Origin of the sequence: Pseudomonas sp. NFACC13-1 (assembly GCF_900104425.1) — a bacterium.
GTDB lineage: Bacteria > Pseudomonadota > Gammaproteobacteria > Pseudomonadales > Pseudomonadaceae > Aquipseudomonas > Aquipseudomonas fluorescens_AA.
The window spans coordinates 168,420-222,887 of record NZ_FMXV01000007.1 but is presented as its reverse complement, the minus strand read 5'-3'; the positions used below and the strand labels follow the sequence as shown (position 1 = coordinate 222,887).

General features: G+C 62.2%; 58 protein-coding genes and 1 pseudogene (2 of these 59 running past the window's edge). 34 read left to right on the top strand and 25 right to left on the bottom strand.

The window, feature by feature from the left end; translation table 11 throughout:
• The 5 genes from BLQ55_RS12485 to BLQ55_RS12465 form a co-directional block, all read left to right on the top strand.
• Window positions 1–6, top strand: partial view of a 3-methyl-2-oxobutanoate dehydrogenase (2-methylpropanoyl-transferring) subunit alpha gene (locus tag BLQ55_RS12485; RefSeq protein ID WP_092196537.1) — the 3' portion only. 1,230 nt of this gene lie to the left of the window's left edge; 6 of the gene's 1,236 nt are visible here — the last part of the coding sequence; the start codon falls outside the window, past its left edge; it ends in the stop codon at window positions 4–6.
• A gap of 1 nt (window position 7) precedes the next feature.
• Window positions 8–1,066 carry an alpha-ketoacid dehydrogenase subunit beta gene (locus tag BLQ55_RS12480; RefSeq protein ID WP_018605866.1) on the top strand — a complete coding sequence of 353 codons (1,059 nt, stop codon included), beginning with the start codon at window positions 8–10 and terminating at the stop codon, window positions 1,064–1,066.
• The gene (locus tag BLQ55_RS12475; RefSeq protein WP_092254050.1) at window positions 1,067–2,335 is read left to right on the top strand and encodes a dihydrolipoamide acetyltransferase family protein; all 1,269 of its coding nucleotides are present in this window, start codon (window positions 1,067–1,069) and stop codon (window positions 2,333–2,335) included.
• A gap of 18 nt (window positions 2,336–2,353) precedes the next feature.
• Window positions 2,354–3,736: a dihydrolipoyl dehydrogenase gene (lpdA, locus tag BLQ55_RS12470; RefSeq protein ID WP_092196543.1), complete on the top strand. Its 1,383-nt coding sequence runs from the start codon at window positions 2,354–2,356 to the stop codon at window positions 3,734–3,736.
• Between the two features lie 257 nt (window positions 3,737–3,993).
• Window positions 3,994–5,013: a branched-chain amino acid aminotransferase gene (locus tag BLQ55_RS12465; RefSeq protein ID WP_092196546.1), complete on the top strand. Its 1,020-nt coding sequence runs from the start codon at window positions 3,994–3,996 to the stop codon at window positions 5,011–5,013.
• A 184-nt stretch (window positions 5,014–5,197) separates the two neighbouring features.
• Here BLQ55_RS12465 and BLQ55_RS12460 read toward each other — a convergent pair whose 3' ends face one another.
• Window positions 5,198–6,127, bottom strand: coding sequence for a DMT family transporter (locus tag BLQ55_RS12460; RefSeq protein ID WP_092196549.1), 930 nt, complete (start codon window positions 6,125–6,127; stop codon window positions 5,198–5,200).
• Window positions 6,128–6,236: 109 nt separating this feature from the next.
• Between BLQ55_RS12460 and BLQ55_RS12455 the strand changes: the two genes are divergently transcribed.
• Complete coding sequence (locus tag BLQ55_RS12455) at window positions 6,237–7,028, top strand: AraC family transcriptional regulator (protein ID WP_092254048.1); 792 nt, start codon at window positions 6,237–6,239, stop codon at window positions 7,026–7,028.
• A gap of 21 nt (window positions 7,029–7,049) precedes the next feature.
• On the opposite strand, the gene BLQ55_RS12450 is transcribed toward BLQ55_RS12455, so the two are convergent.
• A complete protein-coding gene (locus BLQ55_RS12450; protein WP_092254046.1) occupies window positions 7,050–7,391 on the bottom strand; it encodes an FKBP-type peptidyl-prolyl cis-trans isomerase in 342 nt (113 codons plus the stop codon).
• A 295-nt stretch (window positions 7,392–7,686) separates the two neighbouring features.
• Between BLQ55_RS12450 and BLQ55_RS12445 the strand changes: the two genes are divergently transcribed.
• Window positions 7,687–8,748 carry a M4 family metallopeptidase gene (locus BLQ55_RS12445; RefSeq protein ID WP_092196560.1) on the top strand — a complete coding sequence of 354 codons (1,062 nt, stop codon included), beginning with the start codon at window positions 7,687–7,689 and terminating at the stop codon, window positions 8,746–8,748.
• On the top strand, window positions 8,748–9,071 hold the full coding sequence (locus BLQ55_RS12440; RefSeq protein WP_053122893.1) for a protealysin inhibitor emfourin: 324 nt from the start codon (window positions 8,748–8,750) through the stop codon (window positions 9,069–9,071). Before BLQ55_RS12445 ends, BLQ55_RS12440 begins: the two co-directional genes overlap by 1 nt.
• A gap of 4 nt (window positions 9,072–9,075) precedes the next feature.
• Here BLQ55_RS12440 and BLQ55_RS12435 read toward each other — a convergent pair whose 3' ends face one another.
• On the bottom strand, window positions 9,076–9,384 hold the full coding sequence (locus BLQ55_RS12435) for an RcnB family protein (protein ID WP_092254044.1): 309 nt from the start codon (window positions 9,382–9,384) through the stop codon (window positions 9,076–9,078).
• 291 nt (window positions 9,385–9,675) lie between these two features.
• Here BLQ55_RS12435 and BLQ55_RS12430 point away from each other — a divergent pair, with 291 nt between their 5' ends.
• On the top strand, window positions 9,676–10,779 hold the full coding sequence (locus tag BLQ55_RS12430; protein WP_092254042.1) for a DNA alkylation repair protein: 1,104 nt from the start codon (window positions 9,676–9,678) through the stop codon (window positions 10,777–10,779).
• Between the two features lie 4 nt (window positions 10,780–10,783).
• On the opposite strand, the gene BLQ55_RS12425 is transcribed toward BLQ55_RS12430, so the two are convergent.
• Complete coding sequence (locus BLQ55_RS12425; protein ID WP_092196569.1) at window positions 10,784–12,862, bottom strand: putative bifunctional diguanylate cyclase/phosphodiesterase; 2,079 nt, start codon at window positions 12,860–12,862, stop codon at window positions 10,784–10,786.
• A 391-nt stretch (window positions 12,863–13,253) separates the two neighbouring features.
• Here BLQ55_RS12425 and BLQ55_RS31495 point away from each other — a divergent pair, with 391 nt between their 5' ends.
• Together BLQ55_RS31495 and BLQ55_RS12415 are read left to right on the top strand one after the other, a co-directional pair.
• Window positions 13,254–13,418 (top strand): hypothetical protein, encoded by a 165-nt coding sequence (locus BLQ55_RS31495; protein WP_256326566.1) that lies wholly within the window; start codon window positions 13,254–13,256, stop codon window positions 13,416–13,418.
• Window positions 13,419–13,459: 41 nt separating this feature from the next.
• A complete protein-coding gene (locus BLQ55_RS12415) occupies window positions 13,460–14,101 on the top strand; it encodes a DUF1345 domain-containing protein (protein ID WP_092196575.1) in 642 nt (213 codons plus the stop codon).
• A gap of 143 nt (window positions 14,102–14,244) precedes the next feature.
• On the opposite strand, the gene BLQ55_RS12410 is transcribed toward BLQ55_RS12415, so the two are convergent.
• From BLQ55_RS12410 to BLQ55_RS12385, 7 genes and pseudogenes are all read right to left on the bottom strand, one after another.
• Complete coding sequence (locus tag BLQ55_RS12410; protein ID WP_092196578.1) at window positions 14,245–15,546, bottom strand: ATP-binding protein; 1,302 nt, start codon at window positions 15,544–15,546, stop codon at window positions 14,245–14,247.
• A 4-nt stretch (window positions 15,547–15,550) separates the two neighbouring features.
• Complete coding sequence (locus BLQ55_RS12405; protein ID WP_060741688.1) at window positions 15,551–16,252, bottom strand: response regulator; 702 nt, start codon at window positions 16,250–16,252, stop codon at window positions 15,551–15,553.
• Between the two features lie 287 nt (window positions 16,253–16,539).
• Window positions 16,540–17,721, bottom strand: coding sequence for a pyridoxal phosphate-dependent aminotransferase (locus BLQ55_RS12400; RefSeq protein WP_092254038.1), 1,182 nt, complete (start codon window positions 17,719–17,721; stop codon window positions 16,540–16,542).
• A 41-nt stretch (window positions 17,722–17,762) separates the two neighbouring features.
• Window positions 17,763–18,626, bottom strand: a complete 864-nt coding sequence (locus tag BLQ55_RS32810; RefSeq protein WP_371128532.1) for a methyl-accepting chemotaxis protein — start codon at window positions 18,624–18,626, stop codon at window positions 17,763–17,765.
• Window positions 18,618–19,388: pseudogene (locus BLQ55_RS32805) on the bottom strand (MCP four helix bundle domain-containing protein); the annotation flags it as partial. The gene BLQ55_RS32810 and the pseudogene BLQ55_RS32805, both read right to left, overlap by 9 nt.
• A gap of 187 nt (window positions 19,389–19,575) precedes the next feature.
• On the bottom strand, window positions 19,576–20,712 hold the full coding sequence (locus BLQ55_RS12390; RefSeq protein ID WP_092254036.1) for a glycerate kinase: 1,137 nt from the start codon (window positions 20,710–20,712) through the stop codon (window positions 19,576–19,578).
• 282 nt (window positions 20,713–20,994) lie between these two features.
• Window positions 20,995–22,119: a sugar diacid recognition domain-containing protein gene (locus BLQ55_RS12385; protein ID WP_092196589.1), complete on the bottom strand. Its 1,125-nt coding sequence runs from the start codon at window positions 22,117–22,119 to the stop codon at window positions 20,995–20,997.
• A 185-nt stretch (window positions 22,120–22,304) separates the two neighbouring features.
• Between BLQ55_RS12385 and BLQ55_RS12380 the strand changes: the two genes are divergently transcribed.
• The 3 genes from BLQ55_RS12380 to rarD all read left to right on the top strand — a co-directional run bounded on the left by BLQ55_RS12380 (window position 22,305) and on the right by rarD (window position 25,784).
• Window positions 22,305–23,615 carry an MFS transporter gene (locus tag BLQ55_RS12380; RefSeq protein ID WP_092196592.1) on the top strand — a complete coding sequence of 437 codons (1,311 nt, stop codon included), beginning with the start codon at window positions 22,305–22,307 and terminating at the stop codon, window positions 23,613–23,615.
• 124 nt (window positions 23,616–23,739) lie between these two features.
• Entirely contained in the window at window positions 23,740–24,774 is a 1,035-nt protein-coding gene (locus tag BLQ55_RS12375) for an aldo/keto reductase (protein WP_092196595.1), read from the top strand.
• Window positions 24,775–24,899: 125 nt separating this feature from the next.
• Window positions 24,900–25,784 carry an EamA family transporter RarD gene (gene rarD / locus BLQ55_RS12370; RefSeq protein WP_092196598.1) on the top strand — a complete coding sequence of 295 codons (885 nt, stop codon included), beginning with the start codon at window positions 24,900–24,902 and terminating at the stop codon, window positions 25,782–25,784.
• A gap of 173 nt (window positions 25,785–25,957) precedes the next feature.
• Here the strand turns inward: rarD and hppD are convergent, their stop codons facing one another.
• Complete coding sequence (hppD, locus tag BLQ55_RS12365; protein WP_060741677.1) at window positions 25,958–27,034, bottom strand: 4-hydroxyphenylpyruvate dioxygenase; 1,077 nt, start codon at window positions 27,032–27,034, stop codon at window positions 25,958–25,960.
• Between the two features lie 250 nt (window positions 27,035–27,284).
• Window positions 27,285–28,229: a DMT family transporter gene (locus BLQ55_RS12360; protein ID WP_092196601.1), complete on the bottom strand. Its 945-nt coding sequence runs from the start codon at window positions 28,227–28,229 to the stop codon at window positions 27,285–27,287.
• 247 nt (window positions 28,230–28,476) lie between these two features.
• On the opposite strand from BLQ55_RS12360, the gene BLQ55_RS12355 reads away from it, so the two are divergent.
• From BLQ55_RS12355 to BLQ55_RS12345, 3 genes are all read left to right on the top strand, one after another.
• The gene (locus BLQ55_RS12355; protein WP_092254034.1) at window positions 28,477–29,340 is read left to right on the top strand and encodes a LysR family transcriptional regulator; all 864 of its coding nucleotides are present in this window, start codon (window positions 28,477–28,479) and stop codon (window positions 29,338–29,340) included.
• Window positions 29,341–29,606: 266 nt separating this feature from the next.
• A complete protein-coding gene (locus tag BLQ55_RS12350; protein WP_092254032.1) occupies window positions 29,607–31,151 on the top strand; it encodes an EAL domain-containing protein in 1,545 nt (514 codons plus the stop codon).
• 224 nt (window positions 31,152–31,375) lie between these two features.
• Window positions 31,376–31,741: a histone-like nucleoid-structuring protein, MvaT/MvaU family gene (locus tag BLQ55_RS12345; RefSeq protein ID WP_092254030.1), complete on the top strand. Its 366-nt coding sequence runs from the start codon at window positions 31,376–31,378 to the stop codon at window positions 31,739–31,741.
• Window positions 31,742–31,835: 94 nt separating this feature from the next.
• Here BLQ55_RS12345 and BLQ55_RS12340 read toward each other — a convergent pair whose 3' ends face one another.
• The gene (locus BLQ55_RS12340; RefSeq protein ID WP_092254028.1) at window positions 31,836–32,372 is read right to left on the bottom strand and encodes a DUF4946 domain-containing protein; all 537 of its coding nucleotides are present in this window, start codon (window positions 32,370–32,372) and stop codon (window positions 31,836–31,838) included.
• Window positions 32,373–32,567: 195 nt separating this feature from the next.
• Here BLQ55_RS12340 and gloA point away from each other — a divergent pair, with 195 nt between their 5' ends.
• Entirely contained in the window at window positions 32,568–33,089 is a 522-nt protein-coding gene (gene gloA / locus BLQ55_RS12335) for a lactoylglutathione lyase (protein ID WP_092254026.1), read from the top strand.
• A gap of 177 nt (window positions 33,090–33,266) precedes the next feature.
• Here the strand turns inward: gloA and ahpF are convergent, their stop codons facing one another.
• The 4 genes from ahpF to galU all read right to left on the bottom strand — a co-directional run bounded on the left by ahpF (window position 33,267) and on the right by galU (window position 38,262).
• Window positions 33,267–34,829, bottom strand: coding sequence for an alkyl hydroperoxide reductase subunit F (gene ahpF, locus BLQ55_RS12330; protein ID WP_092196619.1), 1,563 nt, complete (start codon window positions 34,827–34,829; stop codon window positions 33,267–33,269).
• A 124-nt stretch (window positions 34,830–34,953) separates the two neighbouring features.
• Entirely contained in the window at window positions 34,954–35,517 is a 564-nt protein-coding gene (gene ahpC, locus BLQ55_RS12325; RefSeq protein ID WP_092196623.1) for an alkyl hydroperoxide reductase subunit C, read from the bottom strand.
• Window positions 35,518–35,773: 256 nt separating this feature from the next.
• Window positions 35,774–37,129: a glutathione-disulfide reductase gene (gene gorA, locus BLQ55_RS12320; protein WP_092254025.1), complete on the bottom strand. Its 1,356-nt coding sequence runs from the start codon at window positions 37,127–37,129 to the stop codon at window positions 35,774–35,776.
• 293 nt (window positions 37,130–37,422) lie between these two features.
• On the bottom strand, window positions 37,423–38,262 hold the full coding sequence (gene galU / locus BLQ55_RS12315) for a UTP--glucose-1-phosphate uridylyltransferase GalU (RefSeq protein WP_003182953.1): 840 nt from the start codon (window positions 38,260–38,262) through the stop codon (window positions 37,423–37,425).
• 234 nt (window positions 38,263–38,496) lie between these two features.
• Here galU and BLQ55_RS12310 point away from each other — a divergent pair, with 234 nt between their 5' ends.
• The gene (locus BLQ55_RS12310) at window positions 38,497–38,709 is read left to right on the top strand and encodes a hypothetical protein (RefSeq protein WP_092196630.1); all 213 of its coding nucleotides are present in this window, start codon (window positions 38,497–38,499) and stop codon (window positions 38,707–38,709) included.
• 115 nt (window positions 38,710–38,824) lie between these two features.
• The gene (locus BLQ55_RS12305) at window positions 38,825–39,106 is read left to right on the top strand and encodes a hypothetical protein (protein WP_092196633.1); all 282 of its coding nucleotides are present in this window, start codon (window positions 38,825–38,827) and stop codon (window positions 39,104–39,106) included.
• 30 nt (window positions 39,107–39,136) lie between these two features.
• On the opposite strand, the gene BLQ55_RS12300 is transcribed toward BLQ55_RS12305, so the two are convergent.
• Window positions 39,137–39,367: a hypothetical protein gene (locus tag BLQ55_RS12300; RefSeq protein ID WP_060741667.1), complete on the bottom strand. Its 231-nt coding sequence runs from the start codon at window positions 39,365–39,367 to the stop codon at window positions 39,137–39,139.
• Window positions 39,368–39,475: 108 nt separating this feature from the next.
• Window positions 39,476–39,826, bottom strand: coding sequence for a hypothetical protein (locus tag BLQ55_RS12295; protein ID WP_092196636.1), 351 nt, complete (start codon window positions 39,824–39,826; stop codon window positions 39,476–39,478).
• Window positions 39,827–40,028: 202 nt separating this feature from the next.
• Between BLQ55_RS12295 and BLQ55_RS12290 the strand changes: the two genes are divergently transcribed.
• From BLQ55_RS12290 to ada, 4 genes are all read left to right on the top strand, one after another.
• Complete coding sequence (locus BLQ55_RS12290; protein ID WP_003182962.1) at window positions 40,029–40,331, top strand: DUF1883 domain-containing protein; 303 nt, start codon at window positions 40,029–40,031, stop codon at window positions 40,329–40,331.
• A gap of 28 nt (window positions 40,332–40,359) precedes the next feature.
• The gene (locus BLQ55_RS32155) at window positions 40,360–40,530 is read left to right on the top strand and encodes a hypothetical protein (RefSeq protein ID WP_092196639.1); all 171 of its coding nucleotides are present in this window, start codon (window positions 40,360–40,362) and stop codon (window positions 40,528–40,530) included.
• A gap of 267 nt (window positions 40,531–40,797) precedes the next feature.
• Window positions 40,798–41,478 (top strand): DNA oxidative demethylase AlkB, encoded by a 681-nt coding sequence (alkB, locus tag BLQ55_RS12280; RefSeq protein WP_092254024.1) that lies wholly within the window; start codon window positions 40,798–40,800, stop codon window positions 41,476–41,478.
• 87 nt (window positions 41,479–41,565) lie between these two features.
• The gene (ada, locus tag BLQ55_RS12275) at window positions 41,566–42,639 is read left to right on the top strand and encodes a bifunctional DNA-binding transcriptional regulator/O6-methylguanine-DNA methyltransferase Ada (RefSeq protein ID WP_092254023.1); all 1,074 of its coding nucleotides are present in this window, start codon (window positions 41,566–41,568) and stop codon (window positions 42,637–42,639) included.
• On the opposite strand, the gene BLQ55_RS12270 is transcribed toward ada, so the two are convergent.
• Window positions 42,603–43,091 carry a GyrI-like domain-containing protein gene (locus tag BLQ55_RS12270; protein ID WP_060741664.1) on the bottom strand — a complete coding sequence of 163 codons (489 nt, stop codon included), beginning with the start codon at window positions 43,089–43,091 and terminating at the stop codon, window positions 42,603–42,605. The two genes, ada and BLQ55_RS12270, sit on opposite strands and share 37 nt — an antisense overlap.
• Window positions 43,092–43,238: 147 nt before the next feature.
• Here BLQ55_RS12270 and BLQ55_RS12265 point away from each other — a divergent pair, with 147 nt between their 5' ends.
• From BLQ55_RS12265 to BLQ55_RS12230, 8 genes are all read left to right on the top strand, one after another.
• Window positions 43,239–44,312 carry an NAD(P)H-dependent flavin oxidoreductase gene (locus BLQ55_RS12265; protein WP_092254022.1) on the top strand — a complete coding sequence of 358 codons (1,074 nt, stop codon included), beginning with the start codon at window positions 43,239–43,241 and terminating at the stop codon, window positions 44,310–44,312.
• Window positions 44,313–44,537: 225 nt separating this feature from the next.
• Window positions 44,538–45,290, top strand: coding sequence for a molybdate ABC transporter substrate-binding protein (gene modA, locus BLQ55_RS12260; RefSeq protein WP_092196651.1), 753 nt, complete (start codon window positions 44,538–44,540; stop codon window positions 45,288–45,290).
• Entirely contained in the window at window positions 45,291–45,971 is a 681-nt protein-coding gene (gene modB, locus BLQ55_RS12255; RefSeq protein ID WP_092196654.1) for a molybdate ABC transporter permease subunit, read from the top strand.
• Between the two features lie 3 nt (window positions 45,972–45,974).
• Entirely contained in the window at window positions 45,975–47,054 is a 1,080-nt protein-coding gene (gene modC, locus BLQ55_RS12250) for a molybdenum ABC transporter ATP-binding protein (RefSeq protein WP_092254021.1), read from the top strand.
• 190 nt (window positions 47,055–47,244) lie between these two features.
• Window positions 47,245–48,300, top strand: coding sequence for a DNA topoisomerase IB (locus BLQ55_RS12245; RefSeq protein WP_092254019.1), 1,056 nt, complete (start codon window positions 47,245–47,247; stop codon window positions 48,298–48,300).
• 115 nt (window positions 48,301–48,415) lie between these two features.
• Window positions 48,416–48,979 (top strand): ATP-dependent Clp protease proteolytic subunit, encoded by a 564-nt coding sequence (locus BLQ55_RS12240; protein ID WP_092196664.1) that lies wholly within the window; start codon window positions 48,416–48,418, stop codon window positions 48,977–48,979.
• 228 nt (window positions 48,980–49,207) lie between these two features.
• Window positions 49,208–49,375: a con-10 family general stress protein gene (locus BLQ55_RS12235; protein ID WP_072406624.1), complete on the top strand. Its 168-nt coding sequence runs from the start codon at window positions 49,208–49,210 to the stop codon at window positions 49,373–49,375.
• A 62-nt stretch (window positions 49,376–49,437) separates the two neighbouring features.
• Window positions 49,438–49,665 (top strand): hypothetical protein, encoded by a 228-nt coding sequence (locus BLQ55_RS12230; protein ID WP_092196667.1) that lies wholly within the window; start codon window positions 49,438–49,440, stop codon window positions 49,663–49,665.
• Between the two features lie 100 nt (window positions 49,666–49,765).
• Here BLQ55_RS12230 and BLQ55_RS12225 read toward each other — a convergent pair whose 3' ends face one another.
• A complete protein-coding gene (locus tag BLQ55_RS12225; RefSeq protein WP_092254017.1) occupies window positions 49,766–50,521 on the bottom strand; it encodes an OBAP family protein in 756 nt (251 codons plus the stop codon).
• A 181-nt stretch (window positions 50,522–50,702) separates the two neighbouring features.
• On the opposite strand from BLQ55_RS12225, the gene BLQ55_RS12220 reads away from it, so the two are divergent.
• Complete coding sequence (locus tag BLQ55_RS12220; RefSeq protein ID WP_092254015.1) at window positions 50,703–51,173, top strand: arsenate reductase ArsC; 471 nt, start codon at window positions 50,703–50,705, stop codon at window positions 51,171–51,173.
• Window positions 51,174–51,177: 4 nt separating this feature from the next.
• On the opposite strand, the gene BLQ55_RS12215 is transcribed toward BLQ55_RS12220, so the two are convergent.
• Complete coding sequence (locus BLQ55_RS12215) at window positions 51,178–51,711, bottom strand: DUF3087 family protein (RefSeq protein ID WP_092254013.1); 534 nt, start codon at window positions 51,709–51,711, stop codon at window positions 51,178–51,180.
• Between the two features lie 217 nt (window positions 51,712–51,928).
• On the opposite strand from BLQ55_RS12215, the gene ppnN reads away from it, so the two are divergent.
• Window positions 51,929–53,302 (top strand): nucleotide 5'-monophosphate nucleosidase PpnN, encoded by a 1,374-nt coding sequence (gene ppnN, locus BLQ55_RS12210; RefSeq protein ID WP_092196679.1) that lies wholly within the window; start codon window positions 51,929–51,931, stop codon window positions 53,300–53,302.
• Window positions 53,303–53,567: 265 nt separating this feature from the next.
• On the opposite strand, the gene BLQ55_RS12205 is transcribed toward ppnN, so the two are convergent.
• Window positions 53,568–54,236: an HAD family hydrolase gene (locus tag BLQ55_RS12205; RefSeq protein WP_092254011.1), complete on the bottom strand. Its 669-nt coding sequence runs from the start codon at window positions 54,234–54,236 to the stop codon at window positions 53,568–53,570.
• A 171-nt stretch (window positions 54,237–54,407) separates the two neighbouring features.
• Window positions 54,408–54,468: the final stretch of an MATE family efflux transporter gene (locus BLQ55_RS12200; RefSeq protein ID WP_092196685.1), read on the bottom strand. 1,286 nt of this gene lie beyond the right edge of the window; only the last 61 of its 1,347 coding nucleotides appear in the window; its start codon lies beyond the right edge, outside the window; it ends in the stop codon at window positions 54,408–54,410.

Below are 54,468 nucleotides of genomic sequence, written 5' to 3'. Positions count from 1 at the left end.
ATCTGACATGAACGATCACAACAACAATATTGCGTTGGACACCGCCATGACCACTACCACCATGACCATGATCCAGGCCCTGCGCTCGGCCATGGACGTGATGCTCGAACGCGACGACAACGTCGTGGTGTTCGGCCAGGACGTGGGCTACTTCGGCGGCGTGTTCCGCTGCACCGAAGGCCTGCAGAATAAGTACGGCACCTCGCGGGTGTTCGACGCACCGATTTCCGAAAGCGGCATCGTCGGCGTGGCCGTCGGCATGGGCGCCTACGGGCTGCGGCCGGTGGCCGAGATCCAGTTCGCCGACTACGTCTACCCGGCGTCGGACCAGATCATTTCCGAGGCGGCGCGCCTGCGCTATCGCTCGGCCGGCGAGTTCACCGCGCCGATGACCCTGCGCATGCCCTGCGGCGGCGGCATCTACGGCGGCCAGACCCACAGCCAGAGCATCGAGGCGATGTTCACCCAGGTCTGCGGCCTGCGCACCGTGATGCCGTCCAACCCCTACGACGCCAAGGGCTTGCTGATCGCCTCCATCGAAAACGATGACCCGGTGATCTTCCTCGAGCCCAAGCGCCTGTATAACGGCCCGTTCGACGGCCACCACGACCGCCCGGTAACCCCGTGGTCGAAACACCCCTCGGCCCAGGTGCCGGACGGTTACTACACCGTGCCGCTGGACGTCGCCGCCATCACCCGCCCGGGCAAGGACGTGACGGTTCTCACCTATGGCACCACGGTCTACGTCTCTCAAGTGGCGGCCGAAGAAACCGGCATCGACGCCGAAGTCATCGACCTGCGCAGCCTCTGGCCACTGGACCTTGAAACCATCGTCAAATCCGTGAAGAAAACCGGCCGCTGCGTGGTTGTGCATGAAGCCACCCGCACCTGCGGTTTCGGCGCCGAGCTGGTGTCGTTGGTGCAAGAACACTGCTTCCACCACCTGGAAGCGCCCATCGAGCGTGTCACCGGTTGGGACACCCCCTACCCGCATGCGCAGGAGTGGGCGTATTTCCCTGGGCCGTCCCGTGTGGGCGCGGCGTTGAAACGGGTCATGGAGGTCTGAATGGGCACGCACGTTATCAAGATGCCGGACATTGGCGAAGGCATCGCCGAAGTGGAACTGTCGGTGTGGCACGTCAAGGTCGGCGACATGGTGGTCGAAGACCAGGTACTCGCCGATGTCATGACCGACAAGGCGATGGTGGACATCCCTTCGCCGGTGCATGGCCGGGTCATCGCCCTGGGTGGCGAGCCGGGTGAAGTCATGGCGGTGGGCAGCGAACTGATCCGCATTGAAGTCGAAGGTGCGGGTAATTTGAAAGAGTCGGCACAACCGGCGCCCGCCGCGGCGGCTGCGCAGGCACCGAAACTGGCGCCAGTGGCCACGCCTGAACCGGTGCTGGAAAAGACCGCCGCCCCTCGCCCGGCGCCGCAAGCCCCGGTGGCCCGCGATCCCGACGAGCGTCCTCTGGCCTCGCCGGCCGTGCGCAAACACGCGCTGGACCTGGGCATTCAATTGCGTCTGGTCCAGGGCAGCGGCCCGGCCGGACGGGTCCTGCACGAAGACCTCGAAGCCTACCTGGCCCAGGGTCCGTCGTCCCAGGCCAAGGGCGGTTCAGGTTATGCCGAACGCCACGACGAGCAGCAGATCCCGGTGATCGGCATGCGCCGCAAGATCGCCCAGCGCATGCAGGAAGCGACCCAACGCGCGGCCCATTTCAGCTACGTCGAGGAAATCGACGTCACGGCCCTGGAAGAGCTGCGGGTTCACTTGAATGAAAAATACGGCGCCAGTCGCGGCAAGCTGACCTTGCTGCCGTTCTTGGTCCGCGCCCTGGTCGTGGCCCTGCGGGACTTTCCGCAGATGAACGCGCGCTACGACGACGAAGCCCAGGTCATCAATCGCTCAGGCGCGGTGCATGTGGGCGTCGCCACCCAGAGCGACGTTGGCCTGATGGTGCCGGTGGTGCGTCACGCCGAAGCCCGTACGCTGTGGGACAGCGCGGCGGAAATCGCCCGCCTGGCCACGGCGGCCCGCACGGGCAAGGCCAGTCGCGATGAACTGTCCGGCTCGACCATCACCCTGACCAGCCTCGGTGCCCTCGGCGGCATCGTCAGCACGCCGGTGCTGAACCTGCCGGAAGTGGCGATTGTCGGCGTGAACAAAATCGTCGAGCGGCCGGTGGTGATCAAGGGCCAGATCGTGATCCGCAAGATGATGAACCTCTCCAGCTCCTTCGATCACCGGGTGGTCGACGGCATGGACGCGGCGCAATTCATCCAGGCCCTGCGCGGCCTGCTCGAACAACCCGCCACGCTGTTTGTGGACTAATCATCAATGGAGCAGGCGATGCAGACTTTGAACACTACGCTGCTGATCATCGGCGGCGGTCCTGGCGGTTATGTGGCGGCGATCCGCGCCGGGCAATTGGGCATCTCGACCATCCTGGTGGAAGGCCAGGCGTTGGGCGGCACCTGCCTGAACATCGGTTGCATCCCGTCCAAGGCGTTGATCCATGTGGCCGAGCAGTTCCACCAGACCCGACATCACAGTCAGGGCTCGGCCCTGGGCATCACGGTGGCGGCGCCAACGCTGGACATCGGCAAGAGCGTGGAATGGAAGGACGGCATCGTCGATCGCCTGACCACCGGCGTCGCGGCATTGCTGAAAAAGCACAAGGTCCAGGTCATTCATGGCTGGGCCAAGGTGATCGATGGCAAGACGGTCGAGGTCGGTGACACCCGCATCCAGTGTGAACACCTGCTGCTGGCCACCGGTTCGAAAAGCGTCAACCTGCCGATGCTGCCACTGGGCGGGCCGATCATTTCCTCCACCGAAGCCCTCGCCCCCACCTCGGTGCCCAAGCACCTGGTGGTGGTCGGCGGTGGCTACATCGGCCTGGAGCTGGGCATCGCCTATCGCAAGCTCGGCGCCGAGGTCAGCGTGGTCGAGGCCCAGGAGCGAATCCTGCCAGCTTACGACGGCGAGCTGACGCAACCGGTGCACGAGGCGCTCAAGCAGTTGGGGGTGAAGCTGTACCTCAAGCACAGCGTCGAAGGGTTCGATGCCCAGGCCAGCACCTTGCAAGTGCGCGATCCCAATGGCGACACGCTGAACCTGGACACCGACCGGGTGCTGGTGGCGGTCGGGCGCAAACCCCACACCCAGGGCTGGAACCTTGAAGCGCTGGACCTGGCGATGAACGGTTCGGCGGTGAAAATCGACAGTCGTTGCCAGACCAGCATGCGCAACGTCTGGGCCATCGGCGACCTGAGCGGCGAACCGATGCTCGCCCACCGGGCCATGGCCCAGGGCGAAATGGTCGCCGAGCTGATCGCCGGCCAGCATCGGGAATTCAACCCGACCGCCATCGCCGCGGTGTGCTTCACCGACCCGGAACTGGTGGTGGTCGGCAAGACGCCGGACGAGGCCAAGGCCGCCGGGCTGGACTGCCTGGTTTCGAGCTTCCCGTTCGCCGCCAACGGCCGGGCCATGACCCTGGAATCGAAGAGCGGTTTCGTCCGGGTCGTGGCGCGCCGGGACAACCACTTGATCGTGGGCTGGCAAGCGGTCGGCGTCGGCGTGTCTGAGCTGTCCACGGCATTCGGCCAGTCCCTGGAAATGGGCGCGCGCCTGGAGGACATCGCCGGCACCATCCACGCCCATCCGACGCTGGGCGAGGCTGTGCAGGAAGCGGCGTTGCGGGCGTTGGGGCATGCGTTGCATCTGTGATTCAGGGGAATTGATGGTGTGAGCGAGGGCCCTATCGCGAGCAAGCTCGCTCCCACAGGTGATATCGGTCGTTCATGGGAACACAATCCCATGTGGGAGCGAGCTTGCTCGCGATTTTCAAGAACACCATCATTTATCTGTCTGCACCTTATCGTGCGGGCTGCGAAACAGCCCCGGAATGAAGTATTGTTGTCCCCATCCAAAAAACGTCAGAAGCCTTGAACCGTTTCGACGGTTGTTAAGTAATAGAGGGTGTCATGGGTAACGAGAGCATCAATTGGGACAAACTGGGCTTTGACTACATCAAGACCGACAAGCGCTACCTGTCGCACTGGCGCGATGGCGCCTGGGACGCGGGCACCCTGACCGACGACAACGTGCTGCACATCAGCGAGGGCTCCACGGCCCTGCACTACGGTCAGCAGTGCTTCGAAGGCCTGAAGGCCTATCGTTGCAAGGACGGTTCGATCAACCTGTTCCGCCCGGACCAGAACGCCGCCCGCATGCAGCGCAGCTGCGCCCGCCTGCTGATGCCGCAGGTCGAGACCGAGCAGTTCGTCGAAGCCTGCAAGCAAGTGGTCCGCGCCAACGAGCGCTTCATCCCGCCGTATGGTACCGGCGGCGCGCTGTACCTGCGCCCGTTCGTGATCGGCGTGGGTGACAACATCGGCGTGCGCACCGCACCCGAGTTCATCTTCTCGATTTTCTGCATCCCGGTCGGCGCCTACTTCAAGGGCGGCCTGACCCCGCACAATTTCCTGATCTCCAGCTTCGACCGCGCCGCCCCGCAAGGCACCGGTGCGGCCAAGGTCGGTGGCAACTATGCCGCCAGCCTGATGCCCGGCTCCCAGGCCAAGAAGGCCAGCTTCGCCGACTGCATCTACCTGGACCCGATGACCCATTCGAAAATCGAGGAAGTCGGCTCGGCCAACTTCTTCGGCATCACCCACGACGACAAATTCGTCACCCCCAAATCCCCTTCGGTCCTGCCGGGCATCACTCGCCTGTCGTTGATCGAACTGGCCAAATCGCGCCTGGGCCTGGAAGTGATCGAAGGCGACGTGTTCATCGACAAACTGTCGGACTTCAAGGAAGCCGGTGCCTGCGGTACTGCGGCGGTGATCACCCCGATTGGCGGCATCAGCTACAAGGACAAGCTGCACGTTTTCCACAGCGAAACCGAAGTCGGCCCGATCACCCAGAAGCTCTACAAGGAACTGACCGGCGTGCAGACCGGCGACGTGGAAGCGCCGGCGGGTTGGATCGTCAAGGTTTGACCTCCCCGGCAGCATCAGGGGCTTTTATGGTGAGGGAGCCTGCTCCCTCACCCGTAGGAGCTATGTAGGAGCTGACGAGTGAAACGAGGCTGCGATCTTTCCCCAGACACTTGAGTCCCAAGCGAAAGATCAAAAGATCGCAGGCTTCGCCAGCTCCTACAGGCCCCAGCGTCTGATACTCCCATTACTCCCGACGCAATACCAACCACCGCCCCCAACGCTGGCGAAACCATCCGTAACCGCTGACCAGCAAGATCCCGCCCAGCACCAGAACCGCGCCAACGATAAAGTTCGGCTCCAGCGGCTCATCCAGCAACCAGACACCAAAACCGATGCCAAACAGCGGCGTCATGAACGACAGCACGCCCAACTGCGAAGCCAGGTAGTGGCGCAGCAGCGAGAACCAGATCAGGAAACTGGCGAAGGACACCAGCAACACCTGGAACGCCAGGCTGGCAATGAGTTGCGGCGTGGGGTTGATCGTCGTTTGCGCCAACGCCATGGACATTGCGATCAGCAGCACCCCGGCACCCACCAGTTGATAAAGCAGTGTCTGGCTGGCCGGCACGTCGGTCAGCCGCGAACAGCGTACCGTCACCGTGGTCGCACCCCACAGCGCGCCGGCCAACAACCCCATGCCGTCACCGAGCAACGAGCTGCCGTTCCCCGCCCCCGAGCCGCCACTGAAGGCCACCACGATCCCGCCGAAGGCAACCGCGATGCCCAACCATTGCGCCGGCTTCAGGCGTTCGTTCGGCAGTTTCCAGTGCAAGCCGAGGGCGGCGAACATCGGTGCGGTGTACAGGAAGATCACCATGTGCGAAGCCGTCGTATGACGCAGGCCTTCGCCCACCATCACGAACTCCAGGGCAAACAACAACCCCACCAACAGACCAGGACGCCAACTGCCATCGGCCAGGGACAGGCGTTCACCCCGCGCCAGCACCAACAGCCAGACCAGTATCGCGGCGATGGCCGAGCGCACACCCAGTTGCAGCATCGGCGCCATGTCGGCGGCGCTGGCCTTGATCGCGACTTGCTGGAAACCCCAGATGGCACAGAGTCCAGTCATCAGGGCACTGACCTGGCCATCCAGGGCACGGCGGGTGGTCATGGGAAAGATCCTTGGACAGAAATGGATGAAAGGATTGTCTGCCTGACACCTTTGCTGGATATAGTGATTACCCGACAAGCCATCCCGGTAATCCGCCATTGCGGTCGATATGCAGCCTCCAGCCCAACATCTGAAAATGCCTCCGTTCGACGCGGCCCTGCCCTCGCCGATTTTCTTTCGCAGCGCCTGCATGCCGGCCCACGCCACTTACCCCCGGCATCGGCATGCCTGGGGTGAGTTCGTCTATTCCTACAGTGGGGTGATGGAAATCGAGATCGCCCAGCACCATTACCTGGCGCCACCGCAGTACGGCATCTGGCTGCCACCGGACATGGAACACGTTGGGTTCAATCGGCACGAGGCCTGTCATTGTTCGTTGTACCTGGCGGCCGAACTGTGCGCTGCGCTGCCGGCCGTACCCTGCGCGCTGACCTTGAGCCCACTGATCCGCGCGTTGCTGGAAGAGTTGCGCAGCGAGCCGCCGAGCCAACCGCAGACACCCGAGCAGCAGCGCTTGTTGCAGGTGCTGGTGGACAAGCTGACTCAGGCGCCCCATGCCGGTAGCTACCTGCCCTCCTCGGATGATCCACTGCTGGGCCCCGTATTGCGGGCCCTGGAGGCGAATCCCAGCGACCCGCGCTCCTTGCCACAACTGGCCCGCGCCGCCAACACCACCGAACGCACGCTGATGCGCCGGGCCCAACGGGACCTGGGCATGTCCCTGGTGGAATGGCGCCAGCGCCTGAAAGTCATCGAGGCCCTGGCCCTGCTCGAACGTGGCCAGAGCGTGGAAACCATTGGCCTGGACCTGGGCTACAGCAGCGCCTCGGCGTTCATCAGCATGTTTCGCAAAATGATGGGCACCACGCCGGACGAGTATCGACGCAGGCATATGGCTTAAGGCCCCGCCCTGGTAAGCCCTTCAATCGTCCCGGGTCAGCACCTCCAGCAACTCGATTTCAAAGATTAGGTTGGCGTTGGGCTTGATGTGTGCGCCCATGGACCGTTCACCGTAGGCCAGGTGGGCCGGCACCAGCAACTTGCGCTTGCCGCCGACTTGCATGCCCATCAGGCCCAGGTCCCAGCCCTTGATGACGCGACCGGTGCCGATCACGCATTGGAAGGGTTTGCCGCGACTGTAGGACGAATCGAATTCGGTGCCGTCTTCAAGGGTGCCGCGGTATTGGGTGGTGATCAGCGCACCTTTGACTACGCTTTTGCCGTCGCCCTGTTGCAGGTCGATGATTTGCAGTTCTTCATTCATGGCGTATTTCCGGATCATTTCAGGCGCCGGTTTTTCGCAGAATTCCAGGCATATGGCAATCCTTTGTGGCGAGGGGATTTATCCCCGCTGGAGTGCGAAGCACTCCCAGACGCTACGAACATATAGAAATTTTCGGGGGTCGCTCCGCAACCCTGCGGGGATAAATCCCCTCGCCACAGGTCCTATGGATTCGTATGGCATTGTGTTTTATCAGGCTGCTCATGCAATAGGGAACCGCAACGGCCTATTCGGTTCACATGGGTATCGACCCTGCATTTCAGATAAGGATTTTCTGATGATCGTCTCTCGTCCGCTCCACGGTTTCATTCCGCCGTACATTCTCAATCGCATCATCGCCCACGGTTCCGAACAGCAACGCTCCAGCGCCCTCGGCACCTTGACCCACGTGCGCAATCTGCGGCACAACCCCGGCCCGCCCAGCACCCCGCCCGTCGCGGCGGCGCTGCCCAAGCCCGGCAAGGCCGGACACCCGCAACGTAGCGTGCACGACGCCCAGAACAGCATGGAGCTGCCCGGCCAGCCGGTACGCCTGGAAGGCCAGCGGGCCAGTGGCGATCCGGCCGTGGACGAGGCCTACGATGCCTTGGGCGCCACCTATGATTTTTTCTGGAAGGTCCTGGGGCGCGACTCCATCGACAACAAAGGCTTCGCCCTGGTGGGCAGCGTGCATTACGGCCAGGGCTATGAAAACGCCTTCTGGAACGGCGCGCAGATGGTGTTCGGCGACGGCGACGGCGAAATCTTCCAGCGCTTCACCCGCTCCCTGGACGTGGTGGCCCACGAACTGGCCCATGGCGTCACCGAAAGCGAAGCCGGGCTGATCTACGCCAACCAGTCCGGTGCGTTGAACGAGTCCATCTCCGATGTGTTCGGTGTGCTGGTCAAGCAGTTCGTGCTCGAACAGACCGCCGACCAGGCCGACTGGCTGATCGGCGCCGACCTGCTCACCGACAAGATCAACGGTGACGGCCTGCGCAGCATGTCCAACCCCGGCAGCGCCTACGATGACCCGCTGCTGGGCAAGGACCCGCAACCTTCGCATATGCGCGAATTCGTGATTACCCGTGAAGACAACGGTGGCGTGCACATCAACTCCGGCATTCCCAACCGGGCCTTTTATCTGGCGGCGACCACGCTGGGCGGATTTGCCTGGGAAAAGGCCGGCCGGATCTGGTATGAAACCTTGTGCGACCGAAGACTGGCCAATGACGCGTCCTTCAGCGCCTTCGCCCGCCTGACCGTCGAGCATGCCCGACAGCGCTTCGGCACGCGGGAAGTGCAAGCGGTACAGAACGGCTGGGCCCAGGTCGGCGTCGACCTGACACAGGAGAGCTGATGAAAACCCTTCCAGACCTCGACGACAAGGCCGTGGTACGGCTGTCGCGCCAGGGCGGCGTGGCCGCCATCCATGCACTGACCCGGCCACGGGAAATCGAGTTCGCCCAGTGCGACCTCGACCAGCGCACACGCATCTGTTCGGTCCTGGAGGGCTGCCTGCCGCTGACCTCCTCCACGCCCGGGCGCGGCGACCAGCGGTTTTTCCAGATCGAGGTGCGTTATCGCGCCAACGACCAGGACGACGAGATGGTGCTGCAGGTGCCCGAAGACCGGGCACCCGGCGAGTTGGTTCACCTATGGGACAAAGGCGAAGTGCTCTGAAGATTTAACGTGTGGCCGGCACGATCTTGACGATCGCGCCGGACACGGTTTCGATCAGCAGGTACTTGTCGTCGATCTGCACCCATTGCTGCTCGCTTGTCGGCTGTTCCAGCTTCTTCTGCTTCCAGTCCTTCATGGCCCTGTCCGTGCGCTGGTAGTCCGCCGGTACCCGGTCGTTCTCCACCAGCCTGCGGCCATTGCTCGGCGAATGCTCCAGGGCGTCTCCGGTTTTCTCGACCGCTTGCGCAACAGGCCCAAGGGTTCCAAGGCCGGCAATCAGGACCAGCCTGGCGATCAGGGTGGGTTTGCGCATAGAAAAAACTCCAGTTATTCGAGGGACTGAATCTGGGACTTCGCGAGCGGCAAATCATTCCTTTTACCGTAGAAGCTCGTAGGAGCTCGTAGGAGCTCGTAGGAGCTCGTAGGAGCTGTCGAGTGCAACGAGGCTGCGATCTTTCCCAAGACACTTGAATCCCAAGCGAAAGATCAAAAGATCAAAAGATCAAAAGATCGCAGCCTTCGGCAGCTCCTACAACGCAGCCGAGCGGGAGCAAGCGCCCTCGCCACGGGATATAGTGACAAGCCCTGCACGACGGACCCTGCCATGACGACCCCGACCACTGCCTCCCCTGTCCTCAAGGAAATTTTCAACAGCGCCCGCCTGGAACACATCGCCAGCGAAATGCGCGCGGTGTATCCGGCATTCGACGCCAAGGCATTCTTGCGCCTGGCCAACGATGGGCTGGCCGAGTTGTCGGTGATGCAGCGCATGGCCCGGGTCAGCGAGTGCCTGCACGCGGTGCTGCCTCTCGATTATGAAGCGTCGCTGGAGGTGCTGCGCGCCCTTGCCCCGCGCCTGAACAGCATGTTCGTCAGCATGTTCCTGCCGCACTACGTGGCGTCTTATGGCCGCAATCACTTCGACGTGTCGTTGGACGCGCTCCAGTATTTCACCCGGTTCGGTTCGTCGGAGTTCGCCGTGCGGCACTTCTTGCGGGACGACCTGGAACGCACCCTCAAGGTCATGCACGGCTGGGCCCTGGACGCCAACGAGCACGTGCGCCGCCTGGCCAGCGAAGGCAGCCGGCCGCGCCTGCCGTGGTCGTTTCACCTGGAACCGATCCAGGCCAACCCCGACCTGGCCGCCGCGATCCTCGACACACTCAAGGCCGACGCTAGCCTTTATGTGCGCAAATCCGTGGCCAACCACCTCAACGATGTCACCAAGCAGCATCCGGACTGGGTGCTGGACCAGATCGAAGGCTGGCCGTTGCAAGACCGCCACACCGCGTGGATTGCCCGGCATGCGCTGCGTAGCTTGATCAAACAAGGCAACCCGAGGGCGTTGGGGGTCATCGGCGCCGGCGGCAAGGCGCAGGTCCAGGTGCTGGATTTGCAAGTGACGCCGGCGGTGATTCGCTTGGGAGAACAGGTCACGCTGTCCTTCACGGTGCAATCAACCCTCGGGCAGAGCCAGCGCCTGGTGATCGACTACGCCGTCGACTACGTGAAAGCCTCGGGCGGCACCTCGGCCAAGGTCTTCAAACTCAAGACCTTCGACCTGCCCGCCCAGGGTCGCGTCAACCTCAGCCGTTCGCAACATATTCGCGAGCTGACCACCCGCAAACACTACGCGGGCCGGCATGCCGTGCACCTGCTGGTCAACGGCGAGCGGCTGGGCAGCACGGCGTTCGATATCGTCTCCTGAGGGGTCAGGCTATCGCCATGGTTTTCGCCTGGCGAATGTCCTGCAGGAAACGCTCGGCCGGCAGCGGATGGCCCAACAGATAGCCCTGCAGCGAATCGCAGCCCAACTGGGTCAGGAAGTCTTGTTGCATGTCGGTCTCCACGCCTTCGGCGACGATCCGCAGGCCCAGGGCCTGGCCGAGGGCGACGATGGCCGAGACGATGGCCGCGTCATCGCTGTCGTGCTCCAGGTCCCGCACGAAGCCGCGATCGATCTTCAACTCGTTGGCCGGCAGGCGCTTGAGGTACATCAGGCTCGAGTAGCCGGTGCCGAAGTCGTCGATGGACAAATCCACGCCCATGTCCGAGAGCAGTTGCAACACCGTCATGCTCGCGTCCGCATCGCTCATGGCGGTGGTTTCGGTGATTTCCAGGGTCAGGCTGTTGGCCGGCAGCTTATGCGTTTCCAACGCCTTGGCCACGCTCTGCACCAGACCGGTGTGACAGAACTGCAAGGCCGAGAGGTTCACCGCGATGCGCCAGTCGGTATAACCGAGCACGTACCATTCGCGCATCTGCCGACAGGCTTCGTTCAATACCCATTCGCCGATGGGGATGATCAACCCGGTCTTTTCCGCCAGGTCGATGAACGTGTCGGGCATCAACAGGCCTTGGGTCGGATGGGTCCAGCGCAACAAGGCTTCGGCCCCGACCGGAAGGCCATTGGCCGCGTCGAACTTGGGCTGGTAATGCAGGCTGAACTGCCGCTGTTCGACGGCCATGCGCAAGTCTTGCAACAGCTGCAATTGCTTGCGGGCGTTGCTGTTCATCGAGGCGTCGAAAAAACTGTAGCCGTTTTTGCCAGCGCCCTTGGCGTGGTACATCGCCGCGTCGGCGTTCATCAGCAGCTCTTCAGCGCTCTGGCCGTTGCCAGGGTAAAGGGCGATACCGACGCTGGCGGAGATCTGCAAGTCATGCTCAGACACCCGGAACGTGCGCCCGATCAAGCCGACCTGGCGGGCCGCCAGTCGCAAGGCATCGTCGGGCTCGACCAGTTGCACCAACAGCACGAATTCATCACCGCCGATCCGCGCCAGGGTGTCCTGGCTGCGCAGGTCTTCACGCAGGCGCAGGGCCACGTCCCGCAGCAACAGGTCACCCATGTGGTGACCAAAGGCATCGTTGACCGGCTTGAAACCATCGAGGTCGATGAACATCAAGGCGAAGCAGCCGCCCTGCTCTTGCACCCGATGCATGGCCTGGTCGATCCGGTCGGCCAGCAGCACACGGTTGGGCAGTCCGGTGAGGGGGTCGTGCAGGGCCAACTGTGTCAGTTCCCGGTTGGCCCGGGTCAGGGACTGGGCCAGCTCGGCGGTGCGGGCTTCCAGGCGCGCATCGAGAATCGACGTCAGCAAGGCAATGGCCAGCACCGCCAGGGTGGTGATCAACACCAGATTGTCCAGGCCCTTGCCGCTCAAACCGTCCAGAGAACCACAGAAACTGCCCTCGCTGAACCGCGCCCCGGCCATGCCGGTGTAGTGCATGCCGACGATGGCGATGCCCATGACCACCGCGGCACCCGCGCGCGCCAGACGCACATGGGGGCTGTTCTGGCGCAGGCGAAAGGCAATCCACAGCGCCGCCGCCGACGCGCCGACAGCAATCACCAACGATGCCCCGAACAGCGTCGGGTCGTAATCGATGCCCGGCTGCATCCGCAGCGCGGCCATGCCGGTGTAATGCATGGCGCTGATCCCGGCGCCCATGATCAGCGCCCCGAAAGCCAGTTGCCACGCCGGCAATCGCGGCTGGCTGACCAGCCAAAGGGCAAAACCGCTGGAAAGAATGGCGGTCAGCAGCGACAGCGCGGTGATCGAAACATCGTAGCCAAGCTCAACCGGCAAGGTGAACGCCAGCATGCCGATGAAGTGCATGGACCAGATGCCCACCCCCATCGCCAGCGCGCCCCCGGTCATCCACAAATGCGCGGCACGCCCCTGGGCGGTCGCGATACGCCCGGCCAGATCCAGCGCGGTGTAGGAAGCCAGCACGGCAACAAACAAGGAAATCGAAACAAGGGCGGGGGAATAACTGCCGATGAGCATGGTTTTTTCTCGTAACAGAAGATCCGTACTGCTTCCATGCCCGGTCGGAGGTCGGCGATTGTACTGAATCGTGACAGGGACGCACGAAGCAAATGTCAAAAAGCCATCAAACCTGGAATATTTTCGACGAAAGACACTCCCCCATGCAGGGAGATTTTTTCTGCAAGCCATCCATCATGCGTCCACCTAAGTTCCATTGTGGGAGCGAGCTTGCTCGCGATAGCGGTGGATCAGCATGCATCAATGTTGAATGGGCCGCCGTCATCGCGAGCAAGCTCGCTCCCACAGTGGGATTTGGGCCGGGCACAGGTTTTAGATTCACTGGAGATCCAGTGTGGGAGCGAGCTTGCTCGCGATAGCGGTGGGTCAGTCTGCACACGGGCCCCTGGCCATGGAAGCGGACCACCAGACCCCGACCGGTTTTGACCGGCGACCTCAAGACGCCTGCCGGGGCATCGACAGGGAGGGCTCGATGGAGGCGGCGATCCGGCGGATGCAGGAAGCGGGCGTGCAATTGATCGAATCCAGCGCGATAGACGGTCGCCCCTTCGCTTGATGGCTCATACTAGGTGCCTCTTTTCCGCACAGTGAACCTCCATGCCCTTCCTCGCCCGCACTCACCCGCGTCTTTCCAGCGCCACGGTCCTTGGCCTGGCGGTGGGTATCCTGGTTCCCGTGGACTCGATCATCAGCAAGATCCTGATCGGCTGGAATGCCGGGGTCTGGACCTACCTGGTGCTGATGTTCTGGCTGACCGTGCGGGCCAAGGCGCCCGATGTGAAGCGCATCGCCGAAATCGAAGATGAGAATGCCGGGCTGGTGCTGCTGACGGTCTGCGTCGCGGCATTGGCCAGCCTGGCGACCATCACCTTCGAGCTGGCCGGCAGCCGCGACCTGCAGGCCGCTGGCAAGCTGTTGCATTACGGCTTCACGGCAATGACCGTGATCGGTTCATGGTTGCTGATCGGGGTGATTTTCAGCGTCCACTACGCACGGCTGTATTACACCTGGGAGGGCAAGGAGCCGGCGCTGCGGTTTGCCGAAGGGCTGACCACGCCCAACTATTGGGATTTCCTGTATTTCTCTTTCACCATCGGCGTGGCGGTACAGACCTCGGATGTGGGGGTTGCTACCCGGCAGCTGCGCAAGATCGTGCTGGCGCAGTCGTTGATCGGGTTTGTGTTCAACACGGCGATCCTGGGGTTTTCGATCAATATTGCGGCGGGGTTGTTTGGGTAGAAGGGGCAACCTTGCGTAGGAGCTGCCGAAGGCTGCGATCTTTTGATCTTGATCTTTTGTCTGCGACTCAATTGTCTGGGGCAAGATCGCAGCCTCGTTTCACTCGTCAGCTCCTACGAGCTCCTACGGGGGTCGAGGATGCATCAGGGTGGTGTTGGCAGCCATAGCCTGAAACGTGCCCCGCCCAGTGGCGAGGCTTCCACCGTCAAGGTGCCGCCCTGGGCTTCCAGGGCCCGGCGGCTGATGGCCAGGCCGAGGCCAAAGCCGCCCGTGGCGCGATCGCGGCTGCGGTCCAGGCGATAGAACGGCTCGAACACCCGCTCGCGTTCGCCGTCGGGAATGCCGATGCCGTCGTCGTCGACCCAGATCTCACAGCCTTGATCACCCACCAGCACGCCGATCTGGATGTGCTTTTCGCAATAACGCATGGCATTGCGCAGCAGGTTCTGCAACGCCCGTGCGGTCAGCCGTGGGTCCAGCACAAAACGCTCCAGCGTTCCATGCAACAACACGTCGATGACCACGTCCGGCGCCGCCAGGTCCTCGTCGACGCTGCCCAGGATGCTGTCGATGAACTCGTCCAGCGCCACTTCGACCCGTTCGGGCAAGTGTTGCGGGTTTTGCAATCGACTGTAGGACAGCAGCTCCAGCACCAACTCATCCAGCTCGCGAATGTGCGCCACCAGCCCTTGCAGACGCTCGCGGCTGGGTGCCGGCAGGTCGTCGGACAGCGCCAGGGCCAGGCCGAAGTCGAGCCGCGTCAGGGGCGTGCGCAGTTCGTGGGACACGGCGTTGAGCAGATCCCGCTGTTGGTTGAGCAGGTTCTCGATGTCCCCTGCCATCGTGTCGAACACGTGGGCCAGGCTGCCGATGTTCGAACTGGAGGCGATGTGCGTACGCTCCCCCAGATGACCTTTGCCGAAACGCTCGGCGGTGCGCCGCAGGCGTTCCAGGTCGCGCCAGTGAGGCCGCAACCAGAGCAACAGGCAGGCCAGCATCGTCGCGCCGATCAACACGTTGATGCTCCAGTACAACCAGCTGACATCGGCCGGGTCCGGCGGCACGACCATCTTCACCGCCGTGCGCTCATCCAGCGGTGCCGCCGCCAGGGTTCGCCAGGCCCAGTCGCCGAGGCGCACCACATTCTCGCCGCGCTTGAGACGTGCCTGCTCCTCGGCGCTGAAACCGTTGTCATCAATGGCGGCCAGTTCGATGCGCAGCGGGTCGAATTCCTTGTCCATCTGCGCCGCCAGCGCCGGCCACTGTGCGCTGGGCACGGCGCGGAACTGCTTGACCAACAAGGTTTGCAGGCCCCGGGAATAATCGAGGTTGTAGGTCAGGAAACGCTCGTGGAACAGGCGGACCACCAGTTCCGGCATCAGGTAGATCGCCGCGCTGTAGGACACGATGGTGACCAGGTACAGGCGAATCAGCAGCTTCCACATCGACTCAGCATTCCCACTCGGAACGGCTGAACAAGTAGCCCTTGCCCCACACGGTCTTGATCTTGCGGGCTTCGTCGGCGTTGTCGTCGAACTTGCGCCGCAACTTGGAAATCGCCACATCCACCGAACGGTCGGTGCCGTTGAATTCGATGCCCCGCAGGCGTTGCAGGATCTGGTCGCGGCTCAACACTTCGCCGGAATGCCGCGCCAGCACCACCAGCAGGTTGTATTCACCGCTGGACAATTCCACCGCCTGCCCGCGCCAAGTCACCGTGCGCTCGGACAGGTCGATGCACAGGTTGCCCACCAGGATGCGGTCGTTGGCCGTCTGCGGCTCGATGAGGCTGCTGCGCCGCAACAAGGTGCGCACCCGCGCCAGCAACACCCGGGGCTCGCACGGCTTGGTGACATAGTCGTCGGCGCCCATTTCAAGGCCCAGGACCTGGTCATGGCTGTCGTCCCGGGCGGTGAGCATCAGGATCGGCAAGGTCGCCGAATCGGCCCGCAGCAAGCGGCAGACCTGCAAGCCGTCCAACCCCGGCAGCATCAGGTCGAGGATCACCAGGTCCGGCGGATCGACCCGCGCCCGTTCACGCACATGATCGCCACGGCTGAGGACGCTGACCTGATAGCCGTTGCGCTCAAGATAACTGGCGATCAGTTCAGAGAGTGCGGTGTCGTCTTCCACCAGGAGGATGTTGGGCATGGTGTTTCCAGAAAGTGCTGTGGCGCCGGCCATGCCGCTATCGCGAGCAAGCTCGCTCCCACAGTGGTGTTGTGTCGTCCCCAAGACCCTTGTGGGAGCGAGCTTGTTCGCGATAGCGGTGCAACAGGCGCAGGAAAATCTCAAGCGGCCAAGGATATACGCCCTCACCCACCCAGAGCCAAACCCCTTACACAATTTCACACACTGTCTACAAAGCTTTACCGGATTACCCCTTTTCTGGATCGTGAGCTCTTTGTGAATACACTGCGATTGAGCATTGTGAAACTTCAGCGCATTTGCAAAGACTGACCGGCACACGAGGCAATCCGCCTACACGCCTCCGCCAGTTTCACCTGATCGACCACCAACCCGATCCGAATATGCCCCGCCGCACTCGGCCCGAACGCCTCGCCGGCCAGCACCGACACGCCATACCCGTCCAACAGCCGCTCGGCAAATGCCTGGGCGTCGAGGCCCGTCTGGCGCACATCGACCATCACGAACATCCCGCCGTCAGGCCGCACCGGCTTGAGGCCCGGGCAGTCATCAAGCATGGCGCACACCAGCTCGCGGCGCTGGCGATATTCCTCGTGCATCTGCGCCACCTCAGGCAGAGCCTGCTCCAGCGCGACCTGGGCGGCGCGTTGCACGAAATCCGGCAAGCCGAACAGCATGCACAGCGACAGGTTCGCCAAGTGCCCGGCCAGCGCCTGCGGCCCGATGACCCAGCCGATGCGCCAGCCGGTCATGGCGTGGGATTTGGACAGGCTGTTGATCGTCGCGGTGCGCTCGGCCATGCCTGGCAGGCTGGCCGGGCTGATGTGTTCGCCTTCGTAGATCAGGTCGCTGTAGACCTCGTCACTGATCAGCCAAAGGTCATGTTCGATGCACAACCGCGCCAAGGCTTGCCAGGTGGACATCGGCAGGCTGGCGCCGGACGGATTGTTCGGGCTGTTGAGCAGCATCGCCCGGGTACGCGGGGTCACAAGACGGGCAACATCCGCCGGTTCGACCCGAAAACCGTTCTCCGGACGGACCGCCACCGGCACCACTGTCGCGCCACAGGCACCGAATACCGCCTCGTAGGTGACATACATCGGCTCAGCGACGATAACTTCGTCGCCAGGGTTGAGCAGGCATTGCGCGACCGCGTACACCGCGCATTGCGCCCCCGGCAGCACAACCACATGTTCGGCGCCTACTCCCTGGCCGCAGCGCAGGCGGTGACGCCGGGCAATGCTGGAACGCAAGGTGTGTAGGCCGCGAATGTCCGAATAATGAGTGTCGCCAGCCCGCAGGCTGCCCACCGCCGCATCGACGATGGCCCGTGGAGTGTCAAAGTCCGGGTCGCCCACCGACAACAGCAACACGTCCATGCCCTGTTCGCGCATGGCCAGCGCCCGGTCGTGAATCTGCCAGGCGGCGGCACCTTCGCCGGTGATGCGTTGGGTCAAGACTGAGAAGCGCATGTACGTCTCCTGATTGCGCGGAATCCAGCCTCAACCCTATCTCAAATCACAAACCGCGCCACCATCGCATTCAAACCCACCGCCAGGCGCGACAGTTCGTGGGTGGCGTCGCTGGTCTGTTTCGCGCCGCTGGCCGATTGCGTAGCCAGGTCACGGATGTTCACCAGGTTGCGGTCCACTTCGCGGGAGACCTGGGCCTGTTCTTCCGAGGCGCTGGCAATGACCAGGTTGCGCTCGTTGATCTGGTGGATCGACTGGGTGATCTGCTCCAGGGCCACGCCGGCGGCCCGGGCCATCTCCAAAGTGCTTTGGGTGCGCTGGTTGCTCTGCTGCATCGATTGCACGGCCTGGCCGGTACCGTTCTGGATGCCGGCGACCATTTTTTCGATTTCCTGGGTCGATTGGGCGGTGCGATGGGCCAGGGCCCGGACTTCATCGGCCACCACCGCGAAACCGCGTCCGGCTTCCCCGGCACGGGCGGCTTCGATGGCCGCGTTCAGCGCCAGCAGGTTGGTCTGCTCGGCGATGGCGCGGATCACATCCAGCACCTTGCCAATGTCCCGGCCCTGGACCGCCAGGCCTTCGATCATCGAAGCGGTGGCTTGCACGTCGTGGGTCATGGTCTGGATCGCATCGACGGTTTCCACCACCCGCGAGCGCCCTTCCTGGGCTGCCTGGGTCGACTGGCCCGAAGCTTCGGAAGTGGACACCGCGTTGCGGGCGACCTCCTCGACGGCGGCGGTCATCTCGTTGACGGCAGTGGCGGCCTGCTCGATTTCATTGTGTTGCTGTTGCAGGCCGCGGGAGGATTCCTGGGTGACCGCGCTCAGTTCCTCGGCCGCCGCCCCCAATTGGCTGGCGGAGCCGGCGATCTGCTCGATGGTCTGGCGCAGGCTGCCCTGCATCGCGGCCAAGGCCTGGAGCAAGCGGCCGGGTTCATCCTTGCCGTCAACCGCGATGTCCTGGACCAGGTTGCCGCTGGCAATGATCCGGGCCGCCTCCAAGGCCCGGTTGAGTGGCGCGACGATACTGCGGGTCAGCAGCAACGCCAACACGACCGTGGCCAGCGCGGCAATGAGCGAGACGACGATGATGCCGGTGATGGCGCTGTTGTAATGTTCGCCGGCCAGGGCCGATGCCTCACTGGCACCGGCCACGTTGAGGGCAATGAGCTTGTTGAGCTGCTCGCCCATCAGGTCGGTGCCTTCCTTGATCCGCGTATTGATGTGAGTGCGCAGCTCGTCAGTCTTGTTCTGGCGCGACAACTCGAGCATTTCTTTCTGGGCTTGCAGATATTTGTCGAGGGTCGCCGAAAAGACTTTGTACAGCTCAGCCTCTTGCGGCGAGGCCGGCAACGCAGCGTAACCGCTATTGGCCTTGTTCAGTTTTTCCACCAGCACACCAATGCGGCCGTCGGCCTCTGTCAGGCTGGCCGGGTCGCGGTTGACCAGGATCCGGAACGAAAGAATGCGCATGCGCAACACGCTTTCCAGCACATTGGCCAGGTAGCCGACGCTGGGCACTTGGGACTGCTCCATGTCCAGCGAAGCCTGGCGGATGACTGACATGCGATTGGCGGCGAATACGCCGAGGATAACGACGAGCAACGCGATGACGGCGAAGCCCAGAAAAGCCCGGGGAGCGATATTCAAGTTGCGTAGAGACATGGGAAGACCTCGCTGTGATGGGGTCGAGCATCCATGCCGCCAGCGTACGGGTTGGAATAATTGTGTGTACGCCTGAGTGGTTATCGGCCGGGCTCCAGGGTTTTTGCAGGGGAATGTAAAAAAATATTTCACAAGGCTTCCGTGGCGAGGGAGCTTGTTCCCTCGCCACAAGTGTGCGCGACCGGCTTTATCGGCGCGCCACCCGCCACAGCCGGGCGATGTCCTGGGCGCGCTCGCTCAACAGGCGCGGGGCGTCGACGCAGGCTTGCTGCAAGGTCATCGGCCCGTTGGCCAGGGCGAAGGCGGCGTCGATACCGTGTTCGTACAGCGCCTGGTAGCCCTCCCCCAGCGTGCCGGCAATGACCACCACCGGTACGCCCTGCTGGCGGGCGATGCGGGCCACGCCGAAGGGGGTCTTGCCGCGCAGGGTCTGGGCGTCGAAACGGCCTTCGCCGGTGATCACCAGGTCGGCGCCGCTGACCGCCTCGGCCAGCCCGGTCAATCGGGCGACGACGTCCACGCCGGTACGAAACTGGGCCCCCAAAAAAGCCTTGGCCGCGAACCCCAGGCCACCGGCGGCGCCACTGCCCGGCTCGTCGCGTACATCCCGGCCCAGCGCCTGGGCACAATGGTCGGCGAAATGCCCCAGGGCCCGGTCCAGTGCCTGCACTTGAGGGACCGAGGCGCCCTTCTGCGGACCGAAGACGGCGGAAGCGCCATGGGGTCCGCACAGCGGGTTATCGACGTCGGCGGCGATCTCGAAACTGACATGGGCCAGGCGTGGGTCGAGGTCGCTCAGGTCGAGGCGCGCCAGGTTCGCCAAAGCCAGTCCGCCGGAAGGAAGGGGTTGGCCCTGGTCATCCAGCAATGCCACGCCCAGGGCCTGCATCGCGCCGGCGCCGGCGTCGTTGGTGGCACTGCCGCCGATGGCCAGGATTACCCGCCCGGCCCCTTCGTCCAAGGCGGCGCGGATCAACTCGCCGGTGCCGTAGGTGCTGCTGGAACAGGCATCGCGCTGCTCCGGTGGCACGAGCTGCAAGCCACTGGCCTCGGCCATCTCGATGATCGCGGTGCGGCTGTCGGCCAACCAGCCCCAGCGGGCCTCGACGGGAGCGCCCAGGGGACCGCGGACCCGGGTGTGACGCCACTCGCCATTGCAGGCGGCCAGCACCGACTCCACCGTCCCCTCGCCGCCATCGGCCATCGGGCACTTGACCAACTGGGCATCCGGCCAGACCTGGGCCAGCCCCTGGGCGATGGCATCGGCGACACCCTGGGCGCTGAGGCTGTCCTTGAACGAGTCGGGGGCGATGATTATTTTCATATTACTCTCCGGTTCCGATGCACAGCATGCTGCCAGTTGACCGCAGCCGTGACGCCGGTCTGCCGCACAAAAGACACCGGGCATTATTGTTCAATTTCACAAATACCGGTTTTCCAGGAGATTCAGGTTGAAGCTGCCGGCCTCATCGCGAGCTGGCTCGCTCCCACAGAGCGAGTGCCGCAGATCAAACTGTGGGAGCGAGCTTGCTCGCGATAGCGGTGTGTCAGCTTGCACAGGTATTGGATGTGCCACCGTCATCGCGAGCAAGCTCGCTCCCACAGGTTATGGGGTGATCTCGGCGGTCTGCGGCAACAGTTGCACTCCCAGGTACAACGCCAGCATCCCATCCAGCCGCAACGGATCCACGCCGCTGAGCTCGGCGATGCGTTCCATGCGGTAGCGCAGGCTGTTGCGGTGAATGCCCAACGCGTCGGCGCAGGCCTGGCTTTGGCCGTCGTGTTCGCACCAACTGCGTAGGGTCGCGAGCAACTGGCCGTTGCTGTCCTTGGCGATGACCTTGCGCAGCGGGGTCAGCAATTCATCCAGGGCGTCGTCGCTGCGATGACGCCAGAGCATCACCGGCAAGCGATAACGGTTGAGGGTCAGCATTCGCGACTGCGGCAACACATCGCGCCCGTAGGCCAACAGGTCCCCGACCCGTCGGTAGCAACGACGCAGGCCCGCCAGCCCTTCGGCCTGGCCGCCCACCGCCACGCGCAGAATGCTCCAGCCCAATCCGTCGAGCTTGCCCAGCAGGCGCTCGTTCTCCACCGAGGCGGTCACCGGCCGGCACCAGAGCAAGGAAGATTTGGACGACGTCAGGCACCAACTGTCCGGGTAGCGCGACATCAGCCAGGCGCTCAGCGTCTCGACGGTCTGGCCGGACCCGTGCTCCAGGCCCAGTTCGAACAGATACGGCACTCGTGAGAGTTGCGGCTTGAGGCCCATTTGCCGGGCTTCGTCCAGCAGTCGCGGCGAATCCCCGGCGTCCCCCAGCAGCAACGCCAGCAAGTCATCGCAACGCTGGCGGCGCCATTGCTGTTCGGCCTGCTGGTTGCGCTGGCCCACCAGCATCTCGGCGGTCATGCGCACCAGTTCGGCGTAGGTACGCAGTTGCGCGGGCTCCCCAGTGATGCCCAATACGCCAATCAGCCGTTGATCGAACATCAGCGGCAGGTTGATCCCCGGCTGCACGCCCTTGAGGTGCATCGCGGTGTGCTCGTCGATTTCCACCACCCGGCCATTGGCCAGGACCAGTTGCGCCCCCTCATGGCGCGTATTGACCCGCTCGCGCTCGCCGCTGCCGAGGATCAGGCCCTGGTTGTCCATGACATTGACGTTGTACGGCAGGATCGCCATCGCCCGGTCGACGATGTCCTGTGCCAGGTCGTGATCGAGTTCGAACATGGGCGGTGTTCCTTGCAGGGGGCATGAATTGTTGTTTCAGGCATGGGTTTGGTCAGGCGCACAGGGCCTGCATTCAAACCCTGTGCTCAAGCACAAAGACACGGGACCTTGGGCTGGCCGAGACTCAAGGGGCGGTCAACGTTACCCCCTGGCTCGCAAAAATCATAATAAAGAGAGACCTCGCCATGTCCCAGAGCGCAGCAGCCCTCCTGGCTACCAACGACGAAAAGAATACCGTCTACAAGCGCATCACCCTGCGTTTGATCCCCTTCATCTTCATCTGCTACCTGTTCAACTACCTCGACCGGGTCAACGTTGGCTTCGCCAAGCTGCAGATGCTCGATGCCTTGAAATTCAGTGAAACCGTGTACGGTCTCGGCGCCGGGATCTTCTTCATCGGCTACGTACTGTGTGGCGTACCGAGCAACCTGGCCCTGACCCGGTTCGGCCCCCGGCGCTGGATCGCATTGATGATGATCACCTGGGGCACGCTGTCGACCTGCCTGCTGTTCGTCACCACCCCCACCCAGTTCTACACCCTGCGGCTGTTCACGGGTGCGGCCGAAGCCGGATTCTTTCCTGGCGTGGTGCTGTACCTCTCGCAATGGTTCCCGACGTTCCGTCGCGGCCGGATCATGGCGCTGTTCATGTCGGCCATCCCGGTGTCCGGCCTGTTGGGCAGCCCGTTTTCCGGGTGGATCCTCAACCACTTCGCCGCGGGCCAGGGCGGCCTGGCGGGATGGCAGTGGATGTTCCTGCTGCAGGGTATCCCGACGGTGATCCTCGGCGCTCTGGCGTTCTTCCTGCTCAGCGACACCTTCGCCAACGCCAAATGGCTGACCGCCCAGGAACGCGCCGTGCTCACCGCCGACCATGCCGACGACCTGGCGAACAAACCGCAGACCACCGGCGACTCCCTGCTGGCCGTATTCAAGAACCCGGCGATCTGGGCCTTTGGCCTGGTGTACTTCTGCATCCAGAGCGGCGTGTACGCGATCAACTTCTGGCTGCCGTCGATCATCAAGAGCCTGGGTTTCAGCGATAACCTGGTGATTGGCTGGCTGAGTGCGATTCCTTACCTGCTGGCAGCGGTGTTCATGTTGCTGGTGGGTCGCTCGGCGGACTTGCACAAAGAACGTCGCTGGCACTTGGTGGTGCCGATGCTGATGGGCGCGGTCGGGCTGCTGATCGCCGTCAACTTCGCCACCACCCCGGCCATCGCCATCATCGGCCTGTCCATTGCCACCATGGGTGCCCTCACCGGCCTGCCGATGTTCTGGCCGGTGCCCACCGCCCTGCTCAGCGCCGGAGCCGCCGCCGGTGGCTTGGCCTTGATCAATTCCATGGGCCAGATGGCCGGCTTCCTCAGCCCGTACCTGGTGGGTTGGGTCAAGGACGCCACCGGCTCCACCGACGCGGCGTTGTACCTGCTCGCCGGGGTGATCGTGTGTGGCAGCCTGCTGGCACTGCGTATGACCCGCACCCTGCGCACCTGAGGCAAGCCTTGCTCCCACAGAAGCTCATTCCCACAGGATTGGCAGTGTTTGAGAATTCTGTTTGATCCGCGCGGTGGTTCTGGGGTTTGATTGAGCCTTTCTCCATGGATAAAAGGATCTTGTCATGAGCTACCGCACGCTAGGCCATTCCGGGTTGCAAGTCTCGACGTTGACCCTGGGCACGATGATGTTCGGCGAACAGACCAGCACCGAGGATTCCCTGCGGATCATCGACAAGGCCTGGGACCAGGGCATCAATTTCATCGACACCGCGGACGTCTACACCAACGGCCGCTCCGAGGAAATCGTCGGCGAGGCGATCGCCCGTCACCGCCACGAATGGGTGCTGGCCACCAAGGTCGGCTTCGGCCCGCCGGACGGCGTGCCCAACCGCAGCGGCCTGAGCCGCAAGCACCTGTTCAATGGCATCGAGGCCAGCCTGACGCGCCTGGGCACCGATTACCTGGACATCTATTACCTGCACCGCGAAGACCACAACACCCCGCTGCACGTCACCGTGTCGGCCATCGGCGACTTGATTCGCCAGGGCAAGATCCGCTATTGGGGCCTGTCGAACTACCGTGGCTGGCGCATCGCCGAAGTGATCCGGATCGCCGACAGCCTGGGCATCGACCGACCGGTGATCAGCCAACCGCTGTACAACATCGTCAACCGCCAGGCGGAAACCGAGCAGATCACCGCCGCGCAGAACTACGGCCTTGGCGTGGTGCCGTTCAGCCCGCTGGCCCGCGGCGTACTCAGCGGCAAGTACGCGCCGGATGTGGCGCCGGACGCCAACAGCCGTGCCGGGCGCCAGGACAAACGCATCCTGGAAACCGAATGGCGGGTCGAGTCCCTGCGCATTGCCCAGCAGATCCTGCAATACACCCAGGGCCGGGGCGTGGGCATCGTCGAGTTCGCCATCGCCTGGGTGCTGAACAACAGCGCCGTGACCTCGGCCATCGTCGGGCCGCGCACCGAGGAGCAGTGGGATTCGTACATCAAGGCGCAGGCGGTGAAGATCAGCGCGGAAGATGAAGCCTTCATCGATTCGCTGGTGACGCCGGGGCATGCGTCGACACCGGGGTTCAATGATGTGAGTCATTTCGTGCCGGGGCGAGTGCCCGTGGGAGCAAGGCTTGCCCGCGATGAACGATAACGCGGTTCAACCGTTCAACCGCAGCGCCGCCATCGCGGGCAAGCCTTGCTCCCACACACTTGCTCCCCTGGATAACCTTGCCAGCCAACAGTTTGGGTTGATTGATCGCCCTCAAGAGAATCACCGTGTCCAAAGGCATCGCTCTATCGGTCTCGGCCTCTGTGCTGTTCGCCGTCATGTACTACTACACCTCATTGCTCTCCCCCCTGAGCGGCGTGGAGATCTTCGGCTGGCGCATGCTGCTGACGATGCCATGCATGACCGCCTTCCTGCTGGTGACGCGGGACTGGCACCTGGTCACGGCGCTGATCCAACGCCTGGTCGCCACGCCAAGGCTATTGATTGCGGCAATCCTCTCTTCGGTGCTGATGGGCGCGCAGCTATGGCTGTTCATGTGGGCGCCGCTCAATGGCTACAGCCTGGACGTGTCGCTGGGGTACTTCCTGCTGCCGCTGTCGATGGTCCTGACCGGGCGCATCGTCTATGGCGAGCGCCTGTCCTACCTGCAGAAAGTCGCCGTGTTCTTCGCCACCCTTGGCGTGTTCAACGAGTTGTACCGGGTGGGTGGTTTTTCCTGGGCAACCTTGCTGGTGGTGATCGGCTACCCGATCTATTTCATCCTGCGCAAACGCATCAAGACCGACAACCTCGGCGGGCTCTGGCTGGACATGACCCTGATGCTGCCCGTGGCGCTGTGGTTCGTGCAAAGCGGTGAACAGGGTTTCAACGTGTTCGATCAATACCCGCGGCTGTCGCTGCTGATCCCGTTGCTCGGGGTGATCAGCGTCAGCGCGCTGGTGTCCTATATCGTTGCCAGCCGGCTGCTGCCGTTCAGCCTGTTCGGCTTGTTGAGCTACGTCGAACCGGTCCTGCTGCTGGGCGTTGCGCTGCTGTTGGGCGAAAGCATCGAGGCCGCTGAATGGCTGACCTACATCCCCATCTGGATGGCCGTGGCGGTGTTGGTGTTCGAAGGCTTCAAGCACCTGGTGCGGCAACGGCGCAGGGCTTGAGGCCAACGCCCTCCTGTGGGAGCGAGCTTGCTCGCGATGGCGGCGGATCAGCCAATATCGATGCAAGCTGACCCACCGCCATCGCGAGCAAGCTCGCTCCCACAGGCTCTGCATCGTTCAATAAAAAGCCCGCCCGACATCACTGCCGGGCGGGCTTTTTCATGGGTCAGGTGTTACTCGGTCGCCAGCACGCCTCGACGCACCTGGTCGCGCTCGATGGACTCGAACAACGCCTTGAAGTTGCCTTCGCCAAAGCCGTCGTCGCCCTTGCGTTGGATGAATTCGAAGAACACCGGCCCCATCAGGGTTTCCGAGAAGATCTGCAGCAGCAGGCGCTTATCACCCTGTTCGGAAGCACCATCGAGCAATATGCCCCGCGATTGCAGTTCATTCACTGGTTCGCCGTGGTTCGGCAGGCGGCCTTCGAGCATTTCGTAGTAGGTGTCCGGCGGCGCGGTCATGAAGCGCATGCCGATGCTTTTCAAGTGGTCCCAGGTCTTGATCAGGTCATCGGTGAGGAAAGCCACGTGCTGGATGCCTTCGCCGTTGAACTGCATCAGGAACTCTTCGATTTGCCCGGCGCCCTTGGACGACTCTTCGTTCAACGGGATGCGGATCATGCCATCCGGGGCGGTCATGGCCTTGGAGGTCAGGCCGGTGTATTCGCCCTTGATGTCGAAATAACGGATCTCACGGAAGTTGAACAACTTCTCGTAGAAGCCGGCCCAGTAGGCCATGCGCCCGCGGTACACGTTGTGGGTCAGGTGATCGATGATTTTCAGGCCCGCGCCCACCGGGTTGCGGTCCACACCTTCAAGGAACACGAAATCGATGTCATAGATCGAGCTGCCTTCGCCAAAACGGTCGATCAGGTACAGCGGCGCGCCGCCGATGCCCTTGATGGCCGGAAGATTCAGCTCCATCGGGCCGGTCTCGATGTGGATCGGCTGGGCGCCGAGTTCCAGGGCGCGCTTGTAGGCCAGTTGCGAATCCTTGACCCGGAATGCCATGCCGCACACCGACGGGCCGTGCTCGGCGGCAAAATACGAGGCCACGCTGTGGGGTTCGTTGTTGAGGATCAGGTTGATCGCGCCCTGGCGATACAGGTGCACATCCTTGGAGCGGTGGGTGGCCACTTTGGTGAAGCCCATGATCTCGAAGATCGGCTCCAGGGTGTTGGGGGTCGGGGATGCGAACTCAATGAACTCGAAGCCCATCAGGCCCATGGGGTTTTCGTATAGATCTGCCATGTCGGCGCCTCATCATTCTGGTCAATTAACAAAAAACGTTAGTTGCAGGCAATGCTGGGGACACGGGGCGGCGCGCAGGAAATACCACGAACGCTGCGGGCGAGGAAATCGCCGTAGATCAGTTGAAACCCAAGTATCTTCATTGTCGACCCAAGGCTCTCGCGGGCGAGGCTTCTGCTGCCAGAAGACGTTATTCTTATATGCGTAAATCGATTCTACACAGCGTAACCGGATTTGTCCGCCTTCTGTATCAAATCGCCTTTTCCTTCGACCGCGCAAGGGGTTTGTTGCACAGGAAAATACCCACCAGGATCACGCCCCCGCCGACGCACATCAAGGCCGTGAGCCGTTCGTCCAGCAGCAGCGCTCCCAGCAGCACCGCCGTCAGCGGGTTGAGCGCGATGAATACGCCAGAGCGGGTCGCGCCGATCCGGCGAATGCCGTCATACCAGGCGATATAGGCCAGGGCCGAGCCCAGCACGCCGAGGTACAACAGGCTCAGCCATTGTTCCATGTCCAACGCGCGCAGGGCGTCGAGCCGAACCTCGCCCGCCGCCGCGCAGGTCAGCCACAACATCAGCGTGCCCAGCAGAATCGACCAGGTCACGGTCTGCAAGGGACCGAGGCTGTCATTGAGTTTTTTCGAAAACAGCGAATAGACGCCCCAGCCCAGCACGCAGCCAAAAATCAACAGGTCGCCGATCCAGCCCTGCGTCGCGCCTTGCAACAAGGACGGATCACGACTGACAATCACCAACCCCGCCCCGCCAATGCACAGCACGATGCCCGCCCCTTTCAGGCGGCTGAGCCGCTCCTTGAACAACCACCAGGACGCCAGCCCGATCACCGCCGGGTTCAAGGCCACGATCAGCGAAGCCCGCGACGCATTGATGTACTGCAAGCCATAGAAGAAGCACAGGTTGTAGAAAAAGATGCCGAAGAACCCCAGCGCCGCCAATTGCAGCCCCTGCTTCACAGTGGGCCTGGCCAGCGGGATCCCGGCCAGGGCGAGAAACGCCAGCAGCGCGAGACTCGCCAGCAGGAACCGCAGGCTGGCGGCAAACATCGGCGCCAAGGCATCGGCAAGGATCCGGCCGGCCACGAAGGTCCCGCCCCAGATCATGGTGACCATGGCGAGCTTCAGGTAGACCGGCAGGTCCGACGGGATCGGGACGGTTTGTTCGAGGGTTTTCATGGTTTCACCACCGCACGCTAATGAGAACAACGCAAAACCTGTGGCGGGGGGGATTAATTGTGGGAGCAAAGCTTGCTCGCGATGAAGGCGGCGCGACTCAGCAGGCAAACCGAGTCATCGTTCATCGCGAGCAAGCTTTGCTCCCACAGGTTGCGACCTCGCTACAGGTGTTGTGCTGCTTCCTGATTCAAGTCAGATACCTCATTATCTGGCTCATGCATTGTCATCGTAAAATGAGCGATCACTCATGACCCTCACTCAACTCGAAATATTCTCCCTGGTCGCCGAGCTGCGAGGTTTCACCGCCGCGGCCACGCGCTTGGGCATTGGCCAATCCGCGGTGTCCCACGCCATCAAATCCCTGGAACAAGAGTTGGGCGTGGAATTGCTCAGGCGCCATCAGTCGGTGGTGGAGCTAAGCGACATTGGCCAGCAGTTGCTGCTGCGGGCCCGGGCCATGCTCGGGCTGGCCAACACCTTGCGTCAGGAAGCCGCCGATGCCCGGGGCATGCGCCGAGGCACCTTGCGCATCGGCTCGTTCGGGCCGACGTCATCGATGAAACTGTTGCCCGGAATCCTGCGGCGCTATCGAGCCTTGCATCCCGGGATCGAAGTGCACATCGACGAAGGGCCCGACAGGCAGGTCGTCCAATGGCTGGACGAACGGCGGATCGACGTCGGTTTCGTGGTGCTGCCCGAGGAGCGTTTCGATACGTTCGCGTTGCTGGAAGATCAGATGGTCGCCCTGCTGCCCGCCTCACACCCCCTCGCCGCCCAGGCCAGCCTGAGCCTCAAGGACCTGTGCAACGACCCCTTCGTGCACACCGAGGCGGGATCGTCGGAGCTGGTCACGCGCCTGTTCAATGCCGCCCGGCTGACACCGAACGTGCGTTTTCGTTGTTCGCAGTTGCTCAGCACCCTGGATGTCGTCAGGCGTGGCGAGGCGGTGAGCGTGGTGTCCGAAGGGTCGTTGCCGGACGATGGAAATCCCGGTTACGTCGCCCGGCCCCTGTCGCCGCGGGTGCCGCGCCAGATCGGCCTGGCGGTATTGGACAGCCGCCAGGCCTCGCCCGCGACCCTGGCGTTCATCGAGCTGGCCCGACAGTCATGAGCCTCTGTGGGGCCGGGCTTGCTCGCGATGTCGGCGAGTCAGCTTGCATCGAGATTGAATGTCACGACGTCATCGCGAGCAAACTCGCTCCCACAGTATGGGCGTGAGCGCCGCAGGCTCCCTGTGGGAGCGAGCTTGCTCGCGATGGCGGTGGGTCAGCTTGCAACAATTGCGGGCCTGCCCACAGACAGGCAAGTCACCGACAGGCCATCTATCATGGTCGGCATCTGACGCTTCCCTCATCTCCTTTTCCTCAGGTTGTGCCGATGCCCTTGACCGCCACCCGCTCGCACGCCCGGTCCCGTCGCTTTCTGGTCACCCTGCTTTGCGGTCTGGTGCCGATCCTGTCGGGGCTGGTCATTTTGTACATGCAAGCCGAACGGACGCTGGCGCAACACGCCCTGCAGACCGCCGAGGAGTCGGTCAGGCAGATCGAACTGATGCTCGACAACACCGCGTTGGCGGCCCGTGAACTATTGCCCCTGGCCGGCCAGCCCTGCGAAGTGGTGAAGCTGGCCTTGCGCGAACAGGTGACGCGCCGGCCCTTTGTCCGCTCGGCCAACCTGATCTGGGACAACAACCTCTATTGCAGCTCGCTGTTCGGGGCGTTCGAGGAACGCGTCAACCCGAGCGACTATCACCAGGGCAGGCTGTGGCTCCTGGACGGCAACCCGGTGACGCCGGACACCGCGTTGCTGATCTACCGGCTCAATGAGGGCCGGCAAGGCGCCCTGGCCACCCTTGACGGGTACCACCTGGCCAACGTCCTGCGCCTGATCGGCCGCCAGGCCCGGCTGCGGCTCCAAGTCGGGCCGAATTGGCTGGCGGCGGATGGCAAGGTCCGGCCAGCGCCCTTGCCCGGGTCGCCGGTGGCCCAGACCGAACTGGGTTCAGCGCGCTACGCCTTCAATGTGGAAGCCGGATTCGACGAGGGTGAAACCTGGCGCTACATGGCCAGGGAATATCCGCCACTGCTCAGCCTGCTGGTCTTCTTCGGCGTTGTGGCCGGGACACTCGGACACTGGCTGCAACAGCGCGCCTCGTCTCCCAGCCGTGAATTGCAACGGGCGCTGGAAGCCGGCGAGTTCGTGCCCTACCTGCAACCGGTCGTGCACAGCGACAGCAAACGCTGGGCCGGCGTCGAGGTGCTGATGCGCTGGAACCACCCCAAGGAAGGCCTGGTCCGCCCGGATCTGTTCATCCCCTTCGCCGAACACAGTGGCGTGATCGTGCCGATGACCCGTGCGCTGATGCAGCAAACCATGCACCTGCTGGTGCCGCTTGCGCCTCGACTCGAAGCGCCGTTTCATGTCGGCATCAACATCACCGCCCGCCACTGCCAGGATCTGGCGCTGGTGGACGATTGCCGCGAGTTCCTCAATGCCTTCGCGCCGGGTGCGATGACCCTGGTGTTGGAGTTGACCGAGCGCGAGCTGATCGAACCGACGCCCGTGACCCGGCAACTGTTCGACCAACTGAGGAATTTGGGCGTCAAGATCGCCCTCGACGATTTCGGCACCGGTCATTCCAGCCTGGCGTACTTGCGCCAGTTCAATGTGGACTACCTGAAGATCGACCAGAGTTTTGTCTCGATGATCGGTGCCGACGCCCTGTCGCGCCACCTCCTCGATAGCATCATCGAACTGTCGGGCAAGTTGGACCTGGATATGGTTGCCGAGGGTGTCGAAACCGTCGAACAAAGCGACTACCTGAGCGCCCATGGGGTGAACTTTCTACAAGGCTATCTATTTGGCCAACCGATGAGCGGTCAGGCATTCGTCGAGACCTTGACCGGCACTAATGGCAGTTAACTGCCGTCGATCTATTGACGATGTCCTGCCAATTGATAAAAGCGCTTGCTGTTGTTACATAACGAAAAAGTTACGATTTACACTTTCTGGATTAACTACTACAATTTTTCTACCTGTGCCACATAACAGGAGAGAGTCATTAACACCGAGTCGCTTCAAGGCGCTTGGCTTATAGCTTTGTTTGCGGTTGGTATCAGCCAAATATTTTGATTGGAGTAATCATTTTGTCCAGACTCGCTGAATTTCGTGCAGCCGAAAAGGCCCTTCAAGAACAGCTCAAGGCGCTGGAATCGCTGAAGAACGATGCCGGGCTCAAGAAGGAAATCGAATTCGAGGAAAAGCTCCAGGGACTGATGAAAACCTACGGCAAGAGCCTGCGCGACATCGTCGCGATCCTCGATCCGAACCCATCCAAGGCGAGCCTGCAATCGACCAAGCCCACCAAGACACGCCGCGCGCGAGTGGTGAAGGTTTACCAGAACCCGCACACCGGCGAGTTGATCGAGACCAAGGGCGGCAATCACCGTGGCCTGAAAGCCTGGAAAGAACAGTACGGTGCGGCGGCCGTCGATTCTTGGCTGCGTGGTTGACAACCCCCAAGACGCAAAAAAGCCCTGAACACTCAGGGCTTTTTTATGGGCAGGACCTTAGGATTAAACCCATTGGCGTATTACGCTGGAGGCATCATAGTTTCAAACTGTTTCGCACCGACTGTATTTCATCCTGGCTTTCAACAAACACCTGCGCCTGCCCTGCATAGGACAGCACATAAGCCTTGCCCTCATTTAGTGCCGCGACGAGTGCCTGAGACAATACATGTCGTCCGTTTTGCGTGATCGTGCAAGTGGTTTCCAATGCAGTTACGCCGCCCAACATTGAGGCATGGACCTTAGTGCATACACTTTGGTAACCACCTTGGAAAAAATCCTTCTGGATTGACTTGCGCATTTCCAACAATACGCCTTGCAAGTTGACCTGATGATCGGGCTCGACGGGGGTGGTGGTCAGTTCCATGACCATCACGGCGTTGCCTGCAGGATCACTTTTGGTTGCCCGTTGGCGCAGGGTTCCGGGTGGCACCGAGGCCGATGCGTCTGCCGGCAGCGGTTCGACGACCCAGCCCTGGGGCCACAGGATCTGCGGTTCGGCGGCCTGGACAGCACCGACACTCGCAACACTGGCAAACAGCAGGACAAACAGCGAAAGGAACGGTCGAATCATTGCGAGGCCACTCGAGGACGAATCGTAAAGTCTGAAGCCCGGGGCTGCACCAGGCAATAGCCACATGCGGTTTGGCGATGCCGCGCCCCTTGCGTATCATGGGCGCACCTGCAAGGAAGCCGTCTGATGCAAGCCCAGGAACCGTCGCGACCACGCTTGCGACGCCGTTTGCCCCACTTATTTTCCGGAGGGCCCATGAGCCTGCACGAACTCAATACTTTTCCTGGCGTCACCGCACAACCTGACGTCGCCACGGCCAGGTTCGTCTTCAACCACACCATGCTGCGGGTCAAGGACATCACCAAGTCCCTGGATTTCTACACCCGCGTGCTGGGTTTCTCGCTGGTGGAAAAACGCGACTTCCCGGAAGCCGAATTCAGCCTGTACTTCCTGGCGCTGGTGGACAAGAACCAGATCCCGGCGGACGCGGCGGCGCGTACCGAATGGATGAAATCGATCCCCGGTATCCTGGAACTGACCCACAACCACGGCACCGAAAGTGACCCGGCGTTCGCCTACCATAACGGCAACACCGACCCACGCGGTTTCGGTCACATCTGCATCTCGGTACCGGACATCGTCGCGGCCTGCGAGCGCTTCGAAGCACTGGGCTGCGACTTCCAGAAACGCCTGAACGATGGGCGCATGAAAAGCCTGGCCTTCATCAAGGACCCGGATGGCTACTGGGTCGAAATCATCCAGCCGGCGCCGCTGTAAAACTCACCACCCCCCTGTGGGAGCGAGCCTGCTCGCGATAGCGGTGGATCAGCTAGCATCGAGACTGGCTGTACCGGCGCCATCGCGAGCAGGCTCGCTCCCACAGGTGAAACGCGAGCCAAACAAAAACCCCATGAGCCATGGCCCATGGGGTTTTGTCTTGCCGCTTTCGGCTGTTTATGCCGGCGCGGAGGTGCGGATCAGGTGGTCGAAGGCGCTCAGCGAAGCCTTGGCGCCCTCGCCCACGGCGATCACGATCTGCTTGTACGGCACAGTGGTCACGTCACCGGCGGCGAACACGCCGGGGATCGAGGTCTCACCACGGGCATCGACGATAATCTCTCCCCTCGGCGACAGCTCGACGGTGCCTTTGAGCCAATCGGTGTTGGGCAGCAGGCCGATCTGCACGAAGATCCCTTCCAGCTCCACGTCCCGCACTTCACCGCTCGGACGGTCCTTGTAGCGCAAGCCATTGACCTTCTGGCCGTCCCCCGTCACTTCGGTGGTCTGGGCGTTGGTCACCACTGTCACGTTTGGCAGACTGTGCAGCTTGCGCTGCAACACCGCGTCGGCACGCAATTGCACATCGAACTCCAGCAAGGTGACGTGGGCCACGATACCGGCCAGGTCGATCGCCGCCTCGACGCCGGAGTTACCACCGCCGATCACCGCCACGCGCTTGCCTTTGAACAACGGGCCGTCGCAATGCGGGCAGTACGCCACGCCCTTGTTGCGATATTGCTGCTCGCCCGGCACGTTCATTTCGCGCCAGCGGGCACCGGTCGCCAGGATCACGGTCTTGGCCTTGAGGCTCGCACCGCTGGCGAACTTGATTTCATGCAGGCTGCCGTCCTTGCCTGGCAGCAAGGCGTCGGCACGCTGCAGGTTCATGATGTCCACGTCGTACTGCTTGACGTGTTCTTCCAGGGCAACGGCCAGTTTCGGCCCTTCGGTTTCCTGGACCGAGATGAAGTTCTCGATGGCCATGGTGTCGAGCACCTGGCCGCCGAAACGTTCGGCCGCCACACCGGTGCGGATGCCTTTACGGGCCGCGTAGATCGCTGCCGAAGCGCCAGCCGGTCCGCCGCCGACCACCAGTACATCGAAGGCATTCTTGGCGCTGATTTTCTCAGCCTGGCGTTCGATGCCGCTGGTGTCGATCTTGGCGAGAATCTCTTCCAGGCCCATGCGGCCCTGGCCGAAGTTCACGCCGTTCAGGTAAATGCTGGGCACGGCCATGATCTGGCGTTCATCGACTTCGGCCTGGAACAGCGCGCCGTCGATGGCGACGTGGCGAATGTTCGGGTTCAGCACCGCCATCAGGTTCAGCGCCTGGACCACGTCCGGGCAGTTCTGGCACGACAGCGAGAAATACGTCTCGAAGTTGAACTCGCCTTCAAGGGCGCGAATCTGTTCGATGACCTCGACACTGGCCTTCGATGGATGGCCGCCGACTTGCAACAGGGCCAACACCAGCGAAGTGAATTCGTGGCCCATGGGAATGCCGGCAAAACGCAGGCTGATATCGGCTCCCGGGCGGTTCAACGAAAACGACGGCTTGCGCCCATCGGTACCGTTGTCGAGCAAGGTAATCTGGTGGGAAAGACTGGCGACTTCTTGGAGTAACGCGAGCATTTCCTGGGATTTCGCACCGTCGTCGAGGGAGGCGACGATCTCGATCGGCTGGGTGACCCGTTCCAGGTATGACTTCAACTGAGCTTTAAGATTGGCGTCCAACATACGGGCGATTTCCATTTTGTGAATTCAGAAAAAAACAACGCCCGAGCGAATCTCGCCCGGGCGTTTTTTGGGGCGAAGCGGCTTACTTGATTAAGAGCGGATCGCCCTCGGATGACTCACAGACTTAGATCTTGCCGACCAGGTCCAGGGACGGAGCCAGGGTGGCCTCGCCTTCTTTCCACTTGGCTGGGCAGACTTCGCCCGGGTGAGCGGCAACGTACTGAGCGGCCTTGACCTTGCGCAGCAGCTCGGAAGCGTCGCGACCTACACCACCGTCGTTGATCTCGACGATCTTGATCTGGCCTTCTGGGTTGATCACGAAAGTACCGCGGTCAGCCAGGCCGGCTTCTTCGATCAGCACGTCGAAGTTGCGGGAGATGACGTGGGTCGGGTCACCGATCATGGTGTACTGGATCTTGCCGATGGCTGGCGAAGTGTTGTGCCAGGCGGCGTGGGCGAAGTGAGTGTCGGTGGAGACGCTGTAGATCTCGACGCCCAGTTTCTTGAATTCGGCGTAGTTGTCGGCCAGGTCTTCCAGCTCGGTTGGGCAAACGAAGGTGAAGTCGGCTGGGTAGAAGAACACGACAGACCATTTGCCTTTCAGGTCGGCATCCGACACTTGGACGAATTCGCCGTTTTTGAAGGCGGTAGCGTTGAACGGTTTAACTTGGCTGTTGATGATAGGCATCGATGTTTCTCCATCAGGGTTGAGAAGTTGATGGAGGGAATCTTAACCACTCATCCCCCGGCTGGCTCATTGGCAAACCTGATGTGAATGATTGGTTTTGGCTATCAGGAATCTATATAGATAGAAAAAATCTGTAGGTGCTGGTGAAGGCTGCGATCTTCCGCTTGGGACTCAAGTGTCTGGGAAAGATCGCAGCCTCGTTGCACTCGTCAGCTCCTACGCTCCTACGCTCCTACAACAACGGCTAAGGGCCGCGTCAGGCGACGGGCGTACGCATCGTCACGAACTCTTCGGCGGCGGTCGGGTGCACGCCGATGGTCTCGTCGAAGTCGCGCTTGGTGGCGCCGGCCTTGAGGGCGATGGCCAAGCCTTGGACGATTTCACCGGCATCGGGGCCGACCATATGGCAACCCAGGACCTTGTCGGTCTGGGCATCCACCACCAGTTTCATCAGGGTGCGCTCCTGGCAATCGGTCAAGCTCAGCTTCATCGGCCGGAAACGGCTTTCGAAGATCTCGACCTCATGCCCCTCTTCCCTGGCCTGTTCCTCGGTCAGGCCCACCGTGCCGATGTTCGGCAGGCTGAACACGGCGGTGGGGATCATCCGGTAATCCACCAGTCGATACTGCTCGGGCTTGAACAGACGCCGCGCCACCGCCATGCCTTCGGCCAGGGCGACAGGGGTGAGCTGGACGCGACCGATCACGTCGCCAATGGCCAGGATCGACGGTTCGGTGGTCTCGTATTTTTCGTTGACCTTGACGAAACCCTTCTCGTCCACCGTGACGGTGGTGTTCTCCAGGCCGAGATTGTCGAGCATCGGTCGCCGGCCGGTGGCGTAGAACACACAATCGGTGATTAACGTTTTGCCATCCTTGAGCTCGACCCTCAGGCTGCCGTCGTCCAGTTTTTCGATGGATTTGATGTCGGCGTTGAATTGCAGGTCCAGGCCACGACGGGTCAGTTCTTCGGCCAGGTGCTTGCGCACCGCACCGTCGAAACCGCGCAGGAACAGTTCGCCGCGATACAGCAACGACGTCTGAGCGCCCATGCCGTGGAAGATCCCGGCGAATTCCACCGCAATGTAGCCACCGCCCACCACGATGACGCGCTTGGGCAGCTCCTTGAGAAAGAACGCCTCGTTGGAGCTGATGGCGTGCTCACGCCCCGGAATGTCCGGGATCACCGGCCAGCCGCCGGTGGCGATCAGGATATGCCTGGCGGTGTGACGCTGGCCGTTGATCTCGACCTCATGGGGCCCGGTCAGCCTGGCGTGCCCTTCGTGCAACGCGACGCCGCTGTTGACCAGCAGGTTGCGGTAAATGCCGTTGAGGCGATTGATCTCCTGGTCCTTGTTGGCGATCAGCGTGGCCCAGTCGAAACTCGCCTCGCCCGCCGTCCAGCCATAGGCCGACGCTTGCTCGAAGTCCTCGGCGTAATGCGCGCCATAGACCAGCAGCTTTTTCGGCACGCAGCCCACGTTGACGCAGGTCCCGCCCAGATAGCGACTTTCCGCCACGGCCACCTTTGCCCCAAAACCGGCGGCGAACCGCGCAGCCCGCACACCACCGGAACCGGCGCCAATCACATACAAGTCAAAATCGTAGGCCATTCTTTATCTCCTTCGGCAGGTCATCAGCATACCTGCTGTTTTCACCTGAGGCAGCGTTGCGGTGGGTTATGGGGGCGGAAAACGAAAAAGCCAGCCAGACTGGATTGAGCGCAATTCCTGTGGGAGCGAGTTTGCTCGCGATGGCGTCGGATCGGCAGCATTGAGGTTGGCTGGCCCACCGCTATCGCGAGCAAGCTCGCTCCCACAGGGGTGTTGCTTGTTTGCGAGAGATTTTTCCCCGCGCAAAAAAACGCCCCGAACCAGTCGGGGCGTTTTTCAAGGCGCGGCGGCTATCAGTAAGCCTTGCCGGTCTTGTAGAAGTTCTCGAAGCAGAAGTTGGTCGCGTCGATGTAGCCTTCGGCGCCACCGCAGTCGAAACGCTTGCCCTTGAATTTGTAGGCCATGACGCAGCCGTTCTGGGCCTGTTTCATCAGGGCGTCGGTGATCTGGATTTCGCCGCCCTTGCCTGGCTCGGTCTGCTCGATCAGGTCGAAGATGTCCGGGGTCAGGATGTAGCGACCGATGATCGCCAGGTTCGACGGTGCGTCTTCAGGCTTTGGTTTTTCAACCATGCTGTGAACACGGTAGATGTCGTCGCGGATCATTTCGCCGGCAATCACGCCGTACTTGTTGGTTTCCTGCGGATCGACTTCCTGGATCGCCACGATGGAGCAGCGGAACTGCTTGTACAGCTTGACCATCTGGGTCAGGACGCCGTCGCCTTCGAGGTTGACGCACAGGTCGTCCGCCAGGACCACGGCGAACGGTTCGTCGCCGATCAATGGGCGGCCGGTCAGGATCGCGTGGCCCAGGCCTTTCATTTCGGTCTGGCGGGTGTAGGAGAACGAGCACTCATCCAGCAGTTTGCGGATGCCGACCAGGTATTTTTCCTTGTCGGTGCCTTTGATCTGGTTTTCCAGCTCGTAGCTGATGTCGAAATGGTCTTCCAGCGCGCGTTTACCACGACCAGTCACGATGGAGATTTCAGTCAGGCCCGCATCGAGGGCTTCTTCGACGCCGTACTGGATCAGTGGCTTGTTCACCACCGGCAGCATTTCTTTGGGCATGGCTTTAGTCGCTGGCAGGAAGCGAGTACCGTAACCGGCTGCTGGGAACAAGCATTTCTTGATCATATAAGTCCTTGAAAAGGCGGTGTGTACGAGTTTCGGCGCAGTCTAATCAGGCGACGGGCACCTTACAATGCCCGCACTGGCCAACCGGTGCCATCATAGAGAAATAAAAAACGGCGGATAGTTCAATCGCCTTTCGTTTCGATGGCTGCAGCGGTCCACTGTACGCCAGTGAGCGCTGTTTGCGAGCATTTGACGTATCATGGCGTCCTTGATCACGCCAATTGAGGCAGTTAGATGTCGGCAAGAAACGCAAACGGTTATTCGGTCAGCCAGGGCAAGGACGGCCAGTGGTGGATTATCAATTACCACGGCGAGCAGGTCGCCGGTCCCTTGCCTAGCAAGGCCATGGCAGTGGAAGTGGCTGCGGTATTCCAGGACGAACGCGCTGCCCCAGCGACGAATGAACGCGAAGGCGCCCCCGCACGCAGCCCCCGCCGCAAGAAATAACCAGACCGGCCTCTAGTAGATGCCGCCCGGACATCGAGCGAGGCCGGTTTAGCTGTACCGCAATGGCCATTCGCTATAATCTCGCCGTTGCCCTTTCCTCCTCGATGACGATCCCATGAAGACACTTCTGGCGCTGTTTACAGTCCTGGCCCTGGCGGGCTGTGCCTCGGCCGAAAAAACCTATCTCGATAATGGCGAGCAGGGCTTGACCATCGACTGCTCGGGCGAGGCCAATTCCTGGGCGACCTGCTATGAAAAGGCCGATGCGTCCTGTGCCGGCACCGGCTACCGCATCGTCGGCACCGACGGCACGCCCCAGGCCAAGGAAAGCGAGAAGACCCTGGGCGTCGACGTCGGCAACTTCAGCAGCCGCAGTGTCGTGGTGGTCTGTAAATAAGCGAGTGTCCTGTATTTGCGATACAGGGCATTAGATGTGGATCTCGGCGGTCTTGATGCCCAGCCCGCGTATGGTCTCGATCAGGTCATCGAGTTGGCTGAAGGACTCGACTTCGTCCTGCTCATCCACCAGGAAAAAACTGCGCCCTGCGCTTTTCTTGAAGAACACGACCCATTCGCCCGGGCTCGCCGGGTTCTGAATCACGTGGGTGGCATAAATAAGGCCTTCTGCATGGCGCTCGCGCACCTGCTCGCGTTTCATCGACTGACTCCATGAATGACAATGCCGCCAACGTTGCCGTGGCGGCATTTTTTGTCGAGGGCGCCAGTCTATCCGATGGCCGGCCCGCTCGTCAGGCGCCGACGGTGTTCAGCCGGAAATACAGGCGTTGGCCGCATCCTGCACATCGCCCGGACGCACCGGCACGTTGGACATACTTTCGTGCAGCTTGATGCTGCTGCCACTGGAACGCTCGTCAATGTCGAACACTGCCGCCGGCAAGGACGACAGTTTGCCCGGGACGATCAGTCGCACGCCGTTCTTGTGCGGCTCCATTTGCAGCGAGCCACGGCTGCTGGCCAGCTTGTCGGCAACGCACTTGGCATATTCGTGTGGTTTCTTTCCGGAGATGACGCTCATGGTGGGAGGCGTCTGATTGATGTCCGATACCGATGCACATCCACTCATGGCCAATGCCAACACCCACACGCTGCGCTTCATATGTTTCCTCCAATAAAGATCCTCCGACAGTGCAGACGCCGTTTTGCTCCGGTGCCGCACCGCTTTTTTTCCCCGCCACCTGCGATAAATGAACAAAGCCTGGAGCGCGGGCCGGATATTAACACTCGAGGCTGATAAACTGCGCCTCATTGCCCCTTGCTATCGTTTTGATTTTGTAGAAAAAGCCCTTCTGGAGGCGCCCATGAAATTCATTCACCAGCGCGAGCACCTGAACGAAGACGACATTGTCGTCATCGAATGCTCCCAAATGTGCAACATCCGTTTGATGAACGACGCCAACTTCCGCAGCTTCAAGAACGGCGGTCGGCACACCTATCATGGTGGCGCGTTCGACACGTTCCCGGCCAGGATCACGGCGCCGAGCACCGGTTTCTGGAACATCACTATCGACACCGTCAACCGCCGTGCAATCAGCGTCACGCGCAAGCCGACCCTGACCCACAAGATCAAAATCATTCGGCGTTCCAGCTCGAAACTGAGCTGAGCATCGCCCTTTCAAGAAAGGCAAAACCGTGGCCCAGACGACCAAATATGTCATCAAGTACAAGCTCAACGGCGAACGCCGCTTCGAATTCGCCCAACTGGAAACCGGTACTGAGGAAGAAGCCAGAGCGGCCTTGCAGGCGTTGCACGGCCAGACCGAAGATGTGATCAGCGACGTCAGTGTCAGTAAAGCGCTGTAACGGCTCACCCCGATTGATTTCAGGTGCCCCCATGGCCGGTGTAACCACCGTGCTCGCCGGGCTGCGATGTAGAAGCTGTGTAGGAGCTGTGTAGGAGCTGTGTAGGAGCTGTCGAGTGCAACGAGGCTGCGATCTTGTCCCAGACAATTGAGTCCTGAGCGAAAGATCAAGATCAAAATCAAAAGATCGCAGCCTTCGGCAGCTCCTGCGCCACGCGAGCGGGAGCAAGCTCGCTCATCACGCGGCACACCCTGGGAATCATTTTTCATGATGCGCAGTAACGACACACCGATCACATTGGACCTGTTCGCCGACCAGCCGCCCACCACCTCCGGCCAGATCGAACAGATTGGCCAACAATCCTTCGTCCTGCGTGGGTTCGCCTTGCCCTGGCTCGACCGTTTGCTGCCGGCGCTGGAAAGCGTCTTGCAGGCTGCGCCGTTCCGGCAGATGGTCACGCCCGGTGGCTTTACCATGTCGGTGGCCTTGAGCAGTTGCGGCGCCCTGGGCTGGACCACCGACCGCAGCGGCTATCGCTACACCGCCCATGACCCGCAGACCGGCCACCCCTGGCCCGATATGCCGGCGGTGTTTCGCGAACTGGCCCAGGCCGCCGCCCGGCAGGCGCAGTTCGAACATTTCGAACCCGACAGCTGCCTGATCAACCGCTACGTGCCCGGCGCGCGGATGTCGCTGCACCAGGACAAGGACGAACGCTCCCTCGCCGCGCCCATCGTCTCGATCTCCCTGGGCTTGCCAGCGGTGTTCCTGTTCGGCGGCTTCGAGCGCAGCGACAAGAGCCTGCGCGTCCCGTTGCTCCATGGTGACATCGTGGTCTGGGGCGGCGTGGACCGGTTGCGTTACCACGGCGTGCTGCCGATCAAGGAAGGACAACACCCGCGCCTGGGGTCCCAGCGGATCAATCTGACGTTTCGCACCGCCGGATGAAGGTGCAGAATTCAACCGCAAGACCCGGAGTGTCGTCACTTGGATGGCTCGCTACTGTAGGCAAAACGGGCCAATGGAATAACGACCATGAACAGCACTTCGAACAATCTTGCCCCTGAACTGGATCCCCGCTGGGCCGCCGTGCTCGCCCGGGATCCGCACGCCGATGGGCAATTCGTCTATGGGGTGAAGACCACCGGCATCTATTGCCACCCCAGCAGCCTGTCGCGCCTGCCCAACCCGCGCAACGTCGAATTTTTCGACACGCCGGAACAGGCCCAGGCCGCCGGCTACCGTCCCAGCAAGCGCGTGGCCCGGGACCAGACCCAGATCGCCGCCCAACAAGCGGCCCGCGTCGCGGCGGCCTGCCGGCAGATCGAGGCGGCCGAGCAACTGCCGGGCCTGAATGAACTGGCAGCGAGCGCCGGCTTGAGCCCTTTCCATTTTCATCGGGTCTTCAAGGCAGTCACCGGCCTGACGCCCAAGGGGTATGCCGCCGCCCATCGTTCACGCAAGGTGCGCGAACGCCTGGCCGATGGCGGCACGATCACCGAGGCGCTGTACGACGCCGGTTTCAACTCCAACAGCCGCTTCTATGAAGCCGCCGACAAAGTGTTGGGCATGAAACCCGCCGACTACCGCGCCGCCGGGCAGAACACCGACATCCGTTTCGCCGTCGGCCAATGCTCCCTCGGGGCGATCCTGGTGGCGCAAAGCGAGCGTGGCGTGTGCGCGATCCTGTTGGGAGACGATCCGGACGCGCTGGTGCGGGACCTGCAGGACAAATTCCGCCGGGCCAACCTCATCGGTGCCGACCACGCGTTCGAGCAGTTGATCGCCCAGGTGGTGGGCTTCATCGAAGCGCCGGCCCTGGGCCTGGACCTGCCCTTGGACCTGCGCGGCACCGCCTTTCAGGAACGGGTCTGGCAAGCGTTGCGGGACATTCCCGCGGGCAGCACCGCCAGCTACGCCGAGATCGCCCAGCGCATCGGCATGCCCAAGGCCGTGCGCGCCGTGGCCCAGGCCTGCGGCGCCAACAGCCTGGCGGTGGCGATCCCTTGCCACCGGGTGGTGCGCAGCGACGGCAACCTGTCGGGCTATCGCTGGGGCGTGGAGCGCAAGCGTCAGTTGCTGGCGCTGGAGCGCTCGGCCGGGGACTGAACGCCGATGTAGATCGCCACCGAGTCGGGGCTGCCGTAGACCTCGAAATCGGTGGTGAAGCGGCGCAGCGTCTGTGGGTTATCCGCGAAGTAGGCCCAGATCAGGCCCCAGGTCTGGACCACGCAATCGGGCATCGGCCCCTTGGCCGAAAACACCAGGTAATCCCCGCCCTCGATGTCCACGGCGGGGTAGCCTGCGCTGGTCGCATCCACCTGTACCCCGGCCGTCACGTCGAAGTGGCCGGTGGCGTCGGACTCGTAATTGGAATACACCCCGTAGACGAACGACTCCGACTGCCTGGCCGGGATCGTGTCGAACAGCCCTTCGGTGAAGAACCGTTGCCACATCGGGCCGATCCTGGCCGTGTCGGGCTGCTGCTCGTCGGTGTTGCGGGTGCGCACCTGCAAACCGGCCACGGTGAAGGGTTCGACGGTCTTGAGTTTCACGTCCATGGGTCAGGCTCCTTGATGACTGAAGCCGCATGGTAACCCTCCCGCCGACGGGATCAAGTTACGACGGGCGATTGAAAAACTCGACTGGCCCTCGCCGGCCCACACCTGCTAAAAACGCTGTTTCCTTCTGCCGTCGGAGACCCGCACATGAGCCAGTGGCCAGACACTCGCCTTCTTGACCTGCTCGGTATCGAGCTGCCCATCATCCAGGGGCCGCTGGCCGGGGTGACCGGGCCGGCCATGGTGGTCGCGACCTGCAATGCCGGCGGGCTGGGTTCGATGCCGGCGGCGATGCTCGATGTCGAGCAGTTGCGCCAGGCACTGACGACCATCAGCGAACAGACCGACAAGCCGTTCAACGTGAATTTTTTCTGTCACCAGCCGCCGGCCTTCGACGAACAGCGGGCCGAGACCTGGAAGCAACGGCTCAAGCCGTACTATCAGGAACTGGGCGTCGATTTCGACGCACCGACCCCGGTGTCCAACCGCACCCCCTTCGATGATGCTGCCTGCCGGGTGTTGGAGGAGATGCGTCCCAAGGTGGTCAGTTTCCACTTTGGCCTGCCGGAAAAATCCCTGCTGGACCGGGTAAAGGCCACCGGGGCGAAAATCCTTTCGTCGGCCACCACCGTCGAGGAAGCCATCTGGCTCGAACAGCACGGTTGCGACGCGATCATCGCCATGGGCTATGAAGCCGGAGGCCATCGCGGGATGTTCCTCAGCGACGACCTCAACACCCAGGTCGGCCTGTTTGCCTTGTTGCCGCAGGTGGTGGATGCGGTGAAGGTACCGGTGATCGCCACCGGCGGCATTGGCGATGCGCGCGGGATTGTCGCGGCATTCGCCCTGGGCGCCTCGGCGGTGCAACTGGGCAGCGCCTACCTGTTCACCCCCGAGGCGAAAATCAGCCCGTCCCATCACCGGGCGTTGCGCACGGCCAAGGAAAGCCAGACCGCCGTCACCAACCTGTTCACCGGCCGCCCGGCCCGGGGCATCGTCAACCGGGTGATGCGCGAAGTGGGACCGATGAGCCCGCTCGCGCCGGCATTTCCCCTGGCGGGCGGCGCATTGATGCCGTTGCGCGCCAAAGGCGAAGCGGACTTCAGCAACCTCTGGGCCGGCCAGGCGTTTCCAATGGGCCGCGAGCTGACGAGCGCCGAACTGACCCGGCGGTTGGCTGAAGAGGCATTGGCCCGATTCAACAACCGTGGGCGGTCCTGACAGTCGTCATCGCCTGTCAGGCCGCCATCGCGAGCAGGCTCGCTCCCACAGGTCCAGTGGTGTGTCCGGATTGCCGGTTGCTCCCCTATCCCCCGTGGGAGCGAGCCTGCTCGCGATGGGGCCAGCGCTTACCCCCTAGCTCCCCAGGCAAAATGCCACGTTCCGTTTGTCGGCCATTCGCTATATATTCCGGTATATAGCGAACCTACCCTCGGAGACTCATCTATGCGCCTCACCCGCTTCGCGCCGTTGCTGTTGATCCCCTTCCTGACTATTGGCGCCGTCCAGGCCGCCGAGGTGCAGGTGGCGGTCGCCGCCAATTTCACTGCGCCGATCCAGGCCATTGCCGCCGATTTCGAAAAAGACACCGGGCATAAACTGGTGGCGGCGTACGGCGCCACCGGGCAGTTCTACACGCAGATCAAGAACGGCGCGCCATTCGAGGTTTTCCTCGCCGCCGACGACACCACCCCGGCCAAACTCGAAAGCGAAGGCGACACCGTCAAGGGCTCGCGCTTCACCTACGCTATCGGCACCCTGGCGCTGTGGTCGGCCAAGGACGGTTATATCGACAACCAGGGCCAGGTCCTCAAGCGCAACGACTTCCAACACCTGTCCATCGCCAACCCGAAAGCCGCGCCCTATGGCCTGGCCGCGACCCAGGTGCTGGACAAGCTGGGCTTGACCGCCCAGGTCAAAAGCAAGCTCGTCGAAGGCCAGAACATCACCCAGGCCTACCAGTTCGTCTCCACCGGCAACGCCGAGCTGGGCTTCGTCGCCTTGTCGCAAATCTACAAGGACGGCAAGGTCACCGGCGGTTCGGCGTGGATCGTCCCGGCCGAACTGCATGACCCGATCAAACAGGACGCGGTGATCCTCACCAAGGGCCGGGACAACCCCGCCGCCGTGGCCCTGGTGGATTACCTCAAAGGCCCGAAAGCCGCTGCCATCATCCAAGCCTACGGTTACCAACGCTAAATGCCCCTGACCAGCGCCGACTACGCCGCCATCTGGCTGACCCTGAAGCTGGCGTCCTTGACCACGGTGATCCTGCTGCTCGTCGGCACGCCCATCGCGTTGTGGCTGTCACGCACCCGCTCCTGGCTGCGCGGGCCGGTGGGGGCGGTGGTGGCGTTGCCGTTGGTGCTACCGCCCACGGTGATTGGCTTTTACCTGCTGCTGGCATTGGGGCCGAACGGCTGGATCGGCCAGCTCACCCAAGCCCTCGGGTTGGGCACCCTCACCTTCAGCTTTACCGGGCTGGTGATCGGCTCGGTGATCTATTCCATGCCGTTTGTGGTGCAGCCGTTGCAAAACGCCTTCGCTGCCATTGGCAGTCGCCCCCTGGAAGTCGCCGCTACCCTGCGAGCCGGGCCCTGGGATACGTTTTTCAGCGTCATCCTGCCCCTGGCCCGTCCTGGTTTCATCACTGCGGCGATTCTGGGTTTCGCCCACACCGTCGGCGAATTCGGCGTGGTGCTGATGATCGGCGGCAACATCCCGGAGAAAACCCGGGTGGTGTCGGTGCAGATCTATGACCATGTCGAAGCCCTGGAGTATGCCCAGGCCCACTGGCTGGCGGCGGCGATGCTGGTGTTTTCATTCCTGGTGCTGCTGGCGTTGTATTCCAGCCGCCGAACCCGTTCCGGTTGGGGCTGATCGATGATCAACGCGCGTTTGCAACTCGACCACGGGGCTTTTTCCCTGGACCTGGATGTGCAACTGCCAGGCCGTGGCGTGACCGCCCTGTACGGGCCTTCCGGCTCCGGCAAGACCACTTGCCTGCGCTGCATTGCCGGGTTGGAGCGGCCGGCCCGGGGCTTTATCGAAGTCAACGGCCAAGTGTGGCAGGACAGCACGCACGGCGTGTTCGTGCCCCCCCACAAGCGGCCGGTGGGGTATGTGTTCCAAGAGGCCAGCCTGTTCGCCCATCTGTCGGTACGGGCCAACCTGGCGTTCGGCCTCAAGCGCATCGCGCCGGCACAACGGCGAGTGGACATGGACCAGGCCACCGATCTGCTGGGTATCGGGCACTTGCTCGATCGCCAGCCGCACAACCTCTCCGGCGGCGAGCGCCAACGGGTGGGCATCGCCCGTGCCTTGCTCACCAGCCCGCGGCTGCTGCTGATGGATGAGCCGCTGGCGGCCCTCGATAGCCGGCGCAAAAACGAAATCCTGCCTTACCTGCAACGACTCCACGATGAGCTGGACATCCCGGTGCTGTATGTCAGCCATTCCCAGGACGAAGTGGCGCGTCTGGCCGATCACATCGTGCTGCTCGACGCTGGCCGCGCACAGGCCAGCCGCCCCATCGGCGAAACCCTGGCCCGGCTCGACCTGCCATTGGCCCTGGGGAATGACGCCGGGGTGGTGATCGAGGGCAAGGTCAGCGGCTATGACCCGGCGTACCAATTACTGACCCTGAACCTGCCCGACAGCCAACTGACCGTACGCGTCGCCCACACGTCCCTGGCCCTCGGCCAGCCGCTGCGCTTCAAGGTCCAGGCCCGGGACGTCAGCCTCAGCCTGGCGAACGATGCCCAGACCAGCATCCTCAACCGCCTGCCGGTGACCGTGGTCAGCGAACAGGCCGCCGACAACGCCGCCCATGTGCTGGTCCGCCTGGAAGCCGCCGGCACTCCACTGCTGGCGCGGATCACCCGCTATTCCCGCGACCAGTTGAACCTGCGGCCGGGGCTGGCGCTGTGGGCGCAGATCAAGGCGGTGGCGGTGTTGGCGTAGTCCCCTTGTGGGAGCGAGCTTGCTCGCGATGACGGCGCTACATCCAGCATTGATGCAAGCTGATTCATCGCTATCGCGAGCAAGCTCGCTCCCACAAGGGTTGCGGGCAACCGCAGAATCTTGGCACGACCGCAACGGGCTGCGGTCAATCGATCACAGGCCACCGGATTCGCTGCCAAGGACTTTCTTCATGCCCGACACCCTGCCGCCGGATGCACTGCCGGCCGACCTGCATTACGTCGACGACACCGCCCCCGGCATCACTCGCAAGAAATTGCGTGGCAAGTTCTGTTATTTCAACCCGCAGGGCCAGCGCATCACCGACGCGGCCGAGATCCAGCGTATCAATGCCCTGGCGGTACCCCCGGCCTATACCGATGTGTGGATCTGCACCGACCCCCGGGGTCATCTCCAGGCCACCGGACGCGACGCCCGTGGGCGCAAGCAGTACCGCTACCACGCGCGCTGGCGTGAGGTGCGCGACGCGGACAAGTATTCGCGGATGCTGGAATTCGGACGTGCCCTGCCGCGCCTGCGCAAACGCCTGGAAGAAATCCTCGCCACACCCGGTTTCAGCCGCGACAAAGTCATGGCAACGGTCATCACCCTGCTGGACATGACCCTGATCCGCGTCGGCAACCCCCAATACGCCCGCACCAATCGCTCCTACGGCCTGACGACCCTGCGCAACAAACATGTCGAGATCAACGGCAGCGCCATCGCCTTCCAGTTCCGCGGCAAAAGCGGCATCGAGCACCAGATCACCGTGAAGGACCGGCGCCTGGCGCGGATCATCAAGCGCTGCCAGGAGATTCCCGGGCAGAACCTGTTCCAGTACCTGGACGAACACGGCGAGCGCCACGCCATCAGTTCTTCGGACATCAACGCTTACCTCAAGACCCTGACCGGCGCCGACTTCACCGCCAAGGACTACCGCACCTGGGCCGGCAGCGCAGCCGCTCTGGCCGGGCTGCGGGCGCTGCGTTGGGAAACCGAGACCGAAGCCAAGAGACACGTCACCGAGATGGTCAAGCAGGTCTCCCGACAGCTGGGCAACACCCCGACCGTCTGTCGCAAATGCTACATCCACCCGGCGGTGGTGGAAGGCTTCCTGCTCGGAGCCCTGAAGGCATTGCCCAAACCACGGGCCCGCAAAGGCCTCAGCGAAGAAGAAGCCGGATTGACGCTATTCTTGCAACGGATGACACAAGCCGCCGAGGCATGCGAGCAGGCGCAATCGGTTTAACGCGATTCACCCGCAACGAGCCAAGCAGGCGGAACATCGGCAGACCAGCGGACTCCCAATTCTACGGCGCAACCAGGCGCAGACTTCAAAAGGGTGAAATCGACAGGAGCTTCAGATGTCCGAACACATTGTCCATTTCCATTGCCAGATCGATCAGGGCACCACGGAACGCTTTCGCGACAACTGCCTGGAGGCCATCGAGAAAGGCGCCGACTCGCTGATGCTCAACCTCTCCACCGTCGGCGGCAGCACCAACTTCGGTTTTACGCTCTATACCTTCATCAAGTCCCTTCCAGTGCCCGTACGTGCGGTCAATGCCGGCAACATCGAGTCGATGGGCATCGTCATGTTCCTGGCCGCCAGCGACCGCACCACCACCCCGCACTCGCGGTTCCTGATTCATCCGATGAACTGGTATTTCGGCCAGAAATCCGTGGACCATTCACGCCTGCGTGAGTACCTGTCCAGCTTGGACAACGACGTGGCGCGGTACGTGGAGATCTACGTCAAGGAAACCGCCGGTGCCGCCACCCAACTGGATATCTTCAAGTGCCTGTGTGCCGAGGAACGGGTGATTCCGGCTGAAAATTCCCTGGCCTTCGGCATCGCGCACCGGGTCGAACAGGTGGTTTTTCCAACGGATGCCAAGCATTGGAAAGTCAGCGGCGGCGAGGACTGAGTTAAGTGCCCGGCGCGACAACAAGCACAAAAACAAACAGGCTCCATCCCCGTGTTTATAAACACTTCAGACTTGTACAGTTTCAAGCGAAGCGGCTGTATAAGTTTTTTATTCAATCGCTGACCATTCGTCGCCAGCGAAACGCTTTTATTAAACTTCCTTCGCCACTTTCCTTTCACAACTAATGCGAGGCACGTTGCTCGCTTAACCACAATGAGGATTCTCGAAATGGCTAATAGCGGAAACAAAAACCCAGGCAACTTCGCCAACGATCGTGAGAAAGCATCGGAGGCCGGCAAAAAAGGCGGGCACGCTTCGGGCGGCAACGCCGGTGATCGCCAAAAAGGCTCTGACACCAGCCGCAAAGGCAGCCAGGGCGGCGGCAGGAAGTCATAATCCGCAATACCGTTGGGGCGCACGCCTGCTGCGCCCTGGCGCTTAATCCAATGAGGTCTAGCATGGGCAGTCATGACCGCTTCATCGTCAGTTTCATCGCCAATGGTCAACCGGACAATCGTGTACTGCAAGCCGATACGCAGACGCTCAATGCCCGCGAAGCCGAAGCCCTGCTGAAGATCACCTTCGACGAACTCAAGGACGTTGAGTTGAGTGATATACAAGTTCAAAAAAGAACCCGTCCTACTGAAGAGGAACATGGTGTTCCAGGACACTTCAAGCAGCCCTAGTCAATTTTCTATTTATTGTTACCTGCGCTTCTCATCACCACATCCAACTTATTCTTGCGGCGAGGATTTTTACATCCTCGCCTCACTATCCCGCGCCTGCTCAATGAGCATGTCCGGCGCTGGGATCCTTGATCTGCCACACCTGCCCCTTTTGCCAGGCATCCGCGCCGGGGTCTATCGGCGGGGTATCAATACCCGCCCGGGCACGCTTTTTCGCTTCACTGTCCACGTCCATCCGGCGGTCGCGCTCGCACACCAGCTGCGGGTCGATCTGCCCATCGGCGGTGAAACCCATCATCAACTGCGGCACGCCATAAGGTAGCTCGTTGCCCTGTTCGGTGTGCCAGGTGTGCCAGGTCTTGCCATAGGTGCTCACCAGGTTCTCCATCAACCGGGTTTCCGCCACTTGCGGGATGCCCGGGGCGATCAACTGGCCGGATTTCACTTCGTGCACATGGCTGTGCCACAGCTGTTTCTCGCTGGCCGGCAAACCTTCGAACAAGCGCTGGCTGATGATGTACTCCACGCCCATCAGCTTGGCACTGGAGGTATTGCCATCGAAGATGACGCACTGGAAGACCTCCTCGTTCAACGCCGTGCAGTAGTGATGCGCTTCCATCTGCCCGGACATCCGCCCGTTATAGAAATGGAAGCCATCGAGGTAGGTGTCCAGGGCCCGTAATGGCGGTTTGTCCTGCATGATCCGCGCCCCGGTTTCCAGCGTCGCGGTCGTCGAGGTCTTCGCGGCGCCAAGTACGTTAACAGGCGAATCGCTCGTGCCGCCTGCGCAGCCGGTCAATCCAAAAACCGCTGCCCATAGCCATTTCCAGCCGCCATAAACACTTCGATCTGGCATGTCATCTCTCCTTTGCATGACTGATCATGAGAAAGACAGTGCCTGGGGCGGGTTTGATTTTCCTGGCGCCCTACCGACGAACGGCTTGCCTCATCCGGCGCTATAAATATGAAATTTCATATATTCGACTATCCACATATACTCCGGCACAACCCACCCCGCGCCTATCGGAACCGAATCGATGAAAGTCCTCTTCATGTGCACCGCCAACAGCTGCCGCAGCATTCTCAGCGAAGCGATGTTCAACCATCTGGCCCCGGCCGGGTTCGAAGCCGTCAGCGCCGGCAGCTTTCCCAAGGGCCAAGTGCTGCCGCGCAGCCTGAGCACCTTGCAGGAGGCCGGGGTCTGTATCAAAGGCTTGTGCAGCAAGGGCAACGACGCTTTCGAAAGCAGCCCGCCGGACGTCGTGATCACGGTGTGCGACAACGCCGCCAACGAGGCCTGCCCGGTGTATTTCGGCCCAGCGCTCAAGAGCCACTGGGGCCTGGCGGACCCGTCGGAGGTCAAAGGCAACGATGATCAGGTCGGCCAGGCGTTCCACAGCACGCTGGACCGCATCGAAGCCCGCTGCCGGGCCTTCTTCGCCCTGCCCTTCGACCAGTTGGACGCCCAGGCCCTGAAAGCCGAGCTGGACCGCATCGGCACCCTCTGACCGCTCAACCGGCGTTATACGCCTGCTTCACCGTCTCGACCCAGCTTGGGTCCAGGCGCGACTGTTCGGTGTCCAGGCCCAGCGCCTGCATGTTCGCCAGGTGCGCGTCGGCTTCGCGCGCGAGGGAGCCCTGGGCACTGGAGTTGGCGTCCAGCTGATGCATCTGGGCCAGTCCCAGGTGATAGAAGCGCAGCAGCTTCATGGCGGTGGGGTCCCGGGCCTGCACACCGGCCGTCACCTGGTGCATCACATTGGTGATTTTCATCAGGCTGCGCTTGAGCTGCCAGCCGTACACCGCGGCGGCCATCCACGGCTGCGACCAGAAATACTGGCGCATCAGCACAGCCATCGCCAACACGGCGACAATCACCCCGCCGAGGTTGAAGCGAAAGTTATCACCTGCGGGCGTACCCAACAGCGTCACGGCCAGGCTGGACAGCAGCATCGCCAGGGCCAGGAACACCACCGCGATGATCAGGGTGCTGCGGCGGGTCTGCCTGCGGTAGGTGTCGCCATCCCACGGTTTGATCTCGAACATCGCGGCGCAATTTCCTTGTACGGCATCAAAAGAGTCACGCATTATCGCCTGCCCGGTCGATTTAGCTATGCTGGGGCTCATTTTGTATGGCCGCCGACTCGCCGGGCCCGGATCGAAGTCCATGGCGATAGCGCAAGGATCGTGCGATCTTTCGGCGTGGACGTTTTTTTCAAGATGCCGTCGTCGTGTGCATGGCATCGTTTTCAAGGAAAGCTGAATGACTCAAAGACATGTAATAAACGCCTCGGTAAGCCCCAAGGGCAGCCTGGAGACTTTGTCCCAGCGCGAAGTCCAGCAACTGAGCGAAGCCGGTTCCGGCAGCATCTATACCCTCTTTCGCCAGTGCGCCCTGGCCATTCTCAATACCGGCGCCCATGTCGATAACGCCAAGACCATCCTGGAAGCCTACAAGGACTTCGAGATCCGCATTCACCAGCAGGACCGGGGCGTACGCCTGGAGCTGCTGAACGCGCCAGCCGATGCGTTCGTCGACGGCGAAATGATCGCCAGCACCCGGGAAATGCTCTTCAGTGCCCTGCGCGACATCGTCTACACCGAGAACGAACTGGACAGCCAGCGCATCGACCTCAGCTCGTCCCAGGGCATCAGCGACTACGTGTTCCACCTGCTGCGCAACGCCCGCACCCTGCGCCCTGGCGTGGAGCCGAAAATCGTCGTGTGCTGGGGCGGTCACTCGATCAACACCGAAGAATACAAATACACCAAGAAGGTCGGCCACGAACTGGGCCTGCGCAGCCTGGACATCTGCACCGGCTGCGGCCCGGGCGTGATGAAAGGCCCGATGAAAGGCGCCACCATCGCCCACGCCAAGCAGCGCATCCATGGTGGTCGCTACCTGGGCCTGACGGAGCCGGGGATCATCGCCGCCGAGGCGCCGAACCCGATCGTCAATGAGCTGGTGATCCTGCCGGACATCGAGAAACGCCTGGAAGCCTTCGTGCGCGTCGGCCATGGCATCATCATCTTCCCGGGCGGCGCCGGTACGGCGGAAGAGTTCCTGTACCTGCTGGGCATCCTGATGCACCCGGCCAACGAGGACCTGCCCTTCCCCGTCGTACTCACCGGGCCGAAAAGCGCCGCGCCGTACCTCGACCAGTTGCATGCGTTTGTCGGTGCGACCTTGGGCGAGGCCGCGCAGAAGCACTACCAGATCATCATCGACGACCCGGCCGAAGTGGCCCGGCAGATGACCCAGGGGCTCAAGGAGGTCAAGCAGTTCCGCCGCGAGCGCAACGACGCCTTCCACTTCAACTGGCTGCTGAAGATCGACGAGGGCTTCCAGCGCCCGTTCGACCCGACTCACGCCAACATGGCCAGCCTGGGCCTGAGCCGCGACCTGCCCGCCCACGAACTGGCCGCCAACCTGCGCCGGGCGTTCTCGGGGATCGTGGCCGGTAACGTCAAGGACAAGGGCATCCGCCTGATCGAAGAACACGGTCCTTACGAGATCCACGGCGACGCCGCCATCATGGAACCCCTCGACCGCCTGCTCCAGGCCTTCGTCGCCCAACACCGCATGAAACTGCCGGGCGGCGCGGCGTATGTGCCGTGTTATCGCGTGGTGACCTGACCTCTCTGAGGACCACAGATCCAATGTGGGAGCGAGCTCGCTCGCGATGGCGTCGGTACATTCAGCTCTGATGCAGGCTGATCCACCGCTATCGCGAGCAAGCTCGCTCCCACAGGGGGGATTTGTGGTGGCTGCAATGCCGGTGAATGACTCAAAAAACTGTGGGAGCGAGCTCGCTCGCGATAGCGCCGGTACATTCAGCTCTGATGCAGGCTGAATCACCGCTATCGCGAGCAAGCTCGCTCCCACAGGAGTTTCGCGGCGGTCATAGCATCGAAGGCAGTCGCATCAGGCCGGCCTCATCCACCTCAATGCCTAGCCCGAGGTAGTCCTTGATCTGCGGATGAAGGGTGACCACGGGATGCGTGTGCGTTGCCGTCACCACCATCACATCGGCCCCGGCGGCCTCGCCTGCCCGAATACCGGCCTCGGCGTCTTCAAACACCAGACATTCCTGGGGCGTCACCTGCAAGCGCTCGGCCGCCAGGCGATAGCAGGTGGGGTCGGGCTTGCCGTCGCTCACATCCTCGGCGGTCACCATCACTGCCGGGCGCGGGATCCCCGCCGCTTCCATACGCCGCAAGGCCAATGCCATGGGCGCTGAGGTGACGATTGCCCATCGCTCTGGCGGCAGGCTTTTCAGAAATGCCAGCGCACCGGGCACTTGCACTACCCCTTCGACGTCTTCGATTTCTTCCCGGGTAAGCTGCTCGGCCTCGGCCTGGGCATCCACCCCTGGCAGGTGCTGGCGGGCGATGGTGTCGATGGCGCGCACGCCATGGATGGTCGGCAGGAACGTCGCCACGTCCAAGCCATGGCGCAGGGCCCAGCGTGTCCAGATCCGCTCGGTGGCGGCGATGGAGTTGAGCAGTGTGCCGTCCATGTCGAAGAGGAAGGCGCGGTAAGCAAGGTTGGGTAGAGGGCTGGCTGGCATCGGATCCTCGGTAGCGGCATGACGGGTAACGACCACTGTAACATCGCCAGGCACCGAACCCTTGTGGGAGCGAGCTTGCTTGCGATAGCGGTGGATCAGCCTGCATCGATGCCGAATGTGCCGACGCCATCGCGAGCAAGCTCGCTCCCACAGGGGCCGGTGGTGGGTTGATTACACCAACCGCTCGATCGGCTGATGCTGCCAGACCCGCTTGTAGTAAAGCGTCTGCAAC

What these genes read in the sequence shown, in the direction of transcription:
- BLQ55_RS12480 (WP_018605866.1), top strand. Translation starts at nt 8, where the DNA reads ATGAACGATCACAACAACAATATTGCGTTGGACACCGCCATGACCACT.
- BLQ55_RS12475 (WP_092254050.1), top strand. Translation starts at nt 1,067, where the DNA reads ATGGGCACGCACGTTATCAAGATGCCGGACATTGGCGAAGGCATCGCC.
- lpdA (WP_092196543.1), top strand. Translation starts at nt 2,354, where the DNA reads ATGCAGACTTTGAACACTACGCTGCTGATCATCGGCGGCGGTCCTGGC.
- BLQ55_RS12465 (WP_092196546.1), top strand. Translation starts at nt 3,994, where the DNA reads ATGGGTAACGAGAGCATCAATTGGGACAAACTGGGCTTTGACTACATC.
- BLQ55_RS12460 (WP_092196549.1), bottom strand. Translation starts at nt 6,127, where the DNA reads ATGACCACCCGCCGTGCCCTGGATGGCCAGGTCAGTGCCCTGATGACT.
- BLQ55_RS12455 (WP_092254048.1), top strand. Translation starts at nt 6,237, where the DNA reads ATGCAGCCTCCAGCCCAACATCTGAAAATGCCTCCGTTCGACGCGGCC.
- BLQ55_RS12450 (WP_092254046.1), bottom strand. Translation starts at nt 7,391, where the DNA reads ATGAATGAAGAACTGCAAATCATCGACCTGCAACAGGGCGACGGCAAA.
- BLQ55_RS12445 (WP_092196560.1), top strand. Translation starts at nt 7,687, where the DNA reads ATGATCGTCTCTCGTCCGCTCCACGGTTTCATTCCGCCGTACATTCTC.
- BLQ55_RS12440 (WP_053122893.1), top strand. Translation starts at nt 8,748, where the DNA reads ATGAAAACCCTTCCAGACCTCGACGACAAGGCCGTGGTACGGCTGTCG.
- BLQ55_RS12435 (WP_092254044.1), bottom strand. Translation starts at nt 9,384, where the DNA reads ATGCGCAAACCCACCCTGATCGCCAGGCTGGTCCTGATTGCCGGCCTT.
- BLQ55_RS12430 (WP_092254042.1), top strand. Translation starts at nt 9,676, where the DNA reads ATGACGACCCCGACCACTGCCTCCCCTGTCCTCAAGGAAATTTTCAAC.
- BLQ55_RS12425 (WP_092196569.1), bottom strand. Translation starts at nt 12,862, where the DNA reads ATGCTCATCGGCAGTTATTCCCCCGCCCTTGTTTCGATTTCCTTGTTT.
- BLQ55_RS31495 (WP_256326566.1), top strand. Translation starts at nt 13,254, where the DNA reads ATGGAAGCGGACCACCAGACCCCGACCGGTTTTGACCGGCGACCTCAA.
- BLQ55_RS12415 (WP_092196575.1), top strand. Translation starts at nt 13,460, where the DNA reads ATGCCCTTCCTCGCCCGCACTCACCCGCGTCTTTCCAGCGCCACGGTC.
- BLQ55_RS12410 (WP_092196578.1), bottom strand. Translation starts at nt 15,546, where the DNA reads ATGTGGAAGCTGCTGATTCGCCTGTACCTGGTCACCATCGTGTCCTAC.
- BLQ55_RS12405 (WP_060741688.1), bottom strand. Translation starts at nt 16,252, where the DNA reads ATGCCCAACATCCTCCTGGTGGAAGACGACACCGCACTCTCTGAACTG.
- BLQ55_RS12400 (WP_092254038.1), bottom strand. Translation starts at nt 17,721, where the DNA reads ATGCGCTTCTCAGTCTTGACCCAACGCATCACCGGCGAAGGTGCCGCC.
- BLQ55_RS32810 (WP_371128532.1), bottom strand. Translation starts at nt 18,626, where the DNA reads ATGCAGGGCAGCCTGCGCCAGACCATCGAGCAGATCGCCGGCTCCGCC.
- BLQ55_RS12390 (WP_092254036.1), bottom strand. Translation starts at nt 20,712, where the DNA reads ATGAAAATAATCATCGCCCCCGACTCGTTCAAGGACAGCCTCAGCGCC.
- BLQ55_RS12385 (WP_092196589.1), bottom strand. Translation starts at nt 22,119, where the DNA reads ATGTTCGAACTCGATCACGACCTGGCACAGGACATCGTCGACCGGGCG.
- BLQ55_RS12380 (WP_092196592.1), top strand. Translation starts at nt 22,305, where the DNA reads ATGTCCCAGAGCGCAGCAGCCCTCCTGGCTACCAACGACGAAAAGAAT.
- BLQ55_RS12375 (WP_092196595.1), top strand. Translation starts at nt 23,740, where the DNA reads ATGAGCTACCGCACGCTAGGCCATTCCGGGTTGCAAGTCTCGACGTTG.
- hppD (WP_060741677.1), bottom strand. Translation starts at nt 27,034, where the DNA reads ATGGCAGATCTATACGAAAACCCCATGGGCCTGATGGGCTTCGAGTTC.
- BLQ55_RS12360 (WP_092196601.1), bottom strand. Translation starts at nt 28,229, where the DNA reads ATGAAAACCCTCGAACAAACCGTCCCGATCCCGTCGGACCTGCCGGTC.
- BLQ55_RS12355 (WP_092254034.1), top strand. Translation starts at nt 28,477, where the DNA reads ATGACCCTCACTCAACTCGAAATATTCTCCCTGGTCGCCGAGCTGCGA.
- BLQ55_RS12350 (WP_092254032.1), top strand. Translation starts at nt 29,607, where the DNA reads ATGCCCTTGACCGCCACCCGCTCGCACGCCCGGTCCCGTCGCTTTCTG.
- BLQ55_RS12340 (WP_092254028.1), bottom strand. Translation starts at nt 32,372, where the DNA reads ATGATTCGACCGTTCCTTTCGCTGTTTGTCCTGCTGTTTGCCAGTGTT.
- gloA (WP_092254026.1), top strand. Translation starts at nt 32,568, where the DNA reads ATGAGCCTGCACGAACTCAATACTTTTCCTGGCGTCACCGCACAACCT.
- ahpF (WP_092196619.1), bottom strand. Translation starts at nt 34,829, where the DNA reads ATGTTGGACGCCAATCTTAAAGCTCAGTTGAAGTCATACCTGGAACGG.
- ahpC (WP_092196623.1), bottom strand. Translation starts at nt 35,517, where the DNA reads ATGCCTATCATCAACAGCCAAGTTAAACCGTTCAACGCTACCGCCTTC.
- gorA (WP_092254025.1), bottom strand. Translation starts at nt 37,129, where the DNA reads ATGGCCTACGATTTTGACTTGTATGTGATTGGCGCCGGTTCCGGTGGT.
- galU (WP_003182953.1), bottom strand. Translation starts at nt 38,262, where the DNA reads ATGATCAAGAAATGCTTGTTCCCAGCAGCCGGTTACGGTACTCGCTTC.
- BLQ55_RS12310 (WP_092196630.1), top strand. Translation starts at nt 38,497, where the DNA reads ATGTCGGCAAGAAACGCAAACGGTTATTCGGTCAGCCAGGGCAAGGAC.
- BLQ55_RS12305 (WP_092196633.1), top strand. Translation starts at nt 38,825, where the DNA reads ATGAAGACACTTCTGGCGCTGTTTACAGTCCTGGCCCTGGCGGGCTGT.
- BLQ55_RS12300 (WP_060741667.1), bottom strand. Translation starts at nt 39,367, where the DNA reads ATGAAACGCGAGCAGGTGCGCGAGCGCCATGCAGAAGGCCTTATTTAT.
- BLQ55_RS12295 (WP_092196636.1), bottom strand. Translation starts at nt 39,826, where the DNA reads ATGAAGCGCAGCGTGTGGGTGTTGGCATTGGCCATGAGTGGATGTGCA.
- BLQ55_RS12290 (WP_003182962.1), top strand. Translation starts at nt 40,029, where the DNA reads ATGAAATTCATTCACCAGCGCGAGCACCTGAACGAAGACGACATTGTC.
- alkB (WP_092254024.1), top strand. Translation starts at nt 40,798, where the DNA reads ATGATGCGCAGTAACGACACACCGATCACATTGGACCTGTTCGCCGAC.
- ada (WP_092254023.1), top strand. Translation starts at nt 41,566, where the DNA reads ATGAACAGCACTTCGAACAATCTTGCCCCTGAACTGGATCCCCGCTGG.
- BLQ55_RS12270 (WP_060741664.1), bottom strand. Translation starts at nt 43,091, where the DNA reads ATGGACGTGAAACTCAAGACCGTCGAACCCTTCACCGTGGCCGGTTTG.
- BLQ55_RS12265 (WP_092254022.1), top strand. Translation starts at nt 43,239, where the DNA reads ATGAGCCAGTGGCCAGACACTCGCCTTCTTGACCTGCTCGGTATCGAG.
- modA (WP_092196651.1), top strand. Translation starts at nt 44,538, where the DNA reads ATGCGCCTCACCCGCTTCGCGCCGTTGCTGTTGATCCCCTTCCTGACT.
- modB (WP_092196654.1), top strand. Translation starts at nt 45,291, where the DNA reads ATGCCCCTGACCAGCGCCGACTACGCCGCCATCTGGCTGACCCTGAAG.
- modC (WP_092254021.1), top strand. Translation starts at nt 45,975, where the DNA reads ATGATCAACGCGCGTTTGCAACTCGACCACGGGGCTTTTTCCCTGGAC.
- BLQ55_RS12245 (WP_092254019.1), top strand. Translation starts at nt 47,245, where the DNA reads ATGCCCGACACCCTGCCGCCGGATGCACTGCCGGCCGACCTGCATTAC.
- BLQ55_RS12240 (WP_092196664.1), top strand. Translation starts at nt 48,416, where the DNA reads ATGTCCGAACACATTGTCCATTTCCATTGCCAGATCGATCAGGGCACC.
- BLQ55_RS12235 (WP_072406624.1), top strand. Translation starts at nt 49,208, where the DNA reads ATGGCTAATAGCGGAAACAAAAACCCAGGCAACTTCGCCAACGATCGT.
- BLQ55_RS12230 (WP_092196667.1), top strand. Translation starts at nt 49,438, where the DNA reads ATGGGCAGTCATGACCGCTTCATCGTCAGTTTCATCGCCAATGGTCAA.
- BLQ55_RS12225 (WP_092254017.1), bottom strand. Translation starts at nt 50,521, where the DNA reads ATGCCAGATCGAAGTGTTTATGGCGGCTGGAAATGGCTATGGGCAGCG.
- BLQ55_RS12220 (WP_092254015.1), top strand. Translation starts at nt 50,703, where the DNA reads ATGAAAGTCCTCTTCATGTGCACCGCCAACAGCTGCCGCAGCATTCTC.
- BLQ55_RS12215 (WP_092254013.1), bottom strand. Translation starts at nt 51,711, where the DNA reads ATGTTCGAGATCAAACCGTGGGATGGCGACACCTACCGCAGGCAGACC.
- ppnN (WP_092196679.1), top strand. Translation starts at nt 51,929, where the DNA reads ATGACTCAAAGACATGTAATAAACGCCTCGGTAAGCCCCAAGGGCAGC.
- BLQ55_RS12205 (WP_092254011.1), bottom strand. Translation starts at nt 54,236, where the DNA reads ATGCCAGCCAGCCCTCTACCCAACCTTGCTTACCGCGCCTTCCTCTTC.